This window comes from Nonomuraea sp. NPDC049607 (assembly GCF_040675375.1).
Lineage (GTDB): Bacteria > Actinomycetota > Actinomycetes > Streptosporangiales > Streptosporangiaceae > Nonomuraea.
Map to the genome: position 1 here is coordinate 610,518 of NZ_JBFAOV010000001.1, position 56,922 is coordinate 667,439.

The window sequence follows — 56,922 nt, forward strand, 5'->3', positions numbered from 1 at the left end:
GCCAGCACGACCGCGTCCTCGACGGCCAGCGAGGCGCCCTGGCCGGAGCTGGGCGAGGTGGCGTGGGCGGCGTCCCCGGTGAGCAGGACGCGGCCCTTGTGCCAGACGGGCACCGGCGGCAGGTCGTACACCGGCAGCGCCAGGTCGACCGGGCCGCGGCGGACGACGTCGGCCGAGACGTTCGCGTCGCCCTCGAACGCCTCCACCAGGACCGGCTTCCAGTCCGCCGGCACGTCGCCGAGCCGCCTGGGCAGGTTCGCGAACCACCACGTGTCGCCCGACTCGGCCACCGTGTAACCGAAGAAGGCCCGCTTGCCGAAGATCATGTTGTAGACGCCGGGCTCGCCGCCGACCCCGGCGTCCCGGACGATGCCGCCGAAGCTGTACAGACCGCTGTGGCGCGGGCCGGGCGCGCCGGGGTCGAGGAGCGAACGGGTGCGCGAGTGCACGCCGTCGCAGGCGATCAGCAGGTCGCCGGTGGCCGAGGTGCCGTCCTCGAAGGTGGCCACGACCTCGTCGCCGGTGTCCTCGTAGGAGACCAGGCGTTTGCCGTACGTGATGGGGATGCCGCGCCGGGCGGCCTCGTCACGCAGGGAGCCGTAGAGGTCGGAGTGGAGCACGGTGTGGCTGACCGTGCCGTCGTCGAGCCGCAGGCCGTTGGCCACCTCGCCGAGGCGCTTGCCGGTGCCGCTCCACATGACCATGCGCGGGGTGGGGATGGCCGACGACAGCGCCTCGCGGTGGACGCCGAGCACACGCAGGGCGGCCAGGCCGTTGGAGGCCAGGTTGAGGAACGAGCCGACGTTCTCGGCGCCCCGCCCGTACGCCTCGTGGATCTCGGGGTCGATGCCGACCGCCTGGAGGGCCATCGCCGTGACCGGACCGCCGATCCCGCAGCCTATGACCAGAGCCTTCATGGTGATATCCTTTCGTTCGACCGAACGAAATATATGAGAGCAGGCAGCGGGATGTCCAGAGATATTTCGGTGCATCGAAAGAAATTGTTGGACGAACTGGTCGAGGCGGGTCGCGAGAGCAGCAACGCCGCGGTCATGTACCACAGCGCCATGGGCGAGCGGCTGGGCCTGGGGATGACCGAGGAGAAGACACTCGACCTGCTCCAGCGCCAGGGCCCGCTGACCGCGGGGGAGCTGTCCCAGCACACCGGCCTGGCCCCGGCCTCGGTCAGCGGGCTGATCGACCGGCTGGAGGCCAAGTGGCTGGTCCGCCGGGTGCGCGACACCAAGGACCGGCGCCGGGTCATCGTGGAGATCAACTGGGAGCGGCTGGCCGGCTTCGGCGAGCTGTTCGAGCCGTTCGTGGCCGCGATGTCCGGCCTGTACGACCGCTACACCGACGAGGAACTGGCCCTGATCGTCGACTTCCTCCGGCGGTCCACGGCCCTGCAACGGGAGGCCACCACGGAACTGCGGGCCGAATAAAGGGCTGTACAAAGATCCCATTACGGGCTACCGTGTCCGGCGATATGGGTTACTGCTTCCTGTGATTCTCACGCCCGAGGCGCATCCGCGTTGAGCCGACAGCTACGCCGCGCCTCGTACCGGTCATATCCGCGTTGAGACAAGGAGGTGGAGCCTCTATGCGTACTGCTGCCCAATTGGCGCTGACCGAGATCACCAAGCGTTACGACACCCGGGCCGTCCTGGACCGCGTGTCGCTCACCGTCAGGCCCGGCGAGCGGGCCGGCGTGATCGGCGACAACGGCTCGGGCAAGTCCACGCTGCTCAAGCTCATGGCGGGCGTCGAACGTCCGGACAACGGCGAGCTGACCGTGGTCGCGCCCGGCGGCGTGGGGTACCTCCCGCAGTCGCTGGAGCTGCCGCCGCACGCCACCGTGGCCGACGTCGTGGACCTGGCCCTGGCCGAGCTGCGCGAGATCGAGGCGCGGATGCGCGCGCTCGCCGCCACCGACCTGGACGCCTACGCCAAGGCCCTCGCCGAGTTCGAGGCGCGCGGCGGCTACGAGGCCGACACCCGCGTGGACGTCGCGCTGCACGGCCTCGGCCTGCCCGGCCTGGACCGGGACCGCCCGGTCTCCACGATGTCGGGCGGCGAGCGGTCGAGGCTGGCCCTGGCCGCGACGCTGGCCGCCGCGCCGGAGCTGCTGCTGCTCGACGAGCCGACCAACGACCTGGACGACCAGGCCGTCGCCTGGCTCGAAGAGCGTCTGCGCGAGCACCGCGGCACGGTCGTGGCGATCAGTCACGACCGGGAGTTCCTCGACCGGGTCACCACGGTGATCCTGGAGGTCTCCGCCGGACGGGTGCGCCGCTACGGCGACGGCTACTCCGGCTACCTCACGGCCAAGGCCGCCGAACGGGCCGCGCACGTGCGGGCCCACGAGGAGTGGCGGTCCGAGCTGGCCCGGCACGCCGGTCTGGTGACGGCCAACGCCGGGCGGATGGCGGCCGTCCCGCGGGCGATGGCGAAGGCAGGGATGGGCACCGGCGCGTGGCGGGCGCGGTCGCGTACGCACGGTGCGGCCGGGCGCGTCCGGCAGTCGCAGCAGCGGATGCGGTGGCTCAGGGAGCACCCGGTGCCACCGCCGCCCGTCCCGCTGCGGTTCACCGCCTCCATCGCCACCTCCATCGCCACCTCCGTCCCGTCCCTCACCGACGTGCCGGACGGGCCGCCGTCGGCGGTCGTGCTCGACGGGGTGCGGGTGGCGGGGCGGCTGCGGCTCGACGGGCTCACCGTGCGGCGGGGGGAGCGGCTGCTGGTCACCGGGCCGAACGGCGCGGGCAAGACCACGCTCATGCGGGTGCTCGCCGGCGAACTGCGTCCCGACGCGGGCACCGTACGCCGGGCCGGGCGGGCCGGGCTGCTCCGCCAGGAGGAACAGGCGGCGCGGCTGGACCGTACCGTGCTCGCGGCCTTCGCCGAGGGGCGGCCGGGCAGCCCCGACGAGCACGCCGACCGGCTGCTCGGCCTGGGCCTGTTCCGGCCGGGCGACCTGCGGCGGCGGCTCGCCGACCTCTCGTACGGGCAGCGCCGCAGGGTCGAGCTGGCCCGCCTGGTCAGCGACCCGGTGGACCTGCTCCTGCTCGACGAGCCGACCAACCACCTGTCGCCGATGCTGGTGGAGCAGCTTGAGGAGGCGCTGGCCGACTACGAGGGCGCGCTGGTGGTCGTCACCCACGACCGCCGCCTGCGCGCCGCCTTCACCGGCGCCCACCTGGAGCTCCCCCCAGCCCCCCGCAACGGCCGCACCCCCTGACGGCCGTGCCCGCCCGGCTCAGAGGGCGGGCCGACCGACGGATGGCCGTGCCTCCCTCGGCCACCGGCCGCACTCCCCGACGGCCGGTGGCCGCCTCGCTCAGCGGTCGGATTCCCTGATGGCCGTGCCCACCTCGCCGACCCGGTCGGCGAGGAGGCCGAGGGCGCCCACGGCTCGGGTCATCGGGTCGTCGCCGTCGCCGCCCAGCGCCCTGGCCCGGAGGAAGGCCGCCTTGATCTCCGCCCAGCGCGCCGCCTGGGCGGGGGTCAGACGGCCGCGCAGCTCGGCCAGTTTGAGCAGGTTGGCCTCGGCGTCCTGGGTGAGGGTCTGCGCCTCGCCCAGGTAGTGGTCGTCGATCACCGCCTCCAGCTCGTCGTCGTTCATGGCGGGCACGATGCGCTCGGCCAGCTTGTTCATGTTCCGGTACGACCCCTGCAACCGGTACGGCGGCTCGGTCCTGGACGCCTCCGCCTGCGACGCCGACGCGATGTACGCCGCGTTGTTGGCCAGCACCACCTCCTGGACGCGCACCAGCTTGCCCAGCACGCCGAGCACCTGGTCCAGCTCGGCCTTCCCGTACGGGTGCCGGAGCTGGTCCGGGCGGACGGCCGGGTCGCCCTTGGCCAGGCGTACCAGCAGCTCGACGTCGCCCCCGTCGCGCCCCGAGAGGGGGGCCAGCACCGGGTTGGAGGTCAGCGCGTTGTCGACGTAGCTCAGCGCGAACAGCTCGTCCTTGCCGGAGAGCACGTCGCCCAGGTTCCACACGTCGGCGCGGTTGGCCAGCATGTCCGGGATGCGGAAGCGCTGCCCGGACTCGGTGTACGGGTTGCCCGCCATGCACACCGCGAACCGCTTGCCGCGCAGGTCGTACGTGCGGGTCCGGCCGTTCCAGACGCCTTCGATGCGGCGCTGGGCGTCGCACAGCGAGATGAACTTCTGCAGCAGCTCCGGCGAGGTGTGCTGGATGTCGTCCAGGTAGAGCAGGGTGTTGTTGCCGGTCTCCAGCGCGAAGGAGATCTTCTCGACCTCCTGCCTGGCCGTGGCGTCGGGCGCGTCGGCCGGGTCGAGCGAGGCGACGCCGTGGCCGAGCGCCGGGCCGTTCACCTTGACGAAGACCAGGCCGAGGCGGCTGGCGACGTACTCCATCAGCGTGGTCTTGCCGTAGCCGGGCGGGGAGATGAGCAGCAGCAGGCCCATCTGGTCGGTGCGCTTGCCCGCGCCCGCCGCGCCGAGCTGCTTGGCCAGGTTGTCGCCGATCAGCGGCAGGTAGACCTCGTCCAGCAGCCGGTTGCGGACGAACGCGCTCATGACCTTGGGCCGGTACTCCTCCAGGCGCAGCCGGCGGCGTTCCTGCTCGACCAGCTCGTTGCGGCGGCGCTGGTAGGCCCGGAAGGCCGGAACCCGTTCCCGCCTGAAGGCGCGTGCCCTGGTCAGCAGCTCGTCGAGCCTGACCCGCAGCCTGCGGTCCTGGACGCGCGGATGCGCGCCGAGCAGGCCCTCGACGGTCTCCTCGACGGCGGCGTCGGAGTCGTGGCGGGGCAGGTCGCACAGGTGCACGGCGACGGCCTCGGCCACCTCGGGCCCCTGGCGGTAGGCGCCGATCCAGGCGTGGGCGAGCTGGAGCCGCTCGGGCAGAGGGAGCGCGGCCAGCTCCTCCTCGAACTCGCGCGTCCTGGCCGGGCCGAGTGTCTGCCTGAAGCCGTCGAGCAGGTCGCGGGCCGCCTTGCCGGTCACGAAGCCGAACGGCGTCGCGCCCAGCTCCTCGACCAGGTACTCACCCGCCAGCGCGGCCGTGCTCTCCACGCCGGGGGAGAAGGCGGCGATCTGGCCGCCGAGTTCGGCGGCCAGGGCCTCCAGGGCGGGGGTGTGGCCGAAGACCGAGCGGGCGCGGACCAGGGAGGCGGCTCTGGTGGTCAATGTTTTACGTGAAACCTCGTCCGTGCCGAAGGCCCAGAAGAGCTGGGCCGCCGCGCGGGTCTCGGGCGGGTAGCGCAGGAGTCCGGCGCCCTCGCTCAGGCGGACCAGGCTCTCCAGGACGAGGATCGCGTCGTGGTCGTGGACGCCGCGCTCGTAACCCTCGTCGTATCGCTGCTCGGCGGCCTGACGTACCAGGTCGGCCAGGGGAGCCCCGGGCCGTACGGACTCCAGGAGGGAGGCGGCCAGGTGCTCGGCCCGGTACATGTCCGGCGTCTCCGACACCAGGAGCTGGTCCCAGAACGGCCGCGTGTCGGCGAACGAGGCCGGCACGGGCGCGCGGTAGTCCGTCCCCGTGATCGCGAAGTGCAGGTCGCCGTCGTGCGGGACCAGCGTCAGGTCGATCGGCTGGGTGTTGACGGCGAAGCGGTGACGGCCGAGGCGCAGCGTCTCGCCGCCGTCGGTGAACAGGTCCAGCCGGTCCCGCAGGGCGCGACCGGCCTCCTGCTGGGCCGCCTTGACCCGGCCGTCCAGCTCCTCGGCCCGTACGGCGTCGCCCAGGGAACGCAGCTCGGCCGCCGCCGTACGGATCCTGCCGACCATCGGATCGGTGGCGAAGTACGTGTTGACCTCGTCCATCGACCCCAGGGACGCCAGCCGCCCGGTCACACTGGCCAAAATGCGCCCGGCCGAGGCGAAGACCCGGTCGGCCCGCCGCGCCAGGCCGTCCAGCTGGGTCTGCTTCCTGGCCGAGAACGCCTCGTAGACCTCGTCCCGCCGGCCCGCGAGCTGGGCGGCGAAGTCGTCGAACTCGCCGAACCGGGCCTCCAGGTTCTCCACCTGGAGCATCAGGCGGCCGAGCTGCTCGTCGCACTTGTCCGGCGTGTCGGCCATCGCCAGCGCGCCCGTGACGGCCTGGCCGAACAGGACGAACTCGGCGGCGAAGGCCGCGCGGCCCTCCGAGCCCAGCAGCTCGCGCCGCCGCCCGTCGAGCAGGGCCCGCGCCCGGTTCACCCCGCCCAGCACCTCGGCGATCCGGCCCAGGATCGACGTGCGGACCGTGGCGTCGGCGATCTCCAGCGAGCCGACGACCTCCGTCACCACCTCCAGGCCCTCCGCCTGCTCGGCCAGCCGGTCCGCAACGGGCGCGGCCTCGGCCACGGTCGCGATCGCGGCGGCGTCGGCGGCCAGCCCTTCGACGGCCGCGTGGTAGGCGGTGAACGCCTCCGCGCCCTCCAGGAAGGCGACCGCGCGCCTGCCGGTCGCGGCCAGCTCCGCGGTCACGGCGGCGGACAGCTCGTCCAGGCGGGCGAGGTCCATGTGGCGGACGTCGCGCAGGGTCACCAGGCGGCCCTGCTGCCTGCGCAGGCCGGCCAGCGTGGTGACCCAGGCGTCGGCGGTGGCGGGGGTGTCGGCGGCGGCCTGGCGTACCAGGTGGGTGGTCTCCTCGGCCGCCGCCGTCAGCGTGTCGGCGGCCTGGCGGGTGAGCTGCTCGACGTTCTCGTACTCGTCGAGCACCTGCTCGGTGGTGGCCCGCACGTCGGCGAGCGGCCCGGCGAGCCCGTGCTCGCCGAGCCAGTGGTAGGAGTCCGCCGCGCGGGTGCAGGCGGCGATCAGCGCCTCGAACGTGGCCTCCGACGCCGCCATCTCCTCGACCATGCGGGCCACGGACAGGCAGTCGGAGATCCCGCGCACCAGCTCGGCGTTGCCGATGCGCTCCAGGGGCCCGGTCCCGGCGGGCTGGGCGGCGGCGTAGGTGTCGGACACGTACGGCGTCTGCCACACCTGCATCGGGTGGACCCGGGTCGGCTCCTCGGAGAGGGCGCGGAAGACCACCATCGTGCCGTCGTCGAACAGGGAGTACCCGTGGCAGACGATGGGGTTGGCCACCTCCTTCCTGATCACGTTGTACGGCAGCAGCAGCGAGCGGCCGTCGCCCCGGGCGTGGAAGACGTACAGGACGTCCTCGCCGTTGGGCGAGCGCACGACCCGCTCGAACTCCAGGTCCGTCACGTCCGTGTCGAACGTCTTGCTGACCCCGGTCGCCAGGTAGTAGCCGCCCGGGAAGATCAGCCCCTGGTCCTCGGGCAGCCGCTGGCAGGACTGGCCGATGCCGTCGAGCCTGGTCACCGCCTTGGTACGGGTGTTGAAGACCAGATGCCGCCAGTCCTGCTCCTTGTACGGCCTGATCCGCATGAGGACGAGCGGCCCGATCCTGGCGTACTCGACGTCGGCGTCGGCCAGCGACTGGAGGCGTTCGGTGACCGGCTCGGAGTAGACGCCCGCGCCGGTCTCCGTGTTGTTCTCGACCTTGATGGTCAGGTCGCCGCCGATCGTCTCGACGAAGACCTCGCCCTCGATCGAGATGTGCGGATGGCGGCCGAGCACGTGGTCGTCGCGGGTGGTCGGCGTCCACTCGAAGTCGTGGGACGGCGGGAAGACGTGGTCCCGCTCTCCCCGGTTGTCCAGATATCTCGGGACACCGCCGTTGCTGACCGCCCACCTGAGCACCCGCGTGTCCGCGGGGCCCGTCCGGAACACCGCCAGCAGCTTGCCCTCGACCCGCCTGAGCTGCTGGAGGCTGGTCTCCTTGTAGTACCGGTACAGCTCGGCGAAGTCCTTCCTGAACGCCGGCTCCTCCAGCGTCTCCAGCTTGCCGGTCTCGAACGTGAACGTGTCCCCGTCCCTGGTGAAGCGGTGGACGGCGAACACGTCGGCCACGGTCGTCTCCGGCTTGAGCCCGATGAAGACGTTGTAGCCGAACAACATCACCTCGCCCAGCGAGACGATGTCCCTCGGGACGCAGTTGTTCTCCGTCCTGATCCGCTCGGTGCCGAGCAGGCGCAGCTCCGCGCCGCCGAAGACGCGCAGCCGCTGCCCGTTGACCTCCTCCGCCGCGACCGCCAGGGCCTTGGCCTGCGCCTGGAGACGGTTCCTGAGAACCTCGTAGGTCCCGGCTTCCAGCTCGGTGGTGCTCACGTCAGCCCTTCGCCGCCGCCAGCGCGGCCACCGGGGAGTCGGCCAACCCGAGCCGCCGCGCGGTCTCCAGCAGCTCGCCGAGCGCCGACGACTGCGGGCCGCCGTCCTGGATGAGCCGCATGAGCAGCGCCGAGACGGTCAGGTTCTTGATGTCCTCGGTGCGCACCCCGCCGACCACGCTCGCGATGTCGGCCGCCAGGCTGGCCGTCCCGTTGAGGTACGGCTGCATCAGGGCCCCGGCCACCTCCGAGTGGCCGACGAAGCCGTCCACCGCCTTGCCCGTGGTGATCGAGCCGACGACCTTGTCGAAGAACATCGTGTCGCCGCCGACGATGTCGATGTTGGCCTTGGACAGGCCCGCCGCCAGCACGCTGGCCTGCGACTCGGCCACCTGGCGGGTGACGTCGATGTGCTTGAGCCTGATCTCCTTGTCGGCCTCCAGGCGCAGGCGGTACTCCTCGTGGCCCCGGCTGGCCTCGTCCAGGGCGGCCATCGCGGCGGCCTTCTGGGTCAGGCCCTCGGCCTCGGCCTTCAGCTTCTCGCCGATCGCGGTGGCGCCGGCCAGCGCCATGGCCTGCTCGCCCTCGGCCTGCGCCTTGAGCCGGTCGCCCTCGATCAGCGCCATGGCCCGCGCGCCCTCGGCCTCGGCCCGCAGCTTCTCGCCCAGGGACGCCGCCTCCGCGCGGCCGACCTTCTCGATGGCGTCCGCGTCGCGCTCCTTGACCTGCACCTGCGCCAGCCCGGCCGCCGCGGACTCGGCCTGGACGCCCTCCGCGAGCCGGATCTTGGCCCGCGCGTCCAGCTCGGCGGCCTGCTGCCGGGCCTCGGCCAGCACCAGCTCCTCACGGGCCCTGAACTTCGACGCCGCCTCCGCCGCCTCGGCCGCCTTGATGTCCTTGACCAGGTTCTCCTGAGCCTCCGCCTCGGCGGCGATGATCACCTGCTGGCGGGTGCGCTCGGCCTCCTCGACCACGCGCAGCCGCTTGATGCTCTCCTCCTGCTCGGCCACCGTCTTGTCGACCGCGATGCGCTCCCTGATGACCTCGGCGATCGACCGCTTCTCGGTCTCGACCTCCTTGTCCTTCGCGATGCGCGACAGCTCGGTCTCCCGCTCCCGGGCGATGACCTCCAGCAGGCGGTCCTTCTCGATGCGCTCGCTCTCGATCGCGATCACCCGTTCGCGGTTCTTCTCGGCGACCGCCACCTCGCGGGCCTGGTTCTCGCGCTGCACGCCGAGCTGCTCGTCGGTCCTGATGTCCGCCGTCTGCGCGCGCAGCCGCTCCTCGGCCTGCACGCGGGCGATCTCCGCCTCCTCGCGGGCCTTGACGGTCTCGATCTCGCGGCGCTGCTTGAGCTCGGCGTCGGCCTGGCGGCGCTGGAGTTCCAGGATGGCCTCGCGGGCGTCCACGTTCTGGCGGGTGATCTCCTTCTCCTCGGCCCGCTGGAACTCGTTGGTCCGTACGTGTTCCAGCGCGGTCAGCTCGGTGATCTTCCTGATGCCCTGGGCGTCCAGGATGTTGCTGGAGTCGAGCTGGGTGAGCGCGGTCTGCTCCAGGTAGTCGATGGCGGCGTCTTCGAGGCTGTAGCCGTTCAGGTCGGTGCCGATGAGCCGGATGATCTCGTCGCGGAACTCGTCCCGCTTGGTGTAGAGGTCGACGAAGTCGAGGTGCTTGCCGGCCGTCTTCAGCGCCTCGGAGAACTTGGCGCTGAACAGCTCCTGGAGCGTGTTCTCGTCACTGGCCCTGGCGGTGCCGATGGCCTGGGCGACCTTGATGACGTCCTCGGCGGTCTTGTTCACCCGGACGAAGAACGTGATCTTGATGTCGGCCCTGATGTTGTCCCGGCAGATCAGCCCCTCGCGGCCGGTACGCGTGATCTCGATGGTCTTCACCGAGATGTCCATGGTCTCGGCCTTGTGGACGACGGGCAGCACGATGGCGCCGGTGAACGTCACGTCCACCTTGTTGACCTTCGACACGATCAGCGCCTTGCCCTGTTCCACCTTACGGAAAAGGCGGCCGATGATGACGAGCAGGCCAATCACGATGACCAGGACGACGGCGAGAAATACGCCGAAGCCCGTGGAGATGACGTCCATCAGATCTCGCTTTCGTAGGGCATGACCCAGAAGAATTCGCCGTCTTTGTCGTATTGGAAGATGAGTGCCTTGTCGCCGCGGGCCAGGCGGTCCCCGCCGGTCGTGCGGACCTGGACGACGGCGGTCGAGCCGTCCTCGGCGGCGACCTCGGCCTGGCCGAAGTCGGGGGTGGCGGCCCCGGTGCGGATGACGCACGGGCGGCCCACGAGGTCGTCGCGCGAGTGGCGTCCGCCGTCCGGGAAGGCCCTGCGCAGCGGCCTGATCAGGGCGCGCGTGGCGAGCCAGGCGCCCGCCGCCGCGGCGAAGGGCACGGCGGCCAGCGCGGCGTCCGGCAGCACCTGGCCGCCGATCAGGGCCAGCAGCCAGGCGATCGCGACCAACAGGGAGATCGCGATCCCGGCGGGCACGCCCCCGAACCCCAGCCACGGCGCGTCGTGGTCGAGGTCGAGCAGGCCGGCGATGACGGCCAGCCAATAAGCCACGACGGCCACGAGGAGGAAAGTGAAAATAACCGTCGGAAAGCTCAGAGCGGCGTGGAAGAACTCGGTCATCAGCCCTCGGTTTGCCCATCCCCCGGTGTGTCCTGACGGACTATATACATATAAAGCGCGACTAAAGCGGAAAGTTCCCGACTTCATATCGAAAGTTGTCCGACTTGACCTCAAGCAGGGTTGAGGTAGCACGCTCGTCGGCATGAGCGATGTGATGAGGGCGGCGGCGTTCGCCGAGCCGGGCGGACCCGAAGTGCTGAAGGTGATGGAGGTGCCCGCGCCGCAGGCGGGCCCGGGAGAGGTGCGCGTACGCGTGCGGGCGGCCGGTGTGCAACCCTTCGACACGGCCGTACGGGCGGGGTGGCTGCCGCCGTACCTGGGGGACGTGCCCTGGCCGCGCATCCCTGGCAACGAGTTCGCCGGCGTGGTCGACCAGGTGGGCGACGGGGTCACCGGGGTGTCGGCCGGGGACGAGGTGCTGGGCTTCTCGCGGCTGTACGCCTACGCCGAGTACATCGTGGTCCCGGCCGCCGACGTGGCGCCCAAGCCCGCCGGGACGCCCTGGGAGGTGGCCGGCGGGCTGACGTCCGGCGTCCAGACGGCCGAGCTGGCCCTCGACAGCCTGGGCGTCGGGGCCGGCGAGACGCTGCTCGTGCACGGCGCGGCCGGGTCCGTGGGCACGGCGGCCGTGCAGATCGCCCGCATGCGCGGCGCCACGGTGATCGGCACCGCCAGCGAGGTCAACCACGACCACCTGCGCGACCTCGGTGCGATCCCGGTGGCCTACGGCGACGGGCTCGCCGACCGGGTGCGCGCGCTCGCCCCCGGCGGCGTGGACGCGGCCCTCGACGGCGCCGGCGGCCACGCCCTGGAGGTCTCGCTCGACCTGGTCGCCGACCGGGCGCGCATCGTCACGCTGGTCGAGCACGGCAAGGCGGCCGAGCTGGGCGTCAGGACCGTGATGGGCGAGCGCACCGCCGAACGCCTCGGCCGGTACGCCGCCCTGTACGCCGAGGGCCGGTTCGCCTTCCCGGTGCGGCGGACGTACCGGCTGGAGGAGGCCGCCGACGCCCACAGGGAGGTCGAGACCGGCCACGGCCGGGGCAAGGTCGTCCTGGTGACGGACTGAGGTTCCCCGCTCCTCGCATTCCGGGCGGGCCGGTTCAGTCGGCGTTCTTGTGACGCTGGTTGAACCGGCCCGCCTTCGCGCGGTTGCCGCACACCTCCATCGAGCACCACCTGCGGCTGCCGTTCTTGCTCACGTCCAGGAACCACAGGACGCAGGCCGGGTTCGCGCACTTGCGCAGCCGTTCGGGACGCCCGCGCAGCAGCGGGACGACGGCGGCGGCCGCCGTCCAGGCCGCCTCCCAGGCCGGATCGTTCACCACGACCGTGTCACGCGGCCCGTCGTCGCCCACCTGCGGTCTGGTCGCGCCCTCGCCGAGCACCGCGTTGAGCCGGTCGTGCCCGCGTCCTTCGAGCAGCCCGCGCAGCGCGTCACGTGCCAGGACGAGGCGGTCGCGGACGCGTTCCAGATCGTCCTCGCCCGGCAGGCCGTGGTCGCCGAGCCAGGCGCGCACGCCTTCCAGGTCGTCGAACTGGTCCACGAGGGCGCCCTGGTCCACCCACACGGTGTCCACCAGGTCCAGAGCCAAGGGCTCGTCGCGGAGCGGCCGTATCCTCACTGCCTCTAACCCCTCAAAGCGATTTGACTGGTTAACTTTCGCCATGCTATCACTTAACCAGCAAAACGGATTTAGCCGGTTAAGGAGAGTGTTGACATGACTGTTCAGTACCGCACCGCTGTGATCGACGGACTCGACGTGTTCTACCGGGAGGCGGGCGACCCCTCGGCGCCCACGCTGGTGCTGCTGCACGGGTTCCCGACCTCGTCGGTGGCCTACCAGGAGCTGATCGCCGAGCTGGCCGACGAGTTCCACCTGATCGCGCCCGACTACCCCGGATTCGGCCACAGCTCGGCCCCCGCCGCCGACGAGTGGGAGTACACCTTCGACCACCTGGCCGACGTCGTCGACCAGCTGCTCGACACCCTCGGCCTCACCAAGTACGCCCTCTACGTGCACGACTACGGTGCCCCGGTCGGCTTCCGCCTCGCCACGCGGCACCCCGAGCGCATCACCGGCATCGTCACCCAGAACGGCAACGCGTACGAGGAGGGCCTGACGCCCTTCTGGGAGCCGCTGCGCAAGGCGTGGGCCGACCCGTCCGAGGAGAACACCTCCGCGCTGCTCGGCCTGCTCACGCCCGAGGCCACTCACTGGCAGTACACGCACGGCGTCCGTGACGCCGGCCTGGTCAACCCCGACAAGGCGGTCCTCGACCAGGCCCGGCTCGACCGGCCCGGCAACCACGCCGTCCAGCTCGCCCTCTTCGTGGACTACGGCCGCAACCCGGGCCTCTACCCGGAGTGGCAGGAGTACCTGCGCACCCACCAGACGCCGGTGCTGGCCGTCTGGGGGCGGCACGACGAGATCTTCGGCCCCGACGGCGCCCTCGCCTTCGACCGGGACACCAAGCGCGTGCAGATCCAGCTCCTGGACGCGGGCCACTTCGCCCTGGAGACGCGCGGCCCCCAGATCGCCGCCCTGGTCCGCGACTTCCTCCGCCGCCTCTCCGACTGACGGGAGCCCCCGATGTCCCACCGCCGCCGCCGGAGCGTCGCCGCCGGCACCGGCTCGGCCGCCCCGGTGACCGCCCGTCCGCATGACTCCGCCGCGCTCCCGTCCCCGGCCGTCCACCGCGTACCCCCGCCACGGGGGCTCGCGGTGGGCCGGGCGGCGGTGACGCCCGAGCCGCCGCCCTCGCCGGCGGCGGCGACCTTGAAGAGGTACGTGCGGGCCGCTGCGTCGGGGGCGCCCGCACGACCGCCCGGAAGGGTGGTGGCCCTGGCCACCGTGGCAGCGCTGGCCGGGCTGTCCCTGCTGGCCCTGGTCACCACCCTTACCGGCCTGGAGCTGTTCGCGCTGCCGTTCGCGGCCTCCGCCATGATCGTGGCCCTGGCCCCCGCCGCGCCGTTCGCCCAGCCGCGCAGCATCCTCCTCGGCCATCTGAGCGCCTCGGCGCTAGCCCTGGCCCTCACCGCCCTCATCGGCCCCTCGGTGTGGGCGGCGGTCGCCGCGGCGGCGCTCTCCACGGCCCCGATGATGCTGCTGCGCGCCCCGCATCCCCCAGCGGGCGCCACTGCGGCGCTGATCGGGCTCACCGCCCCTGACCCCGTGTACCTGCTCGACCCGGTACTGGTGGCCGGCATCGTGGTGATCGCCGGCGGTGTGGCGCTCGGCAGGGCGCTGCCGGGCCACAAGTACCCCGCCTACTGGCGTTGACCGCGGGCCGGGCGTCACTGCCGGTGGCGCATGGCCTCGGCGATCACCAGGCCGACCTCGTTCAGCTCGCTCTCGCCGTCCTCGACGTCCCAGAGGGCGTTCTGCAGGAGGCGGCCGAGGGTCCAGCCGGCCGCCCTGGCCGGGTCGAGGCCCAGTCCGTCCACCATCAGGTCGAACCGCCGCAGCACGCCCTTGATCGGGTCGCCGGTGGCGACGACGGCCTCCCACCGGTTGTCCAGGGCGGGCCACAGGTCGAAGCCGGGGTCGCCGGCCAGCGGCTTGGGGTCGATGGCCAGCCACGGCTCCCGCTCGGCGGCCAGCACGTTGTCGTAGTGCAGGTCCCAGTGCAGCAGCCGGTCGCCGGGTTCGGAGACGAGCTCGGCGACCGCGTCCGCGGCCCACCGCAGCCAGAACCTGTCCTGCTCGCGGGGCAGCGCGGCCGCCGCCCGGTCGACGTCGGCCAGCATCTCCGTGGCGATGTCGCCCAACCGGCGCAGGCCCGGCGGGGCGGGGAAGGCGGTCAACCGGCCCAGCAACTCGGTCAGGATCTTCAGCGCCTCGACGTCGTCCGGGACGGCCGACAGCGGGCGGTCGGAGTCGAGGCGTTCCAGCAGCAGGGTGCCGGTCTCGGGGTCCTCGTCCAGCAGCAGCACCGAGCCCTTGCCGGCCCACGTGCGCAGGCCGGGCGCCTCGGTGGCGTTCTCGTCGGTGACGGGCTGGAGCTTGAGCGCCGCTCTGGTGCCGTCGTCCCGTACGACGGGCAGCACGAGGGAGACCACGCCGTGCATGGGCGGCCCCTCGTCCAGGCGCAGCCCCCACTCCTCCAGGTAGCGCTCGGCCAGTGCCGGCAGGCCGGCCGACCACGCCCGCCCCCGCTCCCCGTCGATCTTCACATGTGATTCGGTCAGTGCCTCGGGAACCTTGATCCGCATCACCCCAGTCTGCCTCTGACCGGGGAGCCCGTGGCTAGAAGTGCCAGGGGTAGGGCGACCAGTCGGGCGCCCGCTTCTCCAGGAAGGAGTCGCGCCCCTCGGCCGCCTCGTCCGTCATGTACGCCAGCCGCGTCGCCTCGCCCGCGAACACCTGCTGCCCGACGAGCCCGTCGTCGATCATGTTGAAGGCGAACTTCAGCATGCGCTGGGCGGTCGGCGACTTGCCGTTGACCTTGCGCGCCCACTCCAGCGCCGTGGCCTCCAGCTCCGCGTGCGGGACGACGGCGTTGACCATGCCCATGCGGTGGGCGTCGGCCGCGCTGTAGGTGTCGCCGAGGAAGAAGATCTCGCGGGCGAACTTCTGCCCGACCTGCCGCGCGAGGTAGGCCGAGCCGAAGCCGCCGTCGAAGCTGGCCACGTCGGCGTCGGTCTGCTTGAAGCGGGCGTGCTCGGCGCTGGCGAGTGTGAGATCGGCCACGACGTGGAGGCTGTGGCCGCCGCCCGCGGCCCAGCCGGGCACCACGCAGATCACGATCTTGGGCATGAAGCGGATCAGCCGCTGCACCTCCAGGATGTGCAGGCGCCCGGTGGCGGGGGTGCCGTCGGCGTACTGGTAGCCGTCTTTGCCCCTGATGCGCTGGTCGCCGCCGGAGCAGAAGGCCCACCCGCCGTCCTTGGGCGAGGGGCCGTTGCCGGTGAGCAGCACGCAGCCGACGTCGGTGGTCTGCCTGGCGTGGTCGAGTGCCCGGTAGAGCTCGTCGACCGTCTGCGGCCTGAAGGCGTTGCGCACTTCGGGCCGGTTGAACGCGACCCGCACCGTGCCCTGGTCGAGGGCCCGGTGGTAGGTGATGTCGGTGAAGTCGAAGCCCTCGACTACCTGCCACATCTTCGGATCGAACAGCTCGGAGACCATGGGAGCGAGCCTAACGGATCTGCCCCTCGGCCCACTCGGCCCACTCCTTCTGGACGGCGCCCAGCCGCAGGCCGTACTCCAGGGCCAGCCGGCCGTAGACCGACAGGTTGTCCTGGCCGCTCTCGACGAAGCCCTTGATGGCCTCCATGTGCTCCAGGTGCTTGCCCACCACCTCGGCCTGGCGGCGCAGGTACGCGCGGGCCTGCTCGGGATCGACCTGCCCGAGGAAGAACACGCGCAGCAGCATGTCGCTGCGCCCGACCCTGACCGGCTCGACCTCGGTGATCCAGCGGCGCAGCTCGGCGCGGCCCTCCTGGGTGATCGCGTACTCCTTGCGCCCCCGGGGGCCCTCGGCCGCCACGCTCACGAGACCGGCGTCGGCCAGCTTGCCGAGCTCGGCGTAGAGCTGGCTCTGCGTCGCGGGCCAGACGTTGGACAATGAGACGTCGAAGGTCTTCAGCAGGTCGTAGCCGCTGGCCGGCCCCTCGGCGAGCAGACCCAGCACGGCGTGTCTCAAGCTCATATTCCTATATTGACATATCTCCACAGGAGGTTCTACCTTCGACATGTCTACTTAGGAACGTCAAAGGAGTTGCGCGATGCGCGGTCTGCTCGGTTTCCTCCCCTGGGTCGTCTACGCGGTCATCGCCACCGGCGACGAATGGCGCTGGGGCGCCATCACCGGCCTCGTGATCGCCGTTGCTCTCGTGGTCGTCGACCGCCGCTCCGGGCGGGCCTGGGACGAGATCGTGATCGAGACGAGCGCCGCCGTCTTCTTCGCCCTGCTCACCGTGCTCTCCCTGGTGGCCCCGCACTCGCCGCTCACGCCGTACGGGCCCGCGCTGGTCAACGTGTGGCTGGCGGGCACCGCCTGGGGTTCGATGGCCATCCGCAAGCCGTTCACGCTGGGCATCGCGCGCACGATGGCGCCCAAGGAGATCTGGGAGACCCCCGCCTTCCACCGCGTCAACGTGGTGATCACGGCGGTGTGGGCGGTGGCGTTCACGCTCGCCGCCGTCTCGCTGACGTTCGTGCTGGCCGCGGCCCCCCGCGCCACCACGGTCGTCATCGCGATCAAGGTGCTCTCGTTCGTCGTCCCCGCCGTCTTCACCGCCCGTTACCCGAAGGTCGTCAGGCGTCGCGCCGAGGCCGCCGCTAAGTGACCTCCGCCCGCAGCTCGGCCAGGAGCTCCCCCTGGTCGGCCAGCATGTCGGTGAGGATGCGGCGGGCGGCTCCGAGCAGGTCGGCCAGCTCGGGAGTGGCCAGCGTGTAGACCACTGTGCTGCCTTCGCGGATTGCGCTCACGATCCCGGCCCTGCGCAGGACCGCCAGCTGTTGTGAGAGGCTCGACGCCTCGATGTCGATCTGGGCCAGCAGGTCTCTGACGGGCAGTGGACCTTCCTGGAGCAGCTCCAACACTCTGATGCGAGCGGGGTGGCCGAGCGTCCTGAAGAAGTCGGCCTTGGCCTGGTGGACCTCCACGTGCATATTGCAAGACTAATCGAGCGCAGTTGCATAATTCTTCAAGTCGTAACGTTGTTGGATAGCATGACAGCGGGGACTAGGGAGTAGCCATGGGCCGAGGAAGAGCCAAGGCGAAGCAGACGAAGGTCGCTCGCCAGCTGAAGTACACCAACCACAACATCGACTACGACCGGCTGCGCGAGGAGCTGGGCGCGGACACGCCGCGCGAGGAGATGTACCCGTCTACGGCGTCCGAGCAGGAGTCCGAGCGCGCGCATTGACGCGCGCCGGCTTCGCGGGGGCGTCCGCGACGTTCTTGGGCCGCCTGGCCTTCGGCGCCTGACCGGTCGCCGCGAGTTCCAGGCGGTGCTTCTGTGCCCGCCCGGTGGCGTGCCGCGGTGTGCGGCCACGCCGCCGTGGTGTGGAGGGGTCAGTCCGTCACCGCTTCGAGCAGGCGGCGCGCGTCGGCGAGCAGGCGGCTGGTGGCCGCCTCCGACACCGGGTCGGCGTTCTGCTGGAAGCCGTGCGCGAGGCCGGGTTCCCTGCGGCACGTGACCGGCACGCCCGCCTCGGCCAGCCGCCGGGCGTACGCCTCGCCCTCGTCCCTGAGGGCGTCGTGCTCGGCGGTGACGATCAGCGTGGCGGGCAGCCCGCGCAGGTCGGGCACGAGCAGTGGGCTCAGCCCCGGGTCGGCGCGCCGCGCCGGATCGGGCGCCCACTGCCGGACGGCCCAGGCGAGGAAGCTCTCGTCGAGGCCGTGACCGGTGCCCTTCTCCCGCACGCTGGGCTGCGAGAGCGTGAGGTCGGTGTTGGGGCAGATCAGGATCTGGGCGGCGGGCGACGGGTCGTCCGCGTCGCGCAGCTCCAGGCAGGCCATCGTGGCGAGGTAGGCGCCCGCGCTGTCCCCGGCCACCGCGACCGGACGGGCCGTGCGCAGCACCTCCACGACGTCCTCGACCGCCGCCGGGTACGGGTGCTCGGGCGCCAGCCGGTAGTCCACGGCCATCACCTCGACGCCGCACCCGTCGGCCAGCAGGCGGCAGATCCGGTCGTGTGTGTCCAGGCCGCAGAACACCCACGCGCCCCCGTGCACGTACACCATGAGCGGCCGCCGCTCCTCCGCCGGCCGGTAGTGCCGCAGCCGCAGCCCGCGCGGCCCGGTCAGCTCGGTCACGTGCGGCAGCTCGGGCCCCCGCGCACGCAGGTGCGCTCGCTCGGCGCTGCCCCTGCGCAGCTCATGGACGTCGGGATCGCTCATGGACGACGAGTGTAGGGATCACCCGACGGCAAAGGTCTCCCAGCTCCGGCGCAAAGACAGGCATGCCGGGAAGGCCGATGGGCAGGTGCCGATCGGGCCCGACAAGGAGATCGAGACATGCGCATAGGAATCGTGGGTGCGGGCAGGCTCGGCGCGCCGCTCGGCCGGCTGCTCGCGGCGGCCGGTCACGACGTGCTCTTCAGCGACGCCCGGCTGCCCCTGGCCGAGGAGGCCGCGGTCGCCGCCGAGGGGCAGGCGGGCGGCGGCTCGCCGATCGAGGCGGCGCGCTTCGGCGAGGTCGTCGTCATGGCGGTGTGGTGGGAGGCCTTCCCCACGGTGGTCGAGGAGCTGGGCGCGGCGCTGGCAGGCAAGATCGTCATCGACCCCAGCAACCCGATCACCGAACGCGACGGCGCCGAGGCGGTGGTGGCCGTCCCGGACGGGCTCACCAGCCCGCAGTACCAGCAGCACGTGCTCGGCCCCGAGGTGCGGGTGGTGCGCACGTTCAACACCAAGTACCCCAACGAGCTGCTGGAGCTGGGCACGGCCGGGCAGCGCGGCGGCCCGCGGGCCGACATGCCCTACTGGGGCGACGACGACGCCGCCAAGAAGGTCGTGGTGCCGCTCATCGAGGACGCCGGGTTCACCGCCATCGACGGCGGCGGGCTGGCCGACTCCCTGTGAGCCCCCTTGAGCTCCCTGTGAGCGGCGTCAGGCCGCGCAGGTGTCGTGGGTGGCGTCGAAGCCCTTGATCGCCTCGGTGTCGTCGGCGCGCAGCGGCTTGAGCCCCTTCCAGTCGTCGCCGATCACCAGCACCAGGTGGTTCGTCCGGGCGCCCGGGACCAGCCTCGGCGTGGCGGCCAGGAGGTCGTTGGTGAGGGTGGGCACCCGCGTCTCGGCGTTGGGGCCGTACAGCAGCGTGGTCTTCGGCTGGGGCTTCTTCGCCGAGTCGCCGATCTTGCTGATGTGGTAGCCGCGCTGTTCGAGGAAGGCGGCCACCTGCGTGCCGAGGCCGCCGCGGTAGGTGCCGTTGCGCAGCTCGATCTGGATCTTCGACCGCCCCACCTTGGCCTGGCCGCCCTTGACGCCCTGGACGCTCTGGTCCCTGGCCGCGATCTGGAACAGCCGGCCCGCCTGCGGCTGCACCCACTCGACGCGGCCCGGCTGGGTCAGCGAGTAGTGCCAGGGGGTGGTGATGAAGCGGATCTGCCCGGCGTTGAGGCCCTGGAGGCTGGTGGCGAGGTCCTTCATGACGCCGACCGACAGGTCGTCGTCGACGGTCACCGACTTGGTGCCGGCGTCGAGGAAGCCGAACAGCTTGGACGGGTCGGTGAGCGTTTCGCCGCTCATCACCTTCTTGAGCATGGAGGCGATGAACATCTGCTGCCGCTGGATGCGCCCGATGTCGGAGCCGTCGCCGAGGCTGTAGCGGGCGCGGACGTAACCGAGCGCCTGCTCGCCGTTGAGCGTCTGCCGCCCGGCGGGCAGGTGGAGCAGGGCCTTCTTGTCGTTCACCGGCGAGGGCAGGCAGACCTCGACGCCGCCCACGGCGTTGACCATGCTCTTGAAGCCGGTGAAGTCGACCTTCACGAAGTGGTCGATGTGGATGCGGGTGAGCGACTCGATCGTCTTCCAGGTGCAGGCGATGCCCCCGGAGTTGAACGACTCGTTGATCATGCCCAGGTGCGGCTGCTGGCCGGGCAGGCCGCCCGTGGCCCGGCAGGCGGGGAGCTGGACCAGCGAGTCGCGCGGGAAGCTGATCACCATGGCGTTGTCCCGCTTGGACGACACGTGCGCCAGCATGATCGTGTCGGTGCGCTCGCCCGCGATGCGGTGGCCGTACCTGGCGTTCTTGCCGTCGCGCTGGTCGGAGCCCACGATCAGGACGTTCATCGCCGAGGTGGCGACCTTGGGGGGCCGCGTCTCGCCGAGGTCCTCCTTGGTGACCGTCGAGCGCTTGAGGTTGCCGCTGAGTTTGGCGGTGACGCCGACGGCCACACCGCCGACGAGGAGGACGACGGCGACCGCGATCGCGATCACCCAGCGCAGCCAGCGCCGGCGGCGCCGCCTGGGGGCGCCGGGGTCGCTGGAGGGCGGAGCGTCGACAAGCCCGCTGCTCACGTGACTCCAGAGGGACGGGGGCCAAGGGGCCACCGCCCCGGGCCAAGAGCCTCGCCGTACAAGTCTCGGCCGTTGAACGAGCCCGAGTGTACTCAGTCCGGGACGGGTATGAGGAGGGACCGCGTTCCTTGACGGTCAAGCCTCGGGTCAGCGCTCGCGCGGGGTCACCAGGCCGGACTCGTAGGCGAAGACCACGAGCTGGGCGCGGTCGCGGGCGTGCAGCTTGGTCATCGCCCGGCTCACGTGCGTCTTGGCGGTGGTCGGGCTGATCACCATCTGGGCGGCGATCTCGTCGTTGGACATGCCGCGGGCGACCAGGGCGGTCACCTCGCGTTCGCGGTTGGTGAGCACGTCCAGGCCCTGGGGGTCGGGTTCGGGGCGGCGGGCGACGTACTCGCCGATCAGGCGGCGGGTGATGGCGGGGGAGAGCAGGGCGTCGCCGCGGGCGGCCACCCTGACGCCCTGGAGCAGGTCGGCGGGCTCGGTGTCCTTGACCAGGAAGCCGCTCGCGCCGGCGCGCAGGGCGTGGAAGACGTACTCGTCCAGGCCGTAGTTCGTCAGGATGACCACGTGGACCTCGGACAGGCGTGCGTCCGCGGCGATCCGCCTGGTGGCCTCGATGCCGTCCATGACGGGCATCTGCACGTCGACGAGCGCGACGTCCGGACGGTGTTCCAGGGCGAGGGCGACGGCCTGCTCCCCGTTGGCCGCCTCGGCGACGACCTCGATGTCGTCCTCGGCCTCCAGCAGGGCGCGGAAGCCGCCGCGGATGAGGGCCTGGTCGTCCACCAGCAGCACGCGGATCATCGGGCCTCCTGCAACGGCAGCTCGGCGCGTACGGTGAACCCGCCCTCGGGACGCGGCCCGGTGCGCAGCCGCCCGCCGAGCGCCGTGACCCGCTCCCGCATGCCCAGCAGGCCCACGCCGGGGTCGCAGGGGTCGCCGTTCGCGCGGCCGTCGTCGTCCACCTGCACGGTCAGCTCCTCCTTGCCGTAGTCGACGCGTACCGAGGCGGTGGCGGGCCCGGCGTGCTTGGAGACGTTGGTCAGCGCCTCCTGGACGATCCTGTAGGCCGCGCGGTCGACCTCGGCGGGCAGGTCACGGCGGTCGCCGGTGACCGTCACCGTGGCCGGGACGCCGGTCGAGCGGGCCCGTTCGACCAGGTGGGTGAGCCGGTCGAGGCCGCTGGCCGGAGGGTCGCCGTCCGGCTCGCGCAGCACCTCCAGCGTGGCGCGCAGCTCGCGCATGGCCTCGCCGCTGGCCTCCTGGATGGCCAGCAGCGCCGCCGGCACCTCCTCGCCGCGCTTGCGCGCAAGGTGCACGGCCACGCCCGCCTGCACCTTGATGACCGAGATGGTGTGGGTGAGTGAGTCGTGCAGCTCCCTGGCGATGCGCAGCCGCTCCTCGCCCGCGCGGCGCAGCGCCGCCTCCTCGCGGGTCCGCTCGGCCTCGGCGGCCCGCCGCTCGACCTGCACGAGGTACGCCTGCCGGTGCCGGGTCACGGTCGCGGTCACCCCGGCCGCCAGGAACCAGCCGAGCAGCAGCGTCGTCTTCTGCACGATCTCCTGCGGGGGCTGCCCGGCGGCCGCGGCCAGGTTGACCGCCAGGGTGCCGCCCAGGAACACCGCGCCGGCGACCGCCGCGATCGCCCGGTGCCCGGCCCTGACCGTGGCGAACACCGTCACCATGACGGGGAAGGAGGCCGGCGGGCCGGGCTGCGCGTGCGCGGAGTAGACCAGCATGCACAGCGTGGTGACCAGCAGCGCCGGCACCGGCGCCCGCCGCCAGACGACGAGGGTGAGCGCCCCGGCGAGCACGGCGACGTAGTCCACCGGGCCCGCGCCCGGCGTGGCCACCGCGGTCGCCGTCAGCAGCACGGCCACCACCGCCGCGAGCGCCACGTCCATGGCGGCGGGACGCCATCGGTGCTGCAAGCTCATGCCAAGCACAGTAGATCGTGATGTGTCGATGTTCGTCCTCATCCGGACGGAAATGGGCACTACTCCCGCCGTCGTACGCCGCCCGCACCTGCGCCCTGTGCCGTAGCCGCGGGAGTCATCCCGGGAGGGACGACTCCGCGCCTTCTCCCGGCCCACCATGGCGGGCATGAACACGACGCCGATGGCCGGAGGCCAGTTCCGCTACGTCACGCCCGTCCGGCCCCAGGACGCCACGGGCCGGGTGGCCCGGGTGTACGCGCGCCTGGCCGACGACTTCGGCATGGCCCGCATGGCGGTCTTCCTGACGCTGTCGCCCGCCCCCGCCGTGCTGGCCGGGACCTGGGCGCTGCTGCGGGAGTCGCTGCTGGCCGGGCCGGGATCCAGGACCGGCAGGGAGGTGGTGGCGCTGGGGGTGTCGCTGGCCAACCGATGCCCGTTCTGCGTGGCAGCGCACACGACGCTGCTGCACGCCACCGGCGACCACCGGCTGGCCGAGACCGTCGCGGCCGGGGGCGTGCCGGAGGACCCCGGGCACGCCGCGCTGCTGCGGTGGGCCAAGGACCGGCGCGTGCCCGCGCCCTTCCCGGCCGACCAGGCGCCCGGGTACGTCGGGACCGCGCTGACCTTCCACTTCGTCAACCGGATCGCCTCGGCCCTGCTCACCGAGAACCTGCTGCCCGGCAACCTGCAGAAGTCGCGCCTGGTGCGCAGCGTGGGCGGCCGGGCGATGTCCCGCACGGTACGCCGCGAGCTGCCGCCCGGCGCGGGCCTGGACGTGCTGGACGGCCTGCCCGCGTCGGCCGGGCCCGCCTGGGCTGCCGGTTCGCCGGTCGGCACGGCGTACGCCACGCTCATGGCCGTCGCGGAGGCGGGCGGGGAGCTGCTGGGGGAGGCGGCGCGGACGGCCGTCACCGAGGCGGTCGCGGCCTGGGACGGCGAGCACCCGCCGATGGGCGGCGACCTGTCGGCGGGCCCGCTGACCGGCGTGCCCGCAGCGGAACGGCCGGGAGCCAGGCTCGCCCTGCTCACCGCCCTGGCGCCCTACCGGATCACCGACCCGGACGTCGCCGTCTGGCACGCGACCGCGCCGACGGCCGGATACCCGGCCGGATACACGGACGGCGACCTGGTGCGGCTCATCGCCTTCGGCGCCGCCACGGCGACCCGCCACCAGGAGGCCCGCCTCACGGGAGCCCACGCCGAGCCGGGCGGGGCGGCACTCGGGTAGGGCCTGGTCGGCTCGGTTCGGTTCGGCTCGGTTCGGCTCGGATCGGGGCGCGTCGGGCCGGGTCCGGTGAGGCCCGGTTCGGGGGCGGGGTGGGGCGGGTCAGGTCTGGGCGGGGCCGGTCGGCAGGCAGGCCGGGGGGCGGCCGGAGGTGGGCCAGACGTATTCGAGGTCGTCCGGTTCGTCGCCGAAGAGCGGGCGGTAGTGGTCGGGGTCCTTGCGCAGGAGGGCGGAGCGGTGGCTGAGGTGGAAGGCGTCGTCGCCGAGCCAGGGCGGCAGCTCGTCGGCCGCCGCCAGCTCGTGCTGGGTACGGACGACGGGGGTGCCGCAGGCGCGGCCCAGCTCGACGGACATCGAGGCCGCGCAGGTGTCGGCCCGGCCGGTCGAGCACCAGCGGTCGCACACGTCGAGCCCGTAACGGACCAGGGCCTCCTCGTAGCCGGCCCACATCTTGACGGCGGGGTGGTGGCGCCAGCCGTAGCCGGGGACGATCAGGGCGCGCAACACCTGGAGGGCCTCCACCCGCTGCTTGCCCAGCCGCAGGGCATCCAGAACCCCGGCACTTGCCGTGAAATCCGGATATGGAAGAAAAGTCTGCATCAATACCCTCGCTGACCTGGTCTTTCGCGCCTGCCGTCCCGCGCGATCGTATAGACCACACGCCATCCGGCGCGCACAATCGGCCCATGGGCTATGTCGGCGCGCGGACGCCTCGCAGGGAAGACGCCAGACTGCTGACCGGAAGGGGAAGGTACGTCGGCAACGTACGCCTGCCGGGCATGGCGTACGCGGTGGTGGTGCGCAGCCCCGTCGCCCACGGACGGCTCCTGGGCTGCGACGCCAAGGCGACCTGGACGGTCGAGGGGGTGCTCGACGTCGTCACCCCCGCCGACGCGGCCGGGGTCCTGCTGCCCTGCGTCACCCTCGCCCCCGGCCAGCCGCTCGCCTCCTACCGGGCGCTCGACGACACGATCAGGTACGCCGGCCAGCCGCTCGCCGTCGTCGTGGCCGAGACCCCCGCCGCCGCGCGCGACGCCGCCGACCTGCTGGACCTGGAGCTGGACCAGTTCCCCGCGGTCGTCGGCGCGGAACGCGCCCTGGAGGAGGACGCGCCGCTGCTCCACCCCGGCTGGGGCACGAATTTGGTCACCGACTTCCTGATCGGCGACGCCGACTGCGCGGAGTTCGTCGAGTCGGCCGAGCACGTCGTCGAGATGACGTTCAGGATGAGCCGGATCTCGCCGCACCCCCTGGAGCCGCGCGGCGTCGTGGCCTCCTACGCCGACGACGAGCTGACCGTGCACATCTCCTCCCAGGCCCCGCACCACGTGCGCGAGCACCTGGCGGAGGCGTTCGGGCTCAGCCACGACCGGGTGCGCGTGATCAGCCGGGACACCGGCGGCGGGTTCGGCGGCAAGGAGCACGTCTACCCCGACGAGGCGGCCGTCTGCCTGGCCGCTATGCGCCTGGGCCGTCCGGTGAGCTGGACCGAGTCGCCCGGCGACCGGCTGTCGGCGACGCTGCCCGCGCGGGCCGCCGTCCACCGGGCCAGGCTGGCGCTCGACGGCGAGGGCCGGTTCGTCGCCCTGCACGCCGACATCCTCGGCGACCTCGGCGCCCATCCGTCGAACGTCGGCATCTCGCCCTTCGCGGTCTCGGCCACGCTGTTGCCGGGGCCGTACCGGTTCGAGCGGGTCGGCGTACGCGTGCGCGGGGTCGTCACGAACACCACCCCGACCGGCTCCTACCGCGGGTTCGGGCAGCCCGAGTGCACCTGGACCAGGGAGCGCCTGATCGACGAGGCGGCCCGGCGGCTCGGCCTCGACCCGGTCGAGCTGCGGCTGCGCAACATGCTGGAGCCGGACGAGCTGCCGGTCACGAGCCGGGTGTACCAGACGTACGACTCCGGCGACTATCCGCTGGCCCTGCGCACCCTGCGCGACCTGGTCACCCCGGTGACCGGTGTGGACGACGGGCGCCGGCGCGGCATCGGCTACTCCTGCCACGTCGAGACCACCGGCCTGGGCCCGTCGATGGAGATGAAGGCGACGGGCATCCAGGCGGGCGGCTACGAGACGGCGGTGCTGCGGATGGAGCAGGACGCGTCGGTGGTGGTGTCGTCCGGGGTGGTCTCGATCGGGCAGGGCATCGAGACCGCGCTGGCCCAGCTCGCGGCCGACCGGGTGGGGGTGCCGATCGAGCGGGTGCGGGTGGTGCTGGGGGACACCGCGGCGACGCCGTACTCGTCGGTCGGGTCGATCGCCAGCCGCTCGCTCGCGGTCGGCGGCGGGGCGCTCGTCCAGGCCGCCGCCCGGTTGCGTGACAAGCTGCTGGCCATCGCCGCCCACCGGCTGGAGGCGGCGCCCGGCGACCTGGAGATCGTCGACGGGTCCGTGCGGGTGAAGGGCGACCCGCGGGCGTCGGTGTCGTTCCGGGAGCTGGCCACGTCCGCCTGGCGGGCCTGGGACCTGCCGGAAGGCGTCACGCCGGGCCTGGAGGAGCGGGTCAGCTACGACCCGTCCGCCTACACCTTCGCCTACGGCGCGCACGCCGCCGCCGTCGCGGTGGACCCCGAGACCGGCGCGGTCGAGGTGGAGCGCTACTGGGTGGTCAACGACGCCGGGACGCTGGTCAACCCGTCCCTGGTCGAGGGCCAGATCCGGGGCGGGGTCGCGCAGAGCATCGGCATGGCGCTGACCGAGGAGATCGTCCACACCGAGGACGGGCAGCCGCTCGCCGAGTACCTGCTGCCGACCACCCGCGAGGTGCCCGACATCGAGGTCGTGCTGCTGGAGACCCCGTCGCCGCGCACCCCCGGCGGCATGAAGGGAGCGGGCGAGGCGGGCACGATCGGCCCGCCCGCCGCCATCGGCAACGCGGTCGCCGCCGCCATGCCCGAGCTGGCCGGACGCGTCACCGACGTGCCCCTCACCCCGCAGGTCGTGTGGAGGTGTCGACACCTCTGACCTGGGCACGAGGAGCCTGAAGGATCGGGGGACGAATCATGGAATATCGTGCACTTTTGGCCTCCATCGGCCGCATGACGGGCCTGGGGGCGGGCCCGGCCAGAGCGGCGGCGGAGGCCACGCTGACCACGCTGGCCCGTACGCTCGACGACGACGACCGCCGCGAGCTCATCGAGGCCCTGCCGCCCGAGCTGACCGACGACTTCCCCATGGACCATCCGCGCAACGACGGCACCGAGGAGGGCTTCGTCCGCCAGGCCGCGCTGCTCGGCCGCCGTCCGCCCGAGCAGGCCAGGCTCAGGGCCCAGGCCGTGCTGGCCGCCGTCGCCGAGCAGGACCCCGAGCTGATCGCCCGGCTGCACATCCCGGAGCAGGTACGCCCCCTGTTCGAGCCGCCGGGCAGCGGCGGCGGCATCACCGGCCCCAAGGGGCACACCGCCACGCTCACCGACGACGAGATCGCCTCGGCGCTGGCCGGGCTGCCCCTGTGGACCGGCGACCGCTCGGCGCTGCGCCGCGAGATCTCCCTGCCGCGGGAGAACCTGCGGGCCGTCCGCCGCGCGCTCGACCACCTCAAGGTCACCCACGGCCGCCAGCCCCAACTCCACGACACCGCCGACGGCCTGGCCATCGTGGTCAGGACCGTCTCCGTGGGCGCGGTCACGGCCCTCGACGTGGACCTGGCCAGGCGGGTGGACGACGTCATCGAGGAGGTGGGCGCCGGTATCGGCCGCCCCTAACCGCGGGCCCCGCCGGTCCCCCCGCCGGTACCTCTGCCGGCTGTTTCGCCGGTGAGGTCCTCCAGGTCCTTGCCCGCCTGTGACAGGGCCTGTTCCAGGGCCGCCTGCCCGGCGGTCCGGTGCCCCGACGGCGTCCCGCCTTCCTCGGCCGGGCGCCTGGCCGTGTCGAGGAGGGGCTTGGTGTCGGTCTTGGGGCTGCTCTCGTCAGGACTGCTCATGGCCCTGTCCGTACCCGCTGACCTGGGAAGACATGTCGGGCGCGAAGAAAGTCGGGATTTCTCGGAAAACGTTCGACCCGTTCGGCCCTTGCGTGCGTACAGGTTTGGACAGCCGCATGTCCGTCAACTCGGAGGCAGGTCTCGTGTTGAGTGAAACGAGCGTTCTTCGCCGCCCTTCCCAGGATGGAGAGGCCATGTCCAGGCTGCGGTCGGCCCGGCGGATCAGGAACCAGTACGTATGGCCGTTGCGCGCGGACGCCCGGACCGTCGGCCACGCCCGGTCGATCATCCGTACGGAGCTGTCCGGGCTCGACCTGCACGACGACGTCGTGGACGACGCCGTCCTCATGGTGAGCGAACTGGTCACCAACGCGTTCATGTACGGCGAGGGCCCGTACGAGCTGCTCCTCCACGTGGACGCCAAGGAGATCATGTGCGTCGTCGTGGACGCCGGCCCGCCCCTGCCCGCCCCGTCCGTCCCCGACCCGGCCGCCGAGCACGGAAGGGGGCTGCGCATCGTCGCCCGGCTCTCCGACGGCTTTTACGGCTGCCATCCCCAGCGCTACCTGACCCACCCCGACCTGGTCGGCAAGGCCACCTGGTTCGCGCTGCCACGCCGCGGCGGGCCCGGCAACGTCGTGCCGATCAGAGCGGGCACGTGACGGGTTCCAGTCTCCTTCAAGTCGGCTCGACCATACTGTGATCGATCAGGATGAAGCCGATGAGTGGGACAACGTGGAATTCCGAGTTCTGGGGCCGCTGGAGGTCCGCGACGCCGACGGGGCCGCGGTCGGCCTCGGCGGCCCCCGTCCGCGGGCCGTGCTGGCCCGGCTGCTGGTCGCGCAGGGGGCCGTGGTCCCCGCCGAGACGCTGATCGACGACCTGTACGCCGGCGCCGCCCCGCCCAGCGCCCTGCCCACCCTGCACTCCTACGTCTCCAACCTGCGCCGCGCGGTCGAGCCGGACCGCGGGCCGCGCGTCCGGCCGAGGACGCTGATCGCCCGCCCGCCCGGCTACCTGCTGGCCGCCGACCACGTGGACGCGCGGCGGTTCGCCGAGCTGGTGAACCGGGCGGAGTTCCGGTCGGCCGAGGAGGCGCTGGCCTGCCTGGACGAGGCGCTGGGGTTGTGGCGCGGCTCGCCGTACGAGGAGTTCCAGGACGAGCCGTGGGCGGTCACCGAGGTGAGCCGCCTGCGCGAGCTGCGCCTGGTCGCGGTCGAGCGGCGGGCCCGCGCGCTGCTCGACCTGGGCCGCCCCCAGCCGCTGATCACCGAGCTGGAGGCCGAGACCGTCGCCAACCCGCTGCGCGAACGCCTGTGGTGCCTGCTCGCGCTGTCCCTGTATCGCACCGGGCGCCAGGCCGAGGCGCTGGCCGTGCTGCGCACGGCGGCCAGGCGGCTGTCCGACGAGCTCGGCCTCGACCCGGGGCCCGAGCTGCGCTCCCTGGAGTCGGACATCCTGCGCCAGGTCGACTCGCTCGCGCCGGTGAACGAGACCCCGGCGCTGGTGGTCGCGCCGCGCTCACCGAACACCCTGCACGGGCGCGAGGTCCAGCTCGCCGAGCTGATGGCGCTGGCCGAGCCGGCCGCGCCCGCCGGGCTCGCGGTCGCCGAGGTCAGCGGCGAGCCCGGGATCGGGAAGACCAGGCTGCTGGAGGCGTTCGGCGAGCGCTGCGAGCGGCTCGGCCGGCTCGTGCTCCGGGGACGCTGCCACGACGCCGAGGGCACCCCCGCGCTGTGGCCGTGGACGCAGGTGTTCGAGGCGCTGGAGCCGCACTGCCCGCCGCCGGACCGCGAGGCCCTGTCCGGCCTCCTCGACGCCCCGGCCGCCGTGGCGCCGGTGGCCGGAGGGCCGGCCGAGGCGTTGGTGTCGCGCCGGAACCAGGCCGTCGCCCGGTGGCTCGTCACGGCCTCGCGCGCCCAGCCGCTGGTGATCGTCCTGGACGACCTCCAGTGGGCCGACCCCGCCTCGCTCGACCTGCTCAGGCATCTGGTGATGCTGCTGCGGGGCGGCGCGATCACGCTGGTCGCCGCCTTCCGCACCGGCACCGGTGACGTGCTCGGGCGGCTGGTCCGCTACGACCTGCTGCGGCTGCGCCTGACCGGCGTCGGCCCCGAGGCGGTCCGCGCCATCGCGGCCGACCTCGGCGTCGAGCTGGACGACGAGTCGTGCGCCAGGATGGCCGACTGCACCGGCGGCAACCCGTTCTTCCTGCGCGAGAGCATCAGGCTGATGGCCCAGGACCCGGACGTGGACCCGGACGCGTACGAGGTGCCCGCCGCGGTGACCGAGCTGGTCCGCCTGCGCCTGGACGCGCTCGCCGAGGTCACGGACGTGCTGGCGGTCGCGGCGCTGATCGGCAGGGAGTTCGACCCGGCCGTGGTGGCCCGGGTCGCGGGGGAGGAGGCGTACGGGCCGCTCGACCGGGCCGTGCGCGGCGGCCTGCTGGCGGCGCGTACGGGAGGCCGGCTGGCGTTCGTGCACGACCTGGTGCGCGAGGCGCTGGTCAGGGACCTGCCGCCGTTGCGCAAGGCCGCGCTGCACCGCGACCTCGCCGCCGCCCTGTCCGCCCGCCCGGCGACCGACGTCGCGGTGATCGCCCACCACGCGGTGCAGGCGGGGCCGGTGGCGTACGAGGAGGCGGTGCGGTGGGCGCGGGCCGCCGCCGAGCAGGCCGAGCTGCGCCTGGGGTACGCCGAGTCCGCGTCCTGGCTGGGGCACGCGGTGACCGCGCACGACGCCTGCGGCGGCGATCCGGCCGAGCACGTGGAGCTGCTGCTGCGGCAGGTGGGCGCGCTGCTGGCGGCGGGCGAGCCGGCCAGGGCCCGCCGGGTCAGGGACGAGGCCGTGCGGGCCTCCGGCCGCATCGCGCAGGGCGGCTCGCAGGTGCGGGTCCGGGCGCTGACCTCGTTCGACACGCCGTCCATCTGGACGCTGCGCGACCCGTACGGCGCCGCCGACCCGCTGCTCGTCCGCCGCTTCGAGGACGCGCTGCGCGAGCTGCCCGAGGCGGACGGCCCCGACCGGGCGATGCTGCTGGCCGGGCTGGCCCAGGAGCTCTACGACGCCTCCGGCGACCCGCGGGCCGAAGGGCTGTCCGCGCAGGCCGTGGCCATGGCAAGGCGGCTGGGCGACCGGCGGCTGCTGATGCGCGCGCTCAACGCCAGGCACCTGTCGCTGCCCCGGCCCCTGCACGTGCACGAGCTGGTGGAACTCGCCGCCGAGCTGCACGAGCTGGCGGACGGCGAACCGGCGTACCAGCTCCTGGCGAGCATGATGGACACCCACAACCGGCTGGAGCTGTTCGACGTCACCGGCGCCGACCTGGCCGCGGCCCGCTGCGACGACCTGCTCGAACGCCTCCCGCTGCCCTGGCCGCGCTTCCAGCACACGCTGTGGCGGGCGGGCCGGCTGGTGCTCTGTGGCCACTTCGACGAGGCGGAGGACCTGTACGCCGACGCCGCCGACCAGGCGACCGGTCTCGGCATCTGGCACGCCGCCCGTGCCGTCACCGCCGGCCGCCTCGCCCTGGACTACCACCGGGGCACGATGGCCGCCGCGGGCCCGCTCATCGACGTCCTGCGCGGCGCGAACCCCGCGCTCGACCAGGCCGCCGGCACCCTCCACCTGCACGCGCTCGGCCGCCTGGACGAGGCCCGCAAGCTGAACGGACAGCCGCTGCTCGACCGGTCGCGCCCGTCCACCCTGTGCCTGCGGGCCGCCGCCGCGGTCGCGCTCGGCCGGGTGCACGAGTGCCGCGCGCTCTACGAGGCGCTGCTGCCTTTCAGCGGCCGGATCAGCGTCCTGTCCGCCTGCGCCTGGGTGGGCCCGGTGGACTGGCACCTCGCGCTGCTGGCCGAGGCGACCGGCCGGCACGAGAGCGCCGTCCGGCACCTGAGCGCGCTCGAACGGCTGGCCGCCCGCAACGGCCTGGCCTGGTGGCGCGAACGGGCGGCCGAGGCCCGGCGGCCCGGCCGCAAGCGCCTGCAACTGGCCACCAGCGGATGACAAGGTCCTCCTGGTCGACTGGTGCGCCGGTCGCCGGTGGATCGCCGGTCGATCGCCAGTTGATCGCCAGGAGGGGAGAGCGGGATGACGGGCGCGCAGGCTCTGGTGAAGGCGCTTGAACGGGTCGGCGTGGACACCGTGTTCGGCATCCCCGGCGGCGCCGTACTGCCCGCCTACGACCCGCTCTACCGCTCGACCTCGATCAGGCACGTGCTGGTCCGGCACGAGCAGGGCGCCGGGCACGCGGCCGAGGGGTACGCGCAGGCCACCGGCAAGGTCGGGGTCTGCATGGCGACCAGCGGCCCGGGGGCCACGAACCTGGTGACGCCCCTCGCCGACGCCTACATGGACTCGGTGCCGATCGTCGCGATCACCGGCCAGGTGCCCGGCTCGCAGATCGGCACGGACGCCTTCCAGGAGGCCGACATCACGGGCATCACCCTGTCGATCACCAAGCACAGCTTCCTGGTCACGGACGCGGCCGACATCCCCCGTACGATCATGGAGGCGTTCCACATCGCCTCCACGGGACGTCCGGGGCCGGTGCTGGTGGACATCACCAAGGACGCGCTCCAGGCCGAGACCGCCTTCGTCTGGCCGCCGGTCATGCGGCTGCCCGGCTACCGCCCGGTCGCCCGGCCGAGCGCCCGGCAGATCAGGGCCGCCGCCGAGCTGATCGCCGAGGCCCGGCGGCCCGTCCTGTACGTCGGCGGCGGCGTGCACAAGGCGGGCGCGTCCGCGGAGCTGCTGCGGTTCGCCGAGCTGACCGGCATCCCGGTCGTCACCACGCTCATGGCCCGCGGCACGTTCCCCGACAGCCACCCCCTGCACATGGGCATGCCCGGCATGCACGGCTCGGTCCCGGCCGTCGGGGCCCTCCAGCGGGCCGACCTGATCATCGCGCTCGGCACCCGGTTCGACGAGCGCGTCACCGGCGACCTGGCCACGTTCGCGCCGCACGCCAAGGTCGTGCACGCCGACGTGGACCCGGCCGAGATCTCCAAGAACCGGCGGGCCGACGTGCCCGTCGTGGGCGACTGCCAGGAGGTGCTGGCCGACCTGATCACCGCCCTCGACGGCCGGCCGGGTGACCGTACGGCCTGGTTGCGCACGCTGGAGGGGTACCGGCGCACGTACCCGCTGGGCTACGAGACGTTCGAGGGCGCGCTCGCCCCGCAGTACGTCATGCAGCGGCTGAGCGCCCTGGTCGGGCCGGAGGCCGTCTACACCTCCGGCGTGGGACAGCACCAGATGTGGGCCGCCCAGTTCATCGGGCACGAGCGGCCGGGCTCGTTCATCAACTCCGGGGGCGCGGGCACGATGGGCTTCGCGGTCCCGGCGGCGATGGGCGCCAAGATCGGCTGCCCCGACCGCACGGTGTGGGCGATCGACGGCGACGGCTGCTTCCAGATGACCAACCAGGAGCTGGCCGTGTGCGCCCTGGAGGGCGTGCCGATCAAGGTGGCCGTCATCAACAACGGCAGCCTCGGGATGGTCCGCCAGTGGCAGACCCTCCTGTACGGCGGCCGCTACTCCAACACCGACCTGCGTCCCGCCCGCCGCATCCCCGACTTCGTCGCCCTCGCCGAGGCGTACGGCTGCCACGGCCTGCGCTGCGAACGCCCCGAAGACGTGGACGCCGTCATCGAGAAGGCCATGGCCATTGACGACCTGCCGGTGGTGGTGGACTTCGTCGTGCACCGGGACGCCATGGTCTGGCCCATGGTCCCGGCCGGCACGAGCAACGACGACATCCGGATCGCCAGGAACCTGGCTCCGAACTGGGGAGATGACGAATAAGTCAAGTCATTACGAAGCGGCGATAACTGGCGAACCTCATTTAAGCTTCCTTGACCCGGGGCGGCCCGGGGCGCTGAACCGAGGTGGATAGTGGCGCTGCGCGTCAAGGTGCTGGGGCCGATCGTGGCCGAGATCGACGGGGTGGAGGTCGCGCTCGGCGGCCCGAGGCAGCGCGCGGTGCTCGCCGTGCTGGTCGCGGCGCGCGGCCAGGTCGTCTCGGCCGAACGCGTGCTCGACGCCGCCTGGGACGAGGGCGAGCCCGCCTCGATGCCCACCCTGCACTCCTACATCACCAGGCTGCGCAAGGCACTCGAACCCGGCCGGACCAACCGGTCCCCGGAGAGCGTGCTGGCCCGCGTCGGCAACGGCTACACGCTGCGCGTCGAGCCCGACGCCGTGGACGCCGAGCGGTTCGCCCGCAAGGTCGGCGAGGGACAGCTCCTGCTGGAGGCGGGCGACCACAGCGCGGCGCTGGCCGTGCTGGGCGAGGCCGTCGAGCTGTGGGGCGGCCAGCCGTACGGGGAGTTCGCGGGCGCGGCGTTCGCCGTGCCGGAGATCGCGCGGCTCCAGGGGCTGTTCCTGTCGGCGCGGGAGAGCCTGTACGCCGCGCAGCTCGCGCTCGGACGGCACACGGTCGCGGTGCCGGAGCTGGAGAAGCTCACCGCCGAGCAGCCCATGAGCGAGCGCGGCTGGGAGCTGCTGGTGCTGGCCCTGTACCGGTCGGGCCGCCAGGGCGACGCGCTGGCCGCGCTGCGGTCGGCGCGCCGCGTGCTGGCCGAGGAGCTGGGCATCGATCCGGGGCCGGGGCTGCGGGAGCTTGAGGCCGCGGTGCTGGCCCAGGACGACACGCTGCGGCCCGGGGGCGCCGCGCCGCTGCCGGAAAGCGGCGGCAACCTGCCCTTCCCCGTGACCGCTCTGGTCGGCAGGACGGCCGAGGTCGAGCAGGTGGCCGCGCTGCTCGCCGAGCACCGGCTGGTCACGCTCGGCGGGCCCGGCGGCATCGGGAAGACCCGGCTGGCGCTGGAGACCGCGCGGGCCAGGGACGACGCCGACGGGCCGTGGCTGGTCGAGCTGGCCGGGCTGGCCGACCCCTCGCTGGTGGCCGGGGCCATCGCCCAGGTGCTCGGGCTCACCGGGCCGGTCACCGCGCAGCGCCTGGCGTACGCGCTGCGCGGCCGGAGCCTGCTGATCGTGATCGACAACTGCGAGCACCTCGTGGCGGCCGTCCGCGACACGGTGGCCGAGCTGCTGGCCGGGGCGGGCGGCGTACGCGTGCTCGCCACCAGCCGCGAGACGCTCGGCGTGCCGGGCGAGGCCCTGTACGACGTGCCGCCGCTGTCCACGGCCGACGCCCGCGATCTGTTCCTGAGCCGGGCCAGGGCCGCCGCGCCCGGCTGGGAGCCGACCCCGGCGGAGCTGGCGAACGCCGAACGCCTCTGCCAGGGGCTCGACGGGCTGCCCCTGGCGGTCGAGCTGGCCGCCGGGCAGTGCCGCATGTTGTCGGTCGAGCAGATCCTCACCTCGATGGACGACAGGTTCAGCGTGCTCACCGACGGCGCCGGCCCCCGGCGGCACCGCACGCTCGCCCGTACCGTGGAGTGGAGCTACGACCTGCTCGAACCCGCCGAGCGCGAGCTGTTCCACCGGCTCGGCGCGTTCGCCTCCGGCTTCGACCTGGACGCGGCGGCCGCGGTGTGCGGGCGGCCGGTCCTGGGCGGCCTGGGCGCGCTGGTGCGCAAGTCGCTGGTCGCGGTCGAGCCCGGCACCTCGCCGCGCCGCTACCGGCTGCTGGAGACGATCAAGGAGTTCGCCCGCGCCCGGCAGGACCCGGCCGAGCTGGCCGAGGCCCAGGCCGCGCACCGGGCCTGGGTGCTGGGCCGCGCCGAGGCCGCCGACGCCAGGATCCGCGGCGAGGGGGCGGCCGCCGCGATGGAGATGCTCCTCGCCGACCAGGCCGAGCACCGGGCCGCGTTCACCTCGGCGATGCTGGCCGGCGACGGCGGGTACGCGCTGCGGCTCACCGGCCTGCTGTCGTGGTTCTGGTACCGCAGGGGGCACGTCGCCGAGGGGCTGGCCAGCCTGTCGGCCGCCATGGAGCTCTACCCCGACGCCGAGCCCGGCGTGCGCTCCCAGGCGCTGATCGGCATGGCCGGCCTCCACTATCTGGCCGGCGACTTCGTCGCCGCGAGCCGGCGGGCCAGGGAGGCGGCCGAGATGGCCCGGCTGGCCGACGACCTGGTCGCCGAGGGACGGGCCCTCACCTACCGGGCGCTGTTCGGCGGCCTGTGCGGGGCGCCCAACGCTCTGGCCGACGCCCGGGCGGCGCTCGACCTGGCCGAGGTCGCGGGCATGGAGTGGCTGCACGCCGAGGCGCTGATGGTGCTCGGCATGCTGCTGGTGTTCGCGCGGGAGACGGGCGAGGCGGCCGAGTGGCTGACCGACTCGATCGCGGTGGCCACCGGGACGGGACACCGCTTCGTCACCGCCTCCTCGACCTGGCTGCTGATGAAGATCGACCTGCTGACCGGCCGTACCGACCGGCCGCTGGCGTCCGGGCTGCCGATCCTGCGCATGCTCGACGAGGACAAGGACGTCACGTCCTGGCTGGTCATGGCCCACACCCTGGCCGGGGTGCTCGCCGCGGGCGGGCTGCCGCGCGACGGCGCCCGCCTGCTCGGCGCGGTCGAGGCGGTCGGGGCCCGGGTCGGCTTTTCGCCGCCGGAGCTGGACCCGGCCGACGGCGCCGAGCGGGAGCGGCTGATCCGCCACGCGCTTCCCGCCGACGAGCTGGCCGAGTGCCTGCGCGAGGGGGCCGGCCTGTCGCCCGCCCTGGTGCACGACCTGCTCGACACGCTGATCAGGAGCCGCGTCCACTGACCCGGGATTCCCGCCGGCCCGGACGGGTTGACCTCAAGTCGCCTTGAGGTAGCAACCTGGCAGGGAAGCTGTTCCGGATGAGGAGTGGGCATGAGAGTTGTGCGGGTGACGAGGTTCGGCGGGCCCGAGGTGCTGGAGACGCAGACCGTCCCCGACCCGGTGGCCGGGTCGGGCGAGGTCGTGGTGCGGGTCGCCTTCGCCGAGATCAATTTCATCGAGACGCAGCTCAGGCGGGGGTTCACGCCGGGGCCGCCGCTGCCCGAGCTCCCGTACGTGCCGGGCGGCGGCGTGGGCGGGCTCGTGCTCTCCGTGGGCGAGGGCGTCGATCCCGGGCTGGTGGGGCGGCGGGTGGTGACCCGTACGCCGGGCTTCGGCGGCGGGAACGCCGAACTGGTCGTGGCCAGGGCCGCCGACCTGGTCGAGGTGCCGGACGAGCTCGAACTGGCCGACGCGACGGCGCTGCTCGTGGACGGCAACACGGCCGTGGGCCTGTTCGCCAACGCCGCGATCCAGCCTGGTGAATGGGTGCTCGTCGAGGCCGCCGCCGGAGGGCTCGGCAGCCTGCTCGTGCAGCTCGCGCGGGGGGCCGGCGCGCGGGTCATCGGGGCGGCCGGCGGCGCGGCCAAGCTGGAGGTGGTGGCCGGGCTCGGCGCCGAGGTCACCGTCGACTACTCGCGTCCGGACTGGACCGACGAGGTGCTCGACGCGACCGGCGGGCGCGGGGCCGACGTGGTCTTCGACGGTGTGGGCGGCGACCTCGGCCGCCAGGCGTTCGAGGTGACCGCGCGCGGCGGGCGGTTCTCCGTGCACGGCGCGTCCAGCGGCAGCACCACGACGGTCGATCCCGAGGAGGCCGCCCGGCGGGGCGTCACCGTGATCGGCCTGGAGCAGCTGGCCGCCCTGAGCGGCGACGGGAACGAGCGGACCGAGCGGGCGATCGCCGAGGCGGCTGGTGGGCGGCTCAGGGCGGTCGTGGGGCGTACGTTCCCGCTGGAGCGGGCGGCCGAGGCACACGCGGCGATCGAGGCCCGCGCGGTGAACGGCAAGACCCTGCTGGAGGTCTGACCGCCGGCGGCCCGATCCAGGCGGGCCATGAGGTCATAATCGAGGCGTGCACCGGCCGTCCAGGCGACTTCTGCTCCAGGCGGGCGCGGTCGCCGTGGCCGGCGTGGCGGGGGCGCTCGCCCGGGTCGAGCCCGCCCACACGCCGGACGACTCCTTCGTCACGCTGCGCCGCCGATGGCGGGAGGTGACGGCGGGGTCGGGGTTCGACGCGGGCGCGGAGCCGTACCGGACGCGGCTGGCCGAGGTGGGGCGGCGGGCGGCCCGCCACCGGGCGGCGATGGCGTACACGGGCACGTCGCTCTGGCCGGACCAGCCGTTCCCGTCGTTCGTCGCGACGCCGCGAAGGCTGCTGGCCATGGCCCGCGCGTACGCGTCGCCCGGGACCGGGCTGACCGGCGACGCGGGCCTGGCCGCCGCCGTCGCCGCCGGGATCGACCACTACCGCCGCCACGTGTACGCCGACGGCGCCGACCCGGCCGGCAACTGGTGGCACTGGGAGATCGGCGTGCCGAAGGCGCTGCTCGACGCCGCCGTGCTGGTCGGGCCGCACCTGGGCGAGCGGCGGAGCGCCGCGTTACGGGACGCCGTCGACCACTTCGTGCCCGAGAGCCGCCTGGGCGACTACAGCGGCACCAGCACCGCCGCCAACCGGGTGGACCTGTGCGTGGTGATGCTGCTGCGCGCCATGCTCAGGGCCGACCCGGGCAAGGCGGGGCTGGCGGTCTCGGCGCTCTCCCCGGTGTTCCGCACGGTCTCCGAGGGTGACGGCTTCTACCGGGACGGGTCGTTCGTCCAGCACTCGACCGTGCCCTACCAGGGGGCCTACGGGGTGACGCTGCTCGCCGGGCTGGCGACGTTGTTCGCGGTGCTGCGCGGCACGCCGTGGGAGGTCGCCGACCCGACCGTGTTCGCCATGGTGGAGCGGTCGTTCGCGCCGTTCGTCCGCGACGGGTTCTGCATGGACCTGGTGCGCGGCAGAGGGGTCGGCAGGAAGCCGTTCGGCGACCACGACAGGGGGCGCGAGCTGGCCGACGCGATCCTGCTGCTCGGCGAGGTGGCCCCGGCCGCCGACCGGGCCCGCTGGCAGGCGATGGTCAAGGGCTGGGCCGTACGCGAGACGTGCCGTCCCATGCTGGCCGAGGCCGAGCCGGGCTTCCACGCCCGCCTGGCCGCCGTCCTCGGTGACGCCGCCGTGCCCGCCGCGCCGGAGCCCGTCGGCCACCGGCTGTTCCCGATGAGCGCGCGGGCCGTGCACCGCCGGCCGGGCTGGTGCGCCGCGCTCAGCATGGCCTCGTCCAGGATCGGCCACTACGAGCACGGCAACGGCGAGAACCTGCGGGGCTGGCACACCGGTTCGGGCATGCTCTACTGGTGGGCCGACGGCCACGCCGACCAGTACTCCGACTCGTTCTGGACCACCGTCGACCCCTACCGGCTGCCCGGCACGACGGTCTCGACTCGGCGGCTGCCCGACGGCGCCGGCCCGGCCTGGGGCGACACCTGCCCGCCCGGCCGCTGGGTCGGCGGCGCCACGGACGGCTTGTACGCCGTCGTCGGCCAGCACCTCAACGGCCTCGACAGCACGATGGAGGCGTTCAAGTCCTGGTTCTTCCTCGACGACGCGGTGGTCTGCCTCGGCGCGGGGATCAGCGGCGCGGACGGCGTGCCGGTCGAGACGATCGTGGACAACCGCAGGACCGCCGCCCCGCTGACCGTCGATCCCCGGGCGGGCTGGGCGCACCTCGACGGCCACGGCGGCTACGTCGTCCCGGACGGCCTGCGCACCCTCCGGGAGCGGCGCGGGAACCGCGACTACCGCACGCTCTGGCTCGACCACGGCATCGACCCCGACCAGGCGGACTACGTCTACCTGCTCCTGCCCGGCGCGAGCCGCGAACGCACGATCGCCAGGGCCGCCGATCCCGGGTGGGCCCGCGTGCTGGCCAACACCGCGCGGCAGCAGGCCGTCCGGGTGGACGCGCTGGGCGTCACCGCGGCCGCCTTCTGGAACGACGGCGTCGCCGGCCCGCTGGCCGCGTCCGGGCCCTGCGCCGTGCTGGTCAGGGAGGACGCCGAAGGCACGGCCACGGTGACCGTGGCCGATCCCCGGTGCGACCTGGACGGGCTGACCGTGACCTGGGACCGGCCGGTCGCCGAGGTGCTGCGCGGCGGCCCGCCGGTGGTGGGCGCGGCGACGGGCGACCGGCTGACGCTCACCTTCGGGCCGCTGGTCCGCCTGGAGGGCGCGTCCGTCACGGTGAGCGTGCGGCTCACATGAACGTCAGGACATGACGGCCTGGGCGGCGACCAGTTCGGCGTACTTGCCGCCCACGGCCGTCAGCTCGTCGTGGGTGCCGCGTTCCACCACCCGGCCCGCGTCGATCACGAGGATCACGTCGGCGTCCCTGACCGTGCTCAGCCGGTGGGCGATCACGATCCTGGTCTGGACGAGCCGGCTCAGGTTCGCCTCGATGGCCGCCTCCGTGGCGCTGTCCAGGTTGCTGGTGGCCTCGTCGAGCAGCAGCACCTTCGGGCGCGACAGGACGGCACGGGCCAGGGCGAGCCGCTGCCGCTGCCCGCCGGACAGGCCGCCGCCGTCGGTGAGCATCGTCTCGTACCCCATGGGCATGTCCGTGATCTCGTCGTGCAGCGCGGCCAGGCGGGCCGCGGCGACCACCCGCTCCAGCGACGCGCCCGGCTCGTTCAGCGCGATGTTCTCCCTGATCGAGCCGCTGAACAGGGACGGGTCCTGGGTGACCACGCCGAACTGGCGGCGCAGCGTGCGCAGGTTCAGCTCGGCGGCCGGGACGCCGTCGTAACGGATCTCGCCCAGCACGGGGGTGTGCAGCGCGAGCAGCAGCCGGGCCAGCGTGCTCTTGCCCGAGCCGGACGAGCCCACCAGGGCGACCTTCTGCCCCGGCCGGATGGAGACCGAGACGTCGCGCACGGTCCAGGGGGCGCGCGGGTCGTGGCGGAAGCTCACCCCGCGCAGCTCGACCGAGCCCCGCAGCCGCAGCACCTCGATGCCGTTGCTCGGCTCCGGCTCCGAGGCCAGGATGTCGGAGAGCCGGTCGAAGTGCGCGCCCGCCTGCTGGAGGCTCTGCAACCCGGTCATCAGCGAGCCGAGCGGGGTCAGCGCGCCGAGCGCGATGGCGTTCAGCGCGACCAGCTCGCCCACCGTGAGCTGCCCGTCGAGCACCCGCCAGGCGCCCAGCCACAGCAGCCCGAGCGGCGCCGTCACCCGGATCGCGGCCAGCGCCGACTCCAGCAGCCCCCTGGTGAGCCCGGCGCGCACGTCCGCGTTGAGCTGTTTGGCGAAGTGGGACGACCACTGGTCCACGGCCCGCTTCTCGGCCCCCGACGCCTTCAGCGTCTCGATGCCGGTGATCGTCTGGATGAGGCTGGTCTGGGACGCCGCCAGCGCCGTCAGCTCCTGTCGGGTGAGCGTGGCGATCCGGCTCGTCGCGGCCAGCAGCAGGATCGTCTGCAGCACGGCCACGCCGGTCAGCGCGAGCCCGAACACCGGGTCCCAGAGGTAGACCAGCGCCAGGTAGCCCACGGCCAGCGGGCCGTCCAGCAGCGCCGCGACGACCTGCCCGGTGAGGATGTCGCCGAGCGTCGAGACGCTGCCCGCCCTGGTCACCAGGTCGCCCCTGCCGCGCTGCTGGAAGTACCGGTACGGCAGCGTCACCAGGTGGGTCACCAGACTTTCGGTGAGCTCCTGGTCGGCACGGGCCCGTACGGCGACCAGCAGGGCCGCCCGCAGGTACCCGATCACGAGCTGGGCCGCCCCCGCGAGCAGCACGGAGACGCCCAGCAGGGACAGCACCTCCACCGCCCGCCTGGGCACGATGGAGTCCAGGAGGAGCTGCGAGAACATCGGCAGGGCGAGCCCGAGCAGCTGCAGCAGCAACGAGGCCGCGATGAGCTGCGCGAGCAGGCCCCTGCGCCGCCGGAACAGGGTCCGGACGAACTCCTTGCGCCAGGCCCCCGCCGCCGAGGTCGTGCCGCGCCGGAAGCCCTCGCCCGGCTCGAACACCAGCAGCACGCCGGTGAACCCGGCGCCGAACTCCTCCGCGGTCAGCCTGCGGCGGCCGTACCCGGGGTCGACGACGTCCACGTGGTCGGGGGACCAGCGTTCGACCACGATGAAGTGGTTGAACTCCCAGTGCGCGACGGCGGGGAGCGGCACGCGGGCCAGGTCCTCGGGGGCCAGGGAGAAGGCGCGGGCCTTGAGGCCGTGCTCGCGGGCGCCGTCCACGATGGCCTTGGCGCTCAGGCCGTCCCGGCCGACCCGGAGCTGCTCGGCGATCTGGTGGAGGGTGGTGCGCTGCCCGTGGTGGCACAGCACCATGGCCAGGCAGGCGGCGCCGCACTCGGTGTCGGTGTTCTGGAGCAGTACGGGGACGCGGCGGAACATCAGGCGACCGCCTCGACCGCGACCATGGTCAGCAGGGCGCCGATGACGAGGAGCACGGCCGCCAGCAGCCACAACGCCAGGAACGACGGGGTGCTGATCACCAGTGGCATCCGGGTGACCCGCGACATCGCCCGATGCCGCAACGCCTCCTCCCGGAAGAGCCCCTGCCCGTCCTGCCCGCTCTTGTCCTGCCCGCCCGGCTGTGTCGGCTGGGGTGGGTGGGGGGCCGCGTGGCGGGGGTGTGGTGCGGCGTGACGCGGGATCGGGCGCGTCGTGCCGTACGGATCGTTCAAGGCCGGCGCCCCCCGCCTCGGACCGTCGTCTGCCTGGCCCGCCACCCCATGGCCCACCTGCCCCTCCACTCAAGTCACGACAAAGGCTAGGAACGCCTACTTGGAAGCCACTTGGGATCGACTGCTTGACGCGCACAAGGGCAAGGTACGGGCCTGGGACGTCGTCAACGAGGTGATCGAGGAGGACGGCACGCTCCGGAAGTCCATCTGGCTCACCCACCTCGGCCCCGACCGCCACTCGTGGGTGCCGGGCTGGTTCGACGGCGAAGGCGCCGCCTGCCTCCTGGACGACCACCTGACCGCCAAACCCGCCTAACCACAAAGCCCTAACCCCCTACCCCCCGGCCCACCGGCCACCGAAAGGGGCGGCGGAATGGTCAGCGGAAGAGGAGGTCGGGGAAGCTCTGGTCGGGCGCGTCGGTCGGGTCGTGGCCGGTCGGCGAGGGGAAGGAGGTGGGGCTGGGCTCCGAAGGGCCGGCGTCCGGCGTGGGCGCGGGGGACGGGACGGTGGTGCCCGTCCCGCCGGGCGTCGGCGTCGGCGTGACCGTGGCGGGCGCCGACGGGCTGGGCGTCGCGGACGGCCCTGTGGACGGCCCGGGTGACGGCGTCGGGCTCGGCTGCCGGGTGGCGGGACGTTCGTGCCGCGGCTCGCCGACCGCCCGCCCGTCCCGGCGGTCCTTCCTGCCCGGCGCCCTGCCGGCCTCGCCCGAGGTGCGTCCGGCGACCTGGTCGGCCACCGTGCGGTCCGCGACGAGCTCGTAGATCACGATGCTCCCCATGCTGACGGTGAACACCAGCGCCGCCGCCCCGCAGACCCTGGCCCACCGGGGCCTCCTGCCCCCCTTCCCCCTGACGATCTGCGCCGCGGCGGGAGCGACGGGCGGGCCCGGCGGGGCAGGGGCGGCGGGCGGGTCGGGCAGGGCCGGGTGGCCGCGCAGGGCGACCGCCGTGCGCCGCTTCACCTTGTCGCCGGTGCGCTTGAGGTAATGCGTGTAGACGTCGGCGACGACGGTGCTGGCCACGCTCATCATCGCGGCCCCGATCACCGTCCCCGCCGTGCCCAGGTACGAGGCCGCGACCGCGGCGGTGACCGCGGCCAGGGCGCTTCCCACGATCTGCGGCCCGCTCAGCTCCAGCTTCCGCTGCTTGCCGCCCATAGCCAGGATCGTCCCCTCTTGTGCTGCGACGAAGGTGAACAAGCCACCTTGGCCCCCACAGAGCAGGACGCCCACGGCAACGCGCGGCACTTTGCCGCCTCCTGAGCCCGCCCTTGCCGAGGACGGGAACCGCCCGCGCCGCCATCACCCGGCCTGTGCGTTCCGCGGACGGCGGCTCACCGCACGAGCGGTAGCCGGCTCACCCCCGTCATGGTCGGCGTGGGGATGAAGAGCACCGGGTCGTCGGGGTCGGTGCGCAGGACCTCGACCCGGTCGAGCAGGATGTTCAGCGCCACCCGTCCCTCCAGCCGGGCCAGGGGGGCGCCCAGGCAGAAGTGGATGCCGCGGCCGAAGGCGAGATGCGGGTTGGGATCGCGGCCGGCGTCGAAGACCTCGGGGTCGTGGAACTGCCGGGGGTCCCGGTTGGCCGATCCGAGCCAGAGCATGACCATCTTGTCGGCCGGTATCGTCACCCCGCCCAGTTCGACCTCGCGGGTGGTCGACCGGCCCAGCGCGGAGAACGGGGTGAAGAGCCGCAGCGACTCCTCGATCACGGCCGGCACCGTGGAGCGGTCGGCCCGCACCTTGTCCTGCTGGTCGGGGAAGGCGTCCAGGCAGACCACGGTGTTGCCGAGCAGCATCGTCGTGGTGATGTGCCCGGCGAGCAGCAGGACCATCGCGAAGTTGACGACCTGGTCGTCGGGCAGGCGCTCGCCGTCCACCTCGGCCTCGACCAGCTTGGTGAGCAGGTCGGCGCGGGGCCGCGCCCGGCGCTCGGCGGAGTGCCCGGCGAGGTACTCGGTCATCTCCCGCCACGGTTTGAGGGTGCTCGCCACCTGCGCGCTCTGTTCCTCCGTGGGCTCGGCGAGCGAGACCTTGGCGTCGCGCTGGAACAGTCCGTCGGCCCACTTCCTGAACAGGGCCCGGTCGCTGCTCGGCACCCCCAGCAGCTCGGCGATGACGATGACGGGGAGCGGGTAGGCCAGGTCGGTCACCAGCTCCAGGCGGTCGCGGCCCTCGGTCGCGTCGAGCAGCTCGTGGGTGACGGCGGCGATGCGCGGTTCGAGGTCCGCGACGACCTTGCGGGTGAACGCGCTGCTGACCAGCTTGCGCAGCTTGCCGTGCTCCGGCGGGTCGATCTGGGTGATGAACCCCTCCAGCGAGATCTCGTCGCCCTGCGGCAGCAGCCCCTTGGGGACCAGCCGCATGGTGTCGGAGGAGAACGTGGTGGGGTCGCCGAGAACGTCGTGCACTTCCTGGTAGCCGTGGACGTTGTACATCCCGGCGGCGGCGTCGTACTCGACGGACGGGCCCGATCGGGGCCCGTGCAACCAGAAGTGCTGCTTGGAGATCTTGTACCGTTCGACGATGTCGGACATCGCCTCTCCTTAGTCGTAGATCCACTTGCGGTAGGGCGGGATCAGCTCCTCGAGAATCGCGACGTACTCCGCCGCCGCCGCCTCCAGCACCTCGGCGGACGGCTCCTCGGCGGGCTCGAAGGCGTGGCGCACGGTGAAGGCGAGCGCGTCCGCCCGCTCCTCGACGCTCAGCTCCGACCCCGTGGCGTCGACGCCGTTGATCAGGTAGAAGCCCGTGGACGCGGCGCTCAGCGTGTACCGGGGGTGCGGCATGTCCGCCCTGAGCAGCCCGTACCGGTCGGCCACCTGCTGGAACCGCTGGGAGGCGAGGAGGTCGTGGCTGCGCAGCGGATGCTTGGCCAGCTTGCCCAGCAGCTCGAAGTCGGTCGTGAACAGCGCCTGGAGCAGCGGCCTGCGGCTCATGGAGACGAAGGCCGCCCGCGAGAAGCGGTGGGGCAGCACCTGGGTGGGGTCGCGCCGCAACATCGCCGCGGACTCCTCCACGACCTCGATGGACTCCCGGAGGAGCAGCGCCTCGAACAGCTCGTTCTTGGTCCGCCAGTGCAGGTAGACGGTGCCCTTACCCACTCCGGCGCGGCCCGCGATGTCTTCGACGGTGACCCTCCGGTACCCGTGACGCAGCAGCAGCTCGCCCGCGGCGTCGAGGATCCGGTCCGCCCTTTCGACCATCGCCACACCTCGTGACTAGATACGAAATCTGGTCATCAGTCACGCTACGCCGCGCCGGTGCCGCGTACAAGGGGCACGTTCAGCCCAGGACGACGGGCCTGAGCTCGTCCTCGCACCACTGGCGGAAACCGGTGGGCGTGGTGGCCTCCGGGGTACGCGGCTCGGCGTTGTCCAGGCCCCGGTTCTTGGCCTCCATCATGTCGGCCATCCCCTGGGCCATCGCCTCCGACCTGCCCTGCTCGACCATCATGGCCCTGAACGCCGCCACCGGCACGTGCCGCAGCCGGATCGGCCGTCCCAGCACGTCGGACATGATCCGCGCCATGTCCTCGCCCGACAGATCCTCCGGCCCGAGCACGGGGACGTCGGCCCGCCCGGTCCAGCCACGGTCGAGCAGCAGCCCGGCGGCCACCGCCGCGATGTCGCGGGTGGCGCAGGCGGGGGCCTTGAGGTCGCTGTGCACCGGGGAGAAGAACACGCCCTGGTCCCTGATCACCGCCGCCTGGTCGAGCAGGTTGTCCATGAACGAAGGCAGCGTCAGGGCCCGGTAGTGCACGCCCGTGCCCGTGATCAGGTCGTCCATGGCCAGCGAGGCCGTCACGAGACCGGCGTCCAGGGGCAGGCCGCGGCCCAGGGCCGAGACCCCGACCACCCGGCCGACGCTTCGGCTCACGAACGCCTCGCACGCCGGCCGGGTGAAGTCCAGGTAGGCGGCGTCGAGGCCGGCGGCCCGCGGATTCGGCGGGACGACCCAGAACACGGCGTCGGCGCCCGCGAACGCCTCCTCGACGACGCGCGCCTCGCCGTGCGACCCCGGCACGACCTCCACCCGCTCGCGTACGGGCGCCGGAAGGCGGGCGGGGTCCCGTACGACGACGCGGACCGGCTCGTCCGCGGCCAGGACGAGGCCGAGGACCTGCCGGCCGATCCGGCCGGTGGGCGTGGTGATGACGATCATGGAGAACTCCAGGGGAAATCGACGGTGTCGTACTGGGGGGCACGGCCAGTCAACCGAGCACGGCGGCGAACCTGAAGGACCGATCCGATCACCATTGATACCCTGCCGATATGAATGACCTGGAGGTCCGCGAGCTCCGCTACTTCGTGGCCGTGGCCGAGGAGCTGCACTTCGGGCGGGCCGCCGCGCGGCTCGGCATGGCTCAGCCCCCGCTGTCCCGCGCGATCCGCGAGCTGGAACGCCGGCTGGGCGTGCGCCTGCTGGAGCGCACCACGCGGCAGGTCACCCTCACCCCGCCGGGCGAGATCTTCCTGCGCGACGCCAGGATCGCCATCGACGCGGTCACCGCGGCGGCCCGCCGGGTCCGGCACGCGGCCCGTCCCGAGCCGGGGCTCCGGGTGGCGCTCAAGGCCGACTACGACGCCGGGCTGCTGCCCCGCATCCTCGCCGCCTACCGCGAGGAGGAGGCCGCGCTCCCGGCCGAGCTGCTGCTGGGCGGGCGCAACGAGCAGGCGCCGGCCCTGCGCGACGGCCGGGCCGACGTCGCGCTGCTGGTCACCCCCTTCGACGACCGCGACCTCGACACCGAGCCCCTGCTGACCGAGCCCCGCCTGGTCGCGCTGTCGGCCGCCGACCCGCTGGCCGCCCGTCCCCGCCTGTCCGTGGCCGACCTGGCCGGCCGGCCGCTGCCCGACGGCACCCTGGCCGAGTGGGACGGCGCCGAACCGCCCCCGGGCCGCCGCCCGCCGCGCACCGGCCTGGACCTGGCGCAGATCTGCAACCTGGTGGAGCTGGGCAGCGCCATCTGGTTCGTCCCGGTCTCGGTGGCGCGGCGGCACCCCCGGCCGGGCGTCGCCTACCGGGAGGTCGCCGACCTGTCGCCGTCGGTGCTCGCCGTGGGGTGGCCGCAGGGCTCCCGCTCACCGGCCGTGGCCGCGTTCGTCCGCGCCGCCGTCGCCGTCGCCTCGGGTGGGGCTGGACCCACGTCGTACGGGGCGTGGCGGGATACCGGGTGACCGGCGCACGATCGTACGTTCTCCGAGGTCGGGCGGAACCGCCCGGGAACCGGAGAAGACAGACGTGCCCACCACGGACGGTCGAGGAGGTGCCCGGACATCGCCAAAAAGGGCAGCCTGCCACAATTGGCGTCGTGCCGAAGGACGCTGGCAGGTGAGGTCGCCCACGAGGGGCGGACCCCTGCGCTGGGGCGCCGAGATCGTGCTCGGGCTCTGCCGTTCGGCCGTCCTGGTCCTGCTCACCTGCCTGATGCCGATCGTCGGCGTCGCCGTCGGCTACGGCGGCTCCAAGCTCGCCTACTCCTGGTCGGCGAACCTGACCGGGCCCCCGTTCGTCGTTGCCCTGGCGCTCCTGGGGGAGACGCTGGTGGTGATCCTGTGGATCGCCGTGGCCCTGTGGTGCGTGCACCCGCTGACCAGCCGCACCCTCAGCCAGGCCGCCCGCCGGCTCGCCGCGCGCTGGCTCGGCCTGCGCGTCGAGGTCGCCTACCGCGTCCCCGCGCCGGTCACCCGCATGGCCACCGGCCACTGGTGGGACGGCGAGGAGTACCACAAGTCCGAACGGGAGGCCCGCCGCCGCGCCCGGATGAACGCCCGCTTCCACGATCCCCAGCTGCACTGGGACGGGCTGTGGTGCCTGCTCGCCGGTGTGAGCGTGCTGCCGGTCGCGGCCCTGCCGCTGGTCGGGATCGCCGGCGGCGTCCTCCTGACGCTCACGCCGGGCTTCCTGGGTCACGGCGTCGCCCTGATCGTCGCCGGCCTGGCCGCGGCGCCGTTCGCGTGGCGGGTCCTCGGTCTCCTGGGCCGCCGCTTCCTGGGCCCGATCCCGTACTCGCGGCTCGGGCGGCGGGTGGAGGAGCTGGAGGCCATCCGCGCCGACCTGACCCAGACCCAGGCCGCCGAGCTCGAACGCATCGAGCGCGGCCTGCACGACGGCGCCCAGGCGCGGGTGGTCGGCATGGGCATGTCCATGCAGGCCGCCGAACACCTTCTGGAGACCGACCCCGCCGCCGCCCGCGCGATCCTGGCCGACGCCCGCGCCTCGTCGATCGCGGCGCTGGCCGAGCTGCGGTCGCTGGTCCGCGGCATCAACCCGCCGGTGCTCACCGAGCGCGGCCTGGTCGACGCCGTACGGGCCCTGGCGCTCGACGCGCCCGTCGAGGTCGACGTACGCAGTTCGGTGCCCGCGCGGCCCGAGCGCCCGGTCGAGTCCGCGGTCTACTTCGCCGTCGCCGAGCTGCTGGCGAACGTGGCCAAACACGCCCGAGCCACCCACGTGACCGTCGAGCTCGACTACGAGCCGCGCACGCGGACCCTCACCGCGGCCGTCACCGACGACGGTTCCGGCGGGGCGACCGCGTCCTCCGGCTCCGGGCTGGACGGCATCAAGCGCCGGATGGCGGCCTTCGGCGGCCTTCTGGAGATCGACAGCCCCCTTGGGGGACCCACCCGCGTCTCAGTGGCGGTGCCGTGCGCGTTGTCATAGCCGAAGATCTCTTCCTGCTCCGCGACGGGCTCGTCCGGCTCGTCCAGGCGTACGGGCACACCGTGGTCGCGGCCGTCGACTCCGGCCCCGCCACGCTCGAAGCGCTGCTCGCCACCCGTCCGGACGTGGCCGTCGTGGACGTACGGCTGCCGCCGACGTTCTCCGACGAGGGGCTCCAGGCCGCGCTCGCCGCCCGCCGCGAGGTGCCCGGCCTGCCCGTGCTGATCCTCTCCCAGCACGTGGAGCAGCTCTACGCCCGCGAGCTTCTGGCCGACGGCCAGGGCGGCGTCGGCTACCAGCTCAAGGACCGCGTGCTGGACGCCGGCGAGTTCATGGACGCGCTCACCCGCGTCGCCGGCGGCGGCACGGCCCTCGACCCGACGGTGGTGGCGAAGCTGCTCGGCCGCCCCGCGCACGCCGACCCCCTCGCCACCCTCACCGAACGCGAGCGCTCGGTGCTCGAACTGATGGCCGAGGGCCTGTCCAACACGGCGATCGCGGCCCGGCTGTTCCTCAGCGAGGGCGCCATCAGCAAGTACACGACCACGATCTTCGCCAAGCTCGGCCTCGCCGCCGACGACGACACCAACCGCCGGGTGCGGGCCGTCCTCACCTACCTGGGCGCCACCGCCCCCTAGTGCTCGACGGCGCGTTCGGCCCGGGCCGGCAGGAGCAGCGCGGTGACCACCACCGCCACCGACAGGACCGCGCCCACGATGAACGCGAGCCGCATGCCGTCGAGGCTGGCCAGCGCCTGCGTGACGCCCTCGGCCCGCAGGGTGTCGGCCCGCGCGCTCATCACGGTGATCACGAGCGCGGTGCCGATGGCCGCGGCGACCTGCTGGAGCGTGCTAAGGATCGAGCTGCCGTGCGAGTACAGGTGCGGTGGGACCGCCCCGAGGCCGAGCGTGAAGACCGGGGTGAACGTCGCCGCCAGGCTCACCATGAGCAGCGCGTGCAGGCCGAGGAGCTGCCAGTAGGGCATCGTCATCGTGACCTGGGTGAACCCGGCCAGCGCGACCATGATCCCGATCGAGCCGGGGATGACCAGCACCCGGCCGCCGTGGTTGTCGAACAGCCGGCCGACCGCCGGACCGAGCAGGCCCATCGCCAGGCCGCCCGGCATCACCAGGAGCCCGGTCTCCAGCGGGCTGAGCGCCCGGACGTTCTGCAGGTAGAGCGGCAGCAGGATCATCGAGCCGAGCATCGCCATGAACGCCACCGACATCAGGACGAGCGCGACCGTGTACGTGCGATGGCGCAGCGTGCGCAGGTCCATCAGCGGCGTGCCGCGCTTCTGCAGCGCGAGCTGCCGGACGACGAAGACGGCGATGGTGACCAGCCCGGCCACCGTGATCGCGACGGCCACGCGCGAGTCCCCGCCCTCGAACCGGCTCAGCCCGTAGACCAGGCCGCCGAAGCCGGCCGCCGCCGTGGCCACGCTGAACCAGTCGATCGTGCTGATCTCGGGCTCGCCGGTGTTCCTGAGCTGCCTCAACCCGCTCCACGTGATCAGACCGGCGATCGGCAGCACCACCGCGAACAGCAGCCGCCACGACCCGAAGTGCAGGATCACGCCGGAGATCGCCGGGCCCATGGCCGGGGCGACGGAGATCGCCAGGGTGACGTTGCCCATCACCCGCCCCCGGTCCTTCTCGGGCACGACCTGCATCAGCGTGGTCATCAACAACGGCATCATCACGGCCGTGCCGGACGCCTGAATGATCCGGGCCCCCAGCAGCACCCCGAACACCGGCGCGACGGCGGCCAGCGCCGTGCCGAGCAGGAACAGCCCCATGGCGGTGGTGTACGCCGTGCGGGTGGTGACCCGTTGCAGGAACCAGCCGGTGATCGGGATGACCCCGGCCATGGTCAGCATGAAGGCCGTGGACAGCCACTGAGCGGTCTGCTCGGTGATGTGCATGGCGTCCATCAACCGCGGGATCGCGTTGATCATGATCGTCTCGTTCAGCACGACCACGAACGTCGCCAGCACCAGCAACCGGATCACGGCCGGCGTGCGGCGCGAGCCGGCGCTCACACCCGTGGTGGATGACTCAAGCTGTGGGCTGGACACGATACCTCTATCGGATTCGGGCCTGGCCTCGTCACGGCCGGCCTGGCGGTTCCCGGTCTCATCAGCAGTCCTCGTCACCCCCATACTGACCAACCCCACCGACGAAACTCATCGCCCCGCCACCGCGACCCACCACCACGAACAGCACACACCGGACGAACCCGCAGCTCAACACCGGCATCTCGCAGCCGTGGAAACGCGCGGAAAAGGCTCGTTCAGGAGGAGCTGTCGAGGATTTCCGTCCCGAGGAGGCCGTCCACGGCACGGAACTGCCGCCGGGCATGGACCAGCCGCTGCCCCGCAGTGATCGCCGACAGTACGGCGAGCGCCCAGAGCGTCACCTCGAAGGCCCCGACCAGCCCGAGAGCGCCGAGCAGGACGCCCACTCCCACGAACTTGAGCCTGACGTACCGGTGAGCGAACCCCACCTCTCCCGACACGCCAAGCCCCTCGGCCCGCGCCCGGACGTACGAGACGAGATACGCGCCGATCAGGCAGCACAGGGCGGCGGCGGCAGCACGGGGCCTGCCACTGTCGGCCAGCCAGAAGGCCAGTGAGGCGAAGACGGCGCCGTCGCCGATCCGGTCGGCAGCCGAGTCCAGCAGTGCTCCGAACCGCGTGCCGCCGCCGCTCAGGCGGGCCATCATGCCGTCGAGGGCGTCGCACAGCGCGCTGACCGCCACGATGGCCGTGGCGATGAGCAGGTGACCGCGGGCGGCGAAGCCGACGGCTCCGATCACGGTGCCGAGCAGGCCGAGCACCGTCATCGCGTCGGCCGACACACCCGCACGGAGCAGCAGGCGTGCGGTGGCGGAGCGGGCTCGGATGATCGTGCCGGCCGCCCTCAACGGTCTTCTCCCGAACCCGGGGCGCTCGACGTCACCGTCGGCGAGCCTTCGAGGAGGTGGATCTGGCCGGTCAGCCCGTCGAGGCGCACCAGCTGGCCCTCCTTGATCACTTTGGTCGCGCCGGCCACGTTGACCACGGCGGGCAGGCCGTACTCGCGGGCCAGGATGGCCGAGTGCGAGAGTTGCCCGCCGATCTCGCTGATCAGGCCGCCCAGCAGCGGGAAGACGGCTGTCCAGCCGACATCGGTGGATCGGGTCACCAGGATCTCGCCGCGCTGGATCCGGGCCGCCGCCCGTGGGTCGGAGACGATGCGGGCGGTGCCCTGCACGCTGCCGGCGCTGGCGGCGATCCCGATGAGAGGCCGCCCTCCGGGCCTCACACCCCCTGGCGGAGCGTCTCCTACGGAGGAGGACGGGCTGAGCGGCGCGCCGTCGGCGCCGACGACGTCAGGAGCCTCGATGTCGAACCAGGCGGTGAACGCCTGCCGCCGCAGGCGGACCAGCTCGACGAGGTCCAGCCCGGCCGCCGCGGGCGAACCCTGCCGGATCACCCGGACGATGTCGTCCACGGTGAGGAAGAACACGTCGTTGGCGGCCGACAGCCAGCCACGCCCGGTCCAGAGCCGGCCGAAGTGCACGGCGATCTGACGAGCCGGGTAGGACGCCTTGATCGCCGCGTCCTTCCCGTTGTCGCGCAGCCGGATGGAGTCGTGTGCCCGGGACAGCAGGGAGTGGAAGATCCGCCGGCGGACCGGTCCGAGGCGCGCGTTCGCCCAGGCGAGCGCCTCCGCCCGGTGGCGCTGCTGAAGCGCCGCGCTCGTGGCGAGGTCGTCCTCGCCGGGCGTCAGGTAGCCGGCCAGCAGCTCGACCACGAGCTCCGGCGCGTCGCGCCAGCGCGGGTGGAGCCACTCGGACTCGTTGGCGCACCGGTAGCCGTGCCGGTGCAGGAACTCGTCGAGCAGCCGCAGGACCGGTTCGGCCGCCGGCAACTCGCGCAGCCGGGACAGCGCGGTCACGGCGTCCGCGCCGAGCACCTCCTGGACGAGCCCGGCCTCCCGGATCGCGTGGGCGATCCGGGACAGCGCGGCACCGAGCTCGGCCGACCTGATCCCGGACAGCCCCCCGATCAGCCGGTACGTCATCTCGGGGCGGCCGAACCAGCGGGTCGTCAGCCTCTCCAGGGTGGCGATCGCGGTGAGGGAGACCCCGCTCATGTCGTTCTGCAACTTCATCGCGTCGCTGGTCCGCGTCAGCCAGAGCTGCGCCGCCGCCCAGAGTTCGGCGTCCGTCAGGCCGTCGTGGGAGCGCGCGTCGAACTCGGCGACCCAGCGGTCGATCTGCGGGATCAGCGCGCGCAGCTCACGAGCGGTGCCGCGCTGCCGGGTCGCCAGCCGGGCCAGCGTCGGCAGGTGACGCAGCAGCCGCCACGGGTGCACCCGGCCCTCCCTGGACTGGGTGAACCCGCTGTTGCCCCGGGCCCGGTCCATGAGCCCGGGCGGCAGGCCGAGCTTGTGCTCCAGGAGGTGGACCAGCGCGCCTTCGTTGTAGTAGATGCGCCCGTGGATGCGCCGTGCCCAGCTGATCTCCTCCAGGAACGGCTCGCGCAGCGACCGGAAGGAGTGCCGCACCGCGCTGGTGATGATCTCGGGGGCCACCGAGGCGACCAGCGGGCTCACCGGGTCGGGCCAAACCTCGCCGACGTTGGCGCGCGTCCAGACGTCGAAGTCGTGCGACCTGCCGGTGCCCTGGACCGGCCAGTCGTCGTCGCCCGGCACCGGCGGCAGGCCGCGATCCGGCGCGGCCGGGGATCGGACCGGACCCCGGGTGATCGGCCGGGTCTGCAGGATCACCACCCGGCCGTCGTCGAGGATCGCCCACTCGATGTCCTGGGCCGCGCCCTGGTGCTGCTCGACGGCGACGCCCAGCCGGGTCAGCTCGGCGGCCTGCTCCTGGTCGAGCACGGCGGAGCGCCGCCGCCGCCGGGGGACCGGTGCGAGCCGGGTGCCGCTCGCCGCCGGAACGGCCATGGTGTCCTTACGGGCGACGAGGACCTTCTTGGTGCGGCCGGTGGCCTTGTCGGTCACGATGCTGTCCGGCGTCGCCTGACCGCCGACGACGGTCTCGCCGAGCCCCCACACCGCGTTGACGAGCATCTCGTCGTCGGCGCCGGTCAGCGGGGCGCGGGTGAACAGCACTCCGGCCGCGCGGGCGGGCACGAACTCCTGGACCAGGATCGCCGGTGCCACGCCTGCGTCTCGTGGCGTTGTGGCGCCGCCTTGGTGGGCCGCGTAGGAGAGGGCGCGGGCGGTCCAGCGGCTCGCCCAGCATCGCCGTAGCGCGTCGAGGAGCGCGGCCTCACCGCGGACGTTGAGAAAGCTGTCGTGCTGACCGGCGAAGGAGAGCTCCGCGGAGTCCTCGGCGGTGGCGGAGGAGCGCACCGCCACCGGGAGTGGGCCGCTGCCCTTCCGGCCGGCGGCGTGCGCCGTCGTGCCCAGGCGGCGATATGCGGCGACGATCGACCCGGCGAGGGCCTGCGGTATCGGGGTCGAGACGACGGCTTCGCGGATGCGGGACGCCGCGGCGTTCAACGCGACCGGGTCTCCGAGCGGTACCGGGCGGAGCAGTTCGCCGATCCGGCTCGGCAGCGCCTCTCCGGCGAAAACGCGGTATGCGGCGACGGTGACGACGAAGCCCGGGGGCACGGCGAATCCGGCGCGCGAAAGCATGGCCAGCCCGGCGGCTTTCCCCCCGACCAGCTCCGGTTCGGCGTCGGCCGCCGACAGCTCGACCACGTACTCCGTCACAATTTCAGCTTTCCCATTCCGTCGAGCCGAAACCATCGGCATTCTCAACAGAATTCTGGATAATTTGCGACATGGGGACGCGTGGCCGATTTATGAAAATACATACGAAGCAGCACATCGTCTTTACCCTGCGGCGCTTGACCCATTCCTCGCGATGAAGGAGTCTCCTCTCGTTCAGTCGGAACGGCCGAAAGCGTCCACTGGTGGCGGAGTTCTGGCCATGAGAGCAGCTCCCCCTGGTTTATGGGCTTAGCGCTTGGTTGTCGTTTCCGGAAGGGTGGTGATGTGGTGGTGGAAGCCCGGACCCGGGAACGTTCCACGACCCTGGTCGAGGTGCTGCGGTCGCGTGCCCACGAGCATCCCGACCGGCAGGCGGTCGGATACCAGGAGGACGACGGGCGGCTGCTGGAGCTGAGTTACCAGGAGCTGGACCGCCGCGCGCGAGCCCTCGCAGCCTCGCTGCGGCAGTGCGGCGCGGCCGGCGAGCGTGCGCTCCTGCTCTACCCGTCCGGCCTTGACTTCGTGGTGGCGTTCTATGGCTGCCTGTACGCGGGGACCGTCGCGGTGCCCACCCATCCGCCCCGCCGCCAGACCCTCGACCGCCTGCGCGGTCTGGCGGCGGACGCGCGACCCGCGATCGTGCTGACGACCTCGGCCCTCGCCGAAGTGGCCGGACCGGCGACATCGGCCGCCCCGGCACTGGCGCCGGCCAAATGGATATACACCGACACGGTTGTCGAGGATCTGGCCGATGAATGGTCGGAACCCGAACTCCGCGCCGACTCCATCGCATTTCTGCAGTACACCTCCGGCTCGACGGCGTCCCCCCGGGGAGTGGCCGTCAGCCATGGAAATATCATGCACAACTCGGCCATGATCAGAGACTGTTTCGGGCACAGTTCGGCGACGCACGGGGTCATCTGGCTCCCGCCGCAACACGACATGGGCCTGATAGGCGGCGTGATCCAACCGATTTTCAGTCACGCACGAATAACCCTTCTCTCGCCCCTCGCCTTTCTCCAGCGGCCGCTGCTCTGGCTGGAGACGATTTCGCGGACCCGAGCCACCACCAGTGGCGCACCGAATTTCGCCTATGAACTCTGCGCCCGGAAGGTCACCCCGCAGCAGCTGTCCACGCTGGACCTCAGCTGCTGGGATCTGGCCTTCACCGGCGCGGAGCCGGTGCGGTCGGCGACGCTTGAGCGCTTCGCCGACACCTTCGCGGCCAGCGGCTTCCGGCGCGAGGCGTTCTACCCCTGCTACGGGCTCGCTGAGGCGACGCTGCTGGCCACCGGCGGGGTGAAGGGCACGATCCCGAGGACGCACACCGTCCATGCCGGCGCACTGGAGGACGGGCGAGTGATCACGGCGGAGCGGGGTGCGGACGACAGCCGTACCTTGGTGAGTTGCGGCCGTCCGTGGTCGGGCCAGCAGGTGGCGATCGTGGATCCGGAAACCACGCGGCGGGTCACGCCCGGGCGGGTGGGAGAGGTGTGGATCACGGGCCGGAGCGTGGCCCAGCAGTACTGGGGCCGGCCGGTCGAGTCCGAGCAGGTCTTCCGCGCCCGCCTCGCCGACGGCGAGGGCGACGGGGAACCCTGGCTCCGCACCGGCGACCTCGGCTACCTCGACGAGGGCGAGCTGTTCCTGGTCGGAAGGCTCAAGGACCTGGTGGTCGTGGACGGCCGCAACCACTACCCGGAGGACATCGAGCAGGTCGCGGAGGGCAGCCACGAGCACCTGCGCCCGCACGGCTGCGCGGCCTTCTCGGTGGACGGTCCCATCGAGGAACAGGTCGTGGTCGTCGCGGAGGTCGAGATCGCCCTGGCCAGGAGGACCGGCGCCGGCCTGGATGCCGACGCGGTGATCAGACAGGTCAGGAAAGCCGTCGCCGAGAAGTGCGACGTGCGGGTGCACGAGGTCGTCCTGGTACGCCCGGGCGGCGTGCCGCGCACCACCAGCGGGAAGATCCGTCGTGGCGCGTGCCGGCGCGACTTCCTGGCCGGGACGCTGAACGCTCTGGGGAGTTCACAGGATGCACCTGGCCGATGAGGGAGAGGTCGCCGGGCCCGGACGGGCGGAGATCACCGACTGGCTGATCGCGCGGATCGCGCGGCTGACCGGCCTTCCCGCCGACCAGGTCGACCCGCACCAGTCCCTCACCGGCTACGGCCTGGGCTCGCGGGACGCCATCATGATCACAGGTGAGCTTCGGGACCTGCTC

47 protein-coding genes (2 of these 47 running past the window's edge) are annotated in these 56,922 nt (G+C 72.9%); 23 read left to right on the forward strand and 24 right to left on the reverse strand.

From position 1 onward, the window contains the following. Positions 1 to 917, reverse strand: the 5' portion of a protein-coding gene (locus AB0J97_RS03195; RefSeq protein WP_364083780.1) for an NAD(P)/FAD-dependent oxidoreductase. Its footprint begins 229 nt before the window's first position; the window shows 917 of its 1,146 coding nt (coding positions 1–917); it begins with the start codon at positions 915 to 917; its stop codon lies beyond the left edge, outside the window. An 84-nt stretch (positions 918 to 1,001) separates the two neighbouring features. Between AB0J97_RS03195 and AB0J97_RS03200 the strand changes: the two genes are divergently transcribed. Both AB0J97_RS03200 and abc-f read left to right on the forward strand, forming a co-directional pair. Beyond that, on the forward strand, positions 1,002 to 1,442 hold the full coding sequence (locus tag AB0J97_RS03200) for a MarR family transcriptional regulator (protein ID WP_364083783.1): 441 nt from the start codon (positions 1,002 to 1,004) through the stop codon (positions 1,440 to 1,442). Positions 1,443 to 1,600: 158 nt separating this feature from the next. Then, complete coding sequence (gene abc-f / locus AB0J97_RS03205; protein WP_364083786.1) at positions 1,601 to 3,238, forward strand: ribosomal protection-like ABC-F family protein; 1,638 nt, start codon at positions 1,601 to 1,603, stop codon at positions 3,236 to 3,238. 99 nt (positions 3,239 to 3,337) lie between these two features. Here abc-f and AB0J97_RS03210 read toward each other — a convergent pair whose 3' ends face one another. From AB0J97_RS03210 to AB0J97_RS03220, 3 genes are read right to left on the reverse strand one after another with little or no spacing between them, the layout of a single operon-like run. After that, positions 3,338 to 8,131 (reverse strand): DNA repair ATPase, encoded by a 4,794-nt coding sequence (locus AB0J97_RS03210; RefSeq protein ID WP_364083789.1) that lies wholly within the window; start codon positions 8,129 to 8,131, stop codon positions 3,338 to 3,340. Position 8,132: 1 nt separating this feature from the next. Continuing rightward, positions 8,133 to 10,229, reverse strand: a complete 2,097-nt coding sequence (locus AB0J97_RS03215) for a flotillin family protein (protein WP_364083792.1) — start codon at positions 10,227 to 10,229, stop codon at positions 8,133 to 8,135. After that, on the reverse strand, positions 10,229 to 10,720 hold the full coding sequence (locus tag AB0J97_RS03220) for a hypothetical protein (protein WP_364083795.1): 492 nt from the start codon (positions 10,718 to 10,720) through the stop codon (positions 10,229 to 10,231). The genes AB0J97_RS03215 and AB0J97_RS03220 overlap by 1 nt, the downstream gene beginning before the upstream one ends. 214 nt (positions 10,721 to 10,934) lie before the next feature. Between AB0J97_RS03220 and AB0J97_RS03225 the strand changes: the two genes are divergently transcribed. Beyond that, complete coding sequence (locus AB0J97_RS03225) at positions 10,935 to 11,849, forward strand: NADP-dependent oxidoreductase (RefSeq protein ID WP_364084242.1); 915 nt, start codon at positions 10,935 to 10,937, stop codon at positions 11,847 to 11,849. 34 nt (positions 11,850 to 11,883) lie between these two features. Here AB0J97_RS03225 and AB0J97_RS03230 read toward each other — a convergent pair whose 3' ends face one another. Continuing rightward, a complete protein-coding gene (locus AB0J97_RS03230) occupies positions 11,884 to 12,405 on the reverse strand; it encodes a CGNR zinc finger domain-containing protein (RefSeq protein ID WP_364083798.1) in 522 nt (173 codons plus the stop codon). Positions 12,406 to 12,501: 96 nt separating this feature from the next. Here AB0J97_RS03230 and AB0J97_RS03235 point away from each other — a divergent pair, with 96 nt between their 5' ends. Then, the gene (locus AB0J97_RS03235; RefSeq protein ID WP_364083800.1) at positions 12,502 to 13,362 is read left to right on the forward strand and encodes an alpha/beta hydrolase; all 861 of its coding nucleotides are present in this window, start codon (positions 12,502 to 12,504) and stop codon (positions 13,360 to 13,362) included. Between the two features lie 12 nt (positions 13,363 to 13,374). Then, entirely contained in the window at positions 13,375 to 14,064 is a 690-nt protein-coding gene (locus AB0J97_RS03240; RefSeq protein ID WP_364083803.1) for an HPP family protein, read from the forward strand. Positions 14,065 to 14,078: 14 nt separating this feature from the next. Here AB0J97_RS03240 and AB0J97_RS03245 read toward each other — a convergent pair whose 3' ends face one another. From AB0J97_RS03245 to AB0J97_RS03255, 3 genes are read right to left on the reverse strand one after another with little or no spacing between them, the layout of a single operon-like run. Next, positions 14,079 to 14,996, reverse strand: coding sequence for an aminoglycoside phosphotransferase family protein (locus tag AB0J97_RS03245; RefSeq protein WP_364083806.1), 918 nt, complete (start codon positions 14,994 to 14,996; stop codon positions 14,079 to 14,081). Between the two features lie 34 nt (positions 14,997 to 15,030). Then, positions 15,031 to 15,909, reverse strand: coding sequence for a 1,4-dihydroxy-2-naphthoyl-CoA synthase (locus AB0J97_RS03250; protein ID WP_364083809.1), 879 nt, complete (start codon positions 15,907 to 15,909; stop codon positions 15,031 to 15,033). A gap of 10 nt (positions 15,910 to 15,919) precedes the next feature. Further along, positions 15,920 to 16,432 carry a PadR family transcriptional regulator gene (locus AB0J97_RS03255; protein WP_357702057.1) on the reverse strand — a complete coding sequence of 171 codons (513 nt, stop codon included), beginning with the start codon at positions 16,430 to 16,432 and terminating at the stop codon, positions 15,920 to 15,922. A 76-nt stretch (positions 16,433 to 16,508) separates the two neighbouring features. Between AB0J97_RS03255 and AB0J97_RS03260 the strand changes: the two genes are divergently transcribed. Next, the gene (locus AB0J97_RS03260; protein WP_364083812.1) at positions 16,509 to 17,072 is read left to right on the forward strand and encodes a hypothetical protein; all 564 of its coding nucleotides are present in this window, start codon (positions 16,509 to 16,511) and stop codon (positions 17,070 to 17,072) included. On the opposite strand, the gene AB0J97_RS03265 is transcribed toward AB0J97_RS03260, so the two are convergent. Then, positions 17,065 to 17,397: a metalloregulator ArsR/SmtB family transcription factor gene (locus AB0J97_RS03265; RefSeq protein ID WP_090938046.1), complete on the reverse strand. Its 333-nt coding sequence runs from the start codon at positions 17,395 to 17,397 to the stop codon at positions 17,065 to 17,067. The two genes, AB0J97_RS03260 and AB0J97_RS03265, sit on opposite strands and share 8 nt — an antisense overlap. Before the next feature lie 86 nt (positions 17,398 to 17,483). Here AB0J97_RS03265 and AB0J97_RS03270 point away from each other — a divergent pair, with 86 nt between their 5' ends. Next, positions 17,484 to 17,654 carry a DUF3073 domain-containing protein gene (locus tag AB0J97_RS03270; protein WP_357702062.1) on the forward strand — a complete coding sequence of 57 codons (171 nt, stop codon included), beginning with the start codon at positions 17,484 to 17,486 and terminating at the stop codon, positions 17,652 to 17,654. Positions 17,655 to 17,803: 149 nt separating this feature from the next. On the opposite strand, the gene AB0J97_RS03275 is transcribed toward AB0J97_RS03270, so the two are convergent. Then, positions 17,804 to 18,631, reverse strand: a complete 828-nt coding sequence (locus AB0J97_RS03275) for an alpha/beta hydrolase (protein ID WP_364083815.1) — start codon at positions 18,629 to 18,631, stop codon at positions 17,804 to 17,806. Between the two features lie 117 nt (positions 18,632 to 18,748). Here AB0J97_RS03275 and AB0J97_RS03280 point away from each other — a divergent pair, with 117 nt between their 5' ends. Next, entirely contained in the window at positions 18,749 to 19,315 is a 567-nt protein-coding gene (locus AB0J97_RS03280) for an NAD(P)-binding domain-containing protein (protein ID WP_364083818.1), read from the forward strand. 27 nt (positions 19,316 to 19,342) lie between these two features. Here AB0J97_RS03280 and AB0J97_RS03285 read toward each other — a convergent pair whose 3' ends face one another. From AB0J97_RS03285 to AB0J97_RS03295, 3 genes are all read right to left on the reverse strand, one after another. Further along, a complete protein-coding gene (locus AB0J97_RS03285; protein WP_357702068.1) occupies positions 19,343 to 20,752 on the reverse strand; it encodes an LCP family protein in 1,410 nt (469 codons plus the stop codon). Between the two features lie 147 nt (positions 20,753 to 20,899). Next, entirely contained in the window at positions 20,900 to 21,559 is a 660-nt protein-coding gene (locus AB0J97_RS03290) for a response regulator transcription factor (RefSeq protein ID WP_357702071.1), read from the reverse strand. Continuing rightward, complete coding sequence (locus AB0J97_RS03295; RefSeq protein ID WP_364083822.1) at positions 21,556 to 22,692, reverse strand: sensor histidine kinase; 1,137 nt, start codon at positions 22,690 to 22,692, stop codon at positions 21,556 to 21,558. Before AB0J97_RS03295 ends, AB0J97_RS03290 begins: the two co-directional genes overlap by 4 nt. Positions 22,693 to 22,858: 166 nt before the next feature. Here AB0J97_RS03295 and AB0J97_RS03300 point away from each other — a divergent pair, with 166 nt between their 5' ends. Next, entirely contained in the window at positions 22,859 to 23,920 is a 1,062-nt protein-coding gene (locus AB0J97_RS03300; RefSeq protein WP_364083825.1) for a carboxymuconolactone decarboxylase family protein, read from the forward strand. 99 nt (positions 23,921 to 24,019) lie between these two features. Here AB0J97_RS03300 and AB0J97_RS03305 read toward each other — a convergent pair whose 3' ends face one another. Then, positions 24,020 to 24,517, reverse strand: coding sequence for an MSMEG_6728 family protein (locus AB0J97_RS03305; protein WP_357702078.1), 498 nt, complete (start codon positions 24,515 to 24,517; stop codon positions 24,020 to 24,022). Between the two features lie 86 nt (positions 24,518 to 24,603). On the opposite strand from AB0J97_RS03305, the gene AB0J97_RS03310 reads away from it, so the two are divergent. Together AB0J97_RS03310 and AB0J97_RS03315 are read left to right on the forward strand one after the other, a co-directional pair. Further along, a complete protein-coding gene (locus AB0J97_RS03310; RefSeq protein WP_364083828.1) occupies positions 24,604 to 26,883 on the forward strand; it encodes a xanthine dehydrogenase family protein molybdopterin-binding subunit in 2,280 nt (759 codons plus the stop codon). Between the two features lie 38 nt (positions 26,884 to 26,921). Then, positions 26,922 to 27,623 (forward strand): DUF2267 domain-containing protein, encoded by a 702-nt coding sequence (locus AB0J97_RS03315; protein ID WP_364083831.1) that lies wholly within the window; start codon positions 26,922 to 26,924, stop codon positions 27,621 to 27,623. On the opposite strand, the gene AB0J97_RS03320 is transcribed toward AB0J97_RS03315, so the two are convergent. Next, entirely contained in the window at positions 27,620 to 27,841 is a 222-nt protein-coding gene (locus tag AB0J97_RS03320) for a hypothetical protein (protein ID WP_364083834.1), read from the reverse strand. The genes AB0J97_RS03315 and AB0J97_RS03320 overlap by 4 nt on opposite strands. Before the next feature lie 194 nt (positions 27,842 to 28,035). Between AB0J97_RS03320 and AB0J97_RS03325 the strand changes: the two genes are divergently transcribed. From AB0J97_RS03325 to AB0J97_RS03350, 6 genes are all read left to right on the forward strand, one after another. Further along, entirely contained in the window at positions 28,036 to 28,503 is a 468-nt protein-coding gene (locus AB0J97_RS03325; RefSeq protein WP_364083837.1) for an ATP-binding protein, read from the forward strand. Positions 28,504 to 28,576: 73 nt separating this feature from the next. After that, positions 28,577 to 31,849, forward strand: coding sequence for a BTAD domain-containing putative transcriptional regulator (locus tag AB0J97_RS03330; protein ID WP_364083840.1), 3,273 nt, complete (start codon positions 28,577 to 28,579; stop codon positions 31,847 to 31,849). Positions 31,850 to 31,933: 84 nt separating this feature from the next. Further along, positions 31,934 to 33,649: an acetolactate synthase large subunit gene (locus AB0J97_RS03335; RefSeq protein ID WP_364083843.1), complete on the forward strand. Its 1,716-nt coding sequence runs from the start codon at positions 31,934 to 31,936 to the stop codon at positions 33,647 to 33,649. Between the two features lie 90 nt (positions 33,650 to 33,739). Then, on the forward strand, positions 33,740 to 36,526 hold the full coding sequence (locus tag AB0J97_RS03340) for a BTAD domain-containing putative transcriptional regulator (RefSeq protein WP_364083846.1): 2,787 nt from the start codon (positions 33,740 to 33,742) through the stop codon (positions 36,524 to 36,526). Between the two features lie 90 nt (positions 36,527 to 36,616). Further along, positions 36,617 to 37,591 carry a zinc-binding dehydrogenase gene (locus tag AB0J97_RS03345; protein WP_364083849.1) on the forward strand — a complete coding sequence of 325 codons (975 nt, stop codon included), beginning with the start codon at positions 36,617 to 36,619 and terminating at the stop codon, positions 37,589 to 37,591. A 46-nt stretch (positions 37,592 to 37,637) separates the two neighbouring features. Beyond that, positions 37,638 to 39,869 carry a polysaccharide lyase 8 family protein gene (locus AB0J97_RS03350; RefSeq protein WP_364083852.1) on the forward strand — a complete coding sequence of 744 codons (2,232 nt, stop codon included), beginning with the start codon at positions 37,638 to 37,640 and terminating at the stop codon, positions 39,867 to 39,869. Between the two features lie 3 nt (positions 39,870 to 39,872). Here AB0J97_RS03350 and AB0J97_RS03355 read toward each other — a convergent pair whose 3' ends face one another. Together AB0J97_RS03355 and AB0J97_RS03360 are read right to left on the reverse strand one after the other, a co-directional pair. After that, the gene (locus AB0J97_RS03355) at positions 39,873 to 42,011 is read right to left on the reverse strand and encodes a peptidase domain-containing ABC transporter (protein WP_364083855.1); all 2,139 of its coding nucleotides are present in this window, start codon (positions 42,009 to 42,011) and stop codon (positions 39,873 to 39,875) included. Beyond that, positions 42,011 to 42,304 carry a hypothetical protein gene (locus tag AB0J97_RS03360; RefSeq protein WP_364083858.1) on the reverse strand — a complete coding sequence of 98 codons (294 nt, stop codon included), beginning with the start codon at positions 42,302 to 42,304 and terminating at the stop codon, positions 42,011 to 42,013. Before AB0J97_RS03360 ends, AB0J97_RS03355 begins: the two co-directional genes overlap by 1 nt. Positions 42,305 to 42,404: 100 nt before the next feature. On the opposite strand from AB0J97_RS03360, the gene AB0J97_RS03365 reads away from it, so the two are divergent. Further along, on the forward strand, positions 42,405 to 42,620 hold the full coding sequence (locus AB0J97_RS03365) for an endo-1,4-beta-xylanase (RefSeq protein ID WP_364083861.1): 216 nt from the start codon (positions 42,405 to 42,407) through the stop codon (positions 42,618 to 42,620). Positions 42,621 to 42,681: 61 nt separating this feature from the next. Here AB0J97_RS03365 and AB0J97_RS03370 read toward each other — a convergent pair whose 3' ends face one another. The 4 genes from AB0J97_RS03370 to AB0J97_RS03385 form a co-directional block, all read right to left on the reverse strand. Next, entirely contained in the window at positions 42,682 to 43,461 is a 780-nt protein-coding gene (locus AB0J97_RS03370; protein ID WP_364083864.1) for a hypothetical protein, read from the reverse strand. A 176-nt stretch (positions 43,462 to 43,637) separates the two neighbouring features. Further along, positions 43,638 to 44,840 carry a cytochrome P450 gene (locus tag AB0J97_RS03375; protein WP_357702109.1) on the reverse strand — a complete coding sequence of 401 codons (1,203 nt, stop codon included), beginning with the start codon at positions 44,838 to 44,840 and terminating at the stop codon, positions 43,638 to 43,640. A 9-nt stretch (positions 44,841 to 44,849) separates the two neighbouring features. Next, the gene (locus AB0J97_RS03380; RefSeq protein WP_357702111.1) at positions 44,850 to 45,509 is read right to left on the reverse strand and encodes a helix-turn-helix domain-containing protein; all 660 of its coding nucleotides are present in this window, start codon (positions 45,507 to 45,509) and stop codon (positions 44,850 to 44,852) included. Positions 45,510 to 45,588: 79 nt separating this feature from the next. Continuing rightward, on the reverse strand, positions 45,589 to 46,467 hold the full coding sequence (locus AB0J97_RS03385) for an NAD(P)H-binding protein (protein WP_364083868.1): 879 nt from the start codon (positions 46,465 to 46,467) through the stop codon (positions 45,589 to 45,591). A gap of 110 nt (positions 46,468 to 46,577) precedes the next feature. Here AB0J97_RS03385 and AB0J97_RS03390 point away from each other — a divergent pair, with 110 nt between their 5' ends. From AB0J97_RS03390 to AB0J97_RS03400, 3 genes are all read left to right on the forward strand, one after another. Continuing rightward, a complete protein-coding gene (locus AB0J97_RS03390; RefSeq protein WP_364083871.1) occupies positions 46,578 to 47,483 on the forward strand; it encodes a LysR substrate-binding domain-containing protein in 906 nt (301 codons plus the stop codon). A gap of 154 nt (positions 47,484 to 47,637) precedes the next feature. Beyond that, on the forward strand, positions 47,638 to 48,969 hold the full coding sequence (locus tag AB0J97_RS03395) for a histidine kinase (RefSeq protein ID WP_364083874.1): 1,332 nt from the start codon (positions 47,638 to 47,640) through the stop codon (positions 48,967 to 48,969). Next, complete coding sequence (locus AB0J97_RS03400) at positions 48,954 to 49,607, forward strand: response regulator transcription factor (protein WP_364083877.1); 654 nt, start codon at positions 48,954 to 48,956, stop codon at positions 49,605 to 49,607. The genes AB0J97_RS03395 and AB0J97_RS03400 overlap by 16 nt, the downstream gene beginning before the upstream one ends. Here the strand turns inward: AB0J97_RS03400 and AB0J97_RS03405 are convergent. From AB0J97_RS03405 to AB0J97_RS03415, 3 genes are all read right to left on the reverse strand, one after another. Then, positions 49,604 to 51,010 (reverse strand): MDR family MFS transporter, encoded by a 1,407-nt coding sequence (locus AB0J97_RS03405; protein WP_364083880.1) that lies wholly within the window; start codon positions 51,008 to 51,010, stop codon positions 49,604 to 49,606. The genes AB0J97_RS03400 and AB0J97_RS03405 overlap by 4 nt on opposite strands. Positions 51,011 to 51,261: 251 nt before the next feature. Further along, complete coding sequence (pgsA, locus tag AB0J97_RS03410; protein WP_364083883.1) at positions 51,262 to 51,894, reverse strand: phosphatidylinositol phosphate synthase; 633 nt, start codon at positions 51,892 to 51,894, stop codon at positions 51,262 to 51,264. Further along, positions 51,891 to 54,698, reverse strand: coding sequence for a PEP/pyruvate-binding domain-containing protein (locus AB0J97_RS03415; protein ID WP_364083886.1), 2,808 nt, complete (start codon positions 54,696 to 54,698; stop codon positions 51,891 to 51,893). The genes pgsA and AB0J97_RS03415 overlap by 4 nt, the downstream gene beginning before the upstream one ends. 285 nt (positions 54,699 to 54,983) lie before the next feature. On the opposite strand from AB0J97_RS03415, the gene AB0J97_RS03420 reads away from it, so the two are divergent. Together AB0J97_RS03420 and AB0J97_RS03425 are read left to right on the forward strand one after the other, a co-directional pair. Further along, positions 54,984 to 56,750 (forward strand): fatty acyl-AMP ligase, encoded by a 1,767-nt coding sequence (locus AB0J97_RS03420; RefSeq protein ID WP_364083889.1) that lies wholly within the window; start codon positions 54,984 to 54,986, stop codon positions 56,748 to 56,750. After that, on the forward strand, positions 56,734 to 56,922 hold the start of the coding sequence (locus AB0J97_RS03425) for an SDR family NAD(P)-dependent oxidoreductase (protein WP_364083892.1). Its footprint extends 6,690 nt past the window's final position; only the first 189 of its 6,879 coding nucleotides appear in the window; its start codon is at positions 56,734 to 56,736; the stop codon falls past the right edge of the window. Before AB0J97_RS03420 ends, AB0J97_RS03425 begins: the two co-directional genes overlap by 17 nt.

What these genes read in the sequence shown, in the direction of transcription:
- abc-f (WP_364083786.1), top strand. Translation starts at nt 1,601, where the DNA reads ATGCGTACTGCTGCCCAATTGGCGCTGACCGAGATCACCAAGCGTTAC.
- AB0J97_RS03215 (WP_364083792.1), bottom strand. Translation starts at nt 10,229, where the DNA reads ATGGACGTCATCTCCACGGGCTTCGGCGTATTTCTCGCCGTCGTCCTG.
- AB0J97_RS03225 (WP_364084242.1), top strand. Translation starts at nt 10,935, where the DNA reads ATGAGGGCGGCGGCGTTCGCCGAGCCGGGCGGACCCGAAGTGCTGAAG.
- AB0J97_RS03235 (WP_364083800.1), top strand. Translation starts at nt 12,502, where the DNA reads ATGACTGTTCAGTACCGCACCGCTGTGATCGACGGACTCGACGTGTTC.
- AB0J97_RS03240 (WP_364083803.1), top strand. Translation starts at nt 13,375, where the DNA reads ATGTCCCACCGCCGCCGCCGGAGCGTCGCCGCCGGCACCGGCTCGGCC.
- AB0J97_RS03245 (WP_364083806.1), bottom strand. Translation starts at nt 14,996, where the DNA reads ATGCGGATCAAGGTTCCCGAGGCACTGACCGAATCACATGTGAAGATC.
- AB0J97_RS03250 (WP_364083809.1), bottom strand. Translation starts at nt 15,909, where the DNA reads ATGGTCTCCGAGCTGTTCGATCCGAAGATGTGGCAGGTAGTCGAGGGC.
- AB0J97_RS03255 (WP_357702057.1), bottom strand. Translation starts at nt 16,432, where the DNA reads ATGAGCTTGAGACACGCCGTGCTGGGTCTGCTCGCCGAGGGGCCGGCC.
- AB0J97_RS03260 (WP_364083812.1), top strand. Translation starts at nt 16,509, where the DNA reads ATGCGCGGTCTGCTCGGTTTCCTCCCCTGGGTCGTCTACGCGGTCATC.
- AB0J97_RS03265 (WP_090938046.1), bottom strand. Translation starts at nt 17,397, where the DNA reads ATGCACGTGGAGGTCCACCAGGCCAAGGCCGACTTCTTCAGGACGCTC.
- AB0J97_RS03270 (WP_357702062.1), top strand. Translation starts at nt 17,484, where the DNA reads ATGGGCCGAGGAAGAGCCAAGGCGAAGCAGACGAAGGTCGCTCGCCAG.
- AB0J97_RS03275 (WP_364083815.1), bottom strand. Translation starts at nt 18,631, where the DNA reads ATGAGCGATCCCGACGTCCATGAGCTGCGCAGGGGCAGCGCCGAGCGA.
- AB0J97_RS03280 (WP_364083818.1), top strand. Translation starts at nt 18,749, where the DNA reads ATGCGCATAGGAATCGTGGGTGCGGGCAGGCTCGGCGCGCCGCTCGGC.
- AB0J97_RS03290 (WP_357702071.1), bottom strand. Translation starts at nt 21,559, where the DNA reads ATGATCCGCGTGCTGCTGGTGGACGACCAGGCCCTCATCCGCGGCGGC.
- AB0J97_RS03295 (WP_364083822.1), bottom strand. Translation starts at nt 22,692, where the DNA reads ATGAGCTTGCAGCACCGATGGCGTCCCGCCGCCATGGACGTGGCGCTC.
- AB0J97_RS03300 (WP_364083825.1), top strand. Translation starts at nt 22,859, where the DNA reads ATGAACACGACGCCGATGGCCGGAGGCCAGTTCCGCTACGTCACGCCC.
- AB0J97_RS03305 (WP_357702078.1), bottom strand. Translation starts at nt 24,517, where the DNA reads ATGCAGACTTTTCTTCCATATCCGGATTTCACGGCAAGTGCCGGGGTT.
- AB0J97_RS03310 (WP_364083828.1), top strand. Translation starts at nt 24,604, where the DNA reads ATGGGCTATGTCGGCGCGCGGACGCCTCGCAGGGAAGACGCCAGACTG.
- AB0J97_RS03315 (WP_364083831.1), top strand. Translation starts at nt 26,922, where the DNA reads ATGGAATATCGTGCACTTTTGGCCTCCATCGGCCGCATGACGGGCCTG.
- AB0J97_RS03320 (WP_364083834.1), bottom strand. Translation starts at nt 27,841, where the DNA reads ATGAGCAGTCCTGACGAGAGCAGCCCCAAGACCGACACCAAGCCCCTC.
- AB0J97_RS03325 (WP_364083837.1), top strand. Translation starts at nt 28,036, where the DNA reads ATGTCCAGGCTGCGGTCGGCCCGGCGGATCAGGAACCAGTACGTATGG.
- AB0J97_RS03335 (WP_364083843.1), top strand. Translation starts at nt 31,934, where the DNA reads ATGACGGGCGCGCAGGCTCTGGTGAAGGCGCTTGAACGGGTCGGCGTG.
- AB0J97_RS03345 (WP_364083849.1), top strand. Translation starts at nt 36,617, where the DNA reads ATGAGAGTTGTGCGGGTGACGAGGTTCGGCGGGCCCGAGGTGCTGGAG.
- AB0J97_RS03355 (WP_364083855.1), bottom strand. Translation starts at nt 42,011, where the DNA reads ATGTTCCGCCGCGTCCCCGTACTGCTCCAGAACACCGACACCGAGTGC.
- AB0J97_RS03370 (WP_364083864.1), bottom strand. Translation starts at nt 43,461, where the DNA reads ATGGGCGGCAAGCAGCGGAAGCTGGAGCTGAGCGGGCCGCAGATCGTG.
- AB0J97_RS03375 (WP_357702109.1), bottom strand. Translation starts at nt 44,840, where the DNA reads ATGTCCGACATCGTCGAACGGTACAAGATCTCCAAGCAGCACTTCTGG.
- AB0J97_RS03380 (WP_357702111.1), bottom strand. Translation starts at nt 45,509, where the DNA reads ATGGTCGAAAGGGCGGACCGGATCCTCGACGCCGCGGGCGAGCTGCTG.
- AB0J97_RS03385 (WP_364083868.1), bottom strand. Translation starts at nt 46,467, where the DNA reads ATGATCGTCATCACCACGCCCACCGGCCGGATCGGCCGGCAGGTCCTC.
- AB0J97_RS03390 (WP_364083871.1), top strand. Translation starts at nt 46,578, where the DNA reads ATGAATGACCTGGAGGTCCGCGAGCTCCGCTACTTCGTGGCCGTGGCC.